General features: G+C 72.2%; 52 protein-coding genes, 2 tRNA genes and 1 riboswitch (2 of these 55 running past the window's edge). Of the genes, 25 read left to right on the top strand and 29 right to left on the bottom strand.

Annotated elements, in window-relative coordinates:
* The 3 genes from LRS74_RS10725 to LRS74_RS10735 form a co-directional block, all read left to right on the top strand.
* A protein-coding gene (locus LRS74_RS10725) for an HAD family acid phosphatase (protein WP_277740796.1) crosses the window boundary here: on the top strand, window positions 1-32 show its end. Its footprint begins 652 nt before the window's first position; the window shows 32 of its 684 coding nt (coding positions 653-684); the start codon falls outside the window, past its left edge; the stop codon is at window positions 30-32.
* A gap of 225 nt (window positions 33-257) precedes the next feature.
* Window positions 258-1,220, top strand: a complete 963-nt coding sequence (locus LRS74_RS10730; RefSeq protein ID WP_277740797.1) for a beta-ketoacyl-ACP synthase III — start codon at window positions 258-260, stop codon at window positions 1,218-1,220.
* A gap of 119 nt (window positions 1,221-1,339) precedes the next feature.
* On the top strand, window positions 1,340-1,735 hold the full coding sequence (locus LRS74_RS10735) for a VOC family protein (protein WP_277740798.1): 396 nt from the start codon (window positions 1,340-1,342) through the stop codon (window positions 1,733-1,735).
* A 124-nt stretch (window positions 1,736-1,859) separates the two neighbouring features.
* Here LRS74_RS10735 and LRS74_RS10740 read toward each other — a convergent pair whose 3' ends face one another.
* From LRS74_RS10740 to LRS74_RS10750, 3 genes are all read right to left on the bottom strand, one after another.
* The gene (locus LRS74_RS10740; protein WP_277740799.1) at window positions 1,860-2,645 is read right to left on the bottom strand and encodes a helix-turn-helix domain-containing protein; all 786 of its coding nucleotides are present in this window, start codon (window positions 2,643-2,645) and stop codon (window positions 1,860-1,862) included.
* Window positions 2,646-2,648: 3 nt separating this feature from the next.
* On the bottom strand, window positions 2,649-2,870 hold the full coding sequence (locus LRS74_RS10745; protein WP_277740800.1) for a hypothetical protein: 222 nt from the start codon (window positions 2,868-2,870) through the stop codon (window positions 2,649-2,651).
* 85 nt (window positions 2,871-2,955) lie between these two features.
* Window positions 2,956-3,867 carry a glutaminase gene (locus tag LRS74_RS10750; RefSeq protein ID WP_277744693.1) on the bottom strand — a complete coding sequence of 304 codons (912 nt, stop codon included), beginning with the start codon at window positions 3,865-3,867 and terminating at the stop codon, window positions 2,956-2,958.
* A gap of 188 nt (window positions 3,868-4,055) precedes the next feature.
* Here LRS74_RS10750 and LRS74_RS10755 point away from each other — a divergent pair, with 188 nt between their 5' ends.
* On the top strand, window positions 4,056-4,646 hold the full coding sequence (locus LRS74_RS10755; RefSeq protein ID WP_277740801.1) for an N-acetylmuramoyl-L-alanine amidase: 591 nt from the start codon (window positions 4,056-4,058) through the stop codon (window positions 4,644-4,646).
* A gap of 233 nt (window positions 4,647-4,879) precedes the next feature.
* On the top strand, window positions 4,880-5,812 hold the full coding sequence (locus LRS74_RS10760; RefSeq protein WP_277744694.1) for a pyridoxal-phosphate dependent enzyme: 933 nt from the start codon (window positions 4,880-4,882) through the stop codon (window positions 5,810-5,812).
* 189 nt (window positions 5,813-6,001) lie between these two features.
* Here LRS74_RS10760 and LRS74_RS10765 read toward each other — a convergent pair whose 3' ends face one another.
* Window positions 6,002-7,603 (bottom strand): Na+/H+ antiporter, encoded by a 1,602-nt coding sequence (locus tag LRS74_RS10765; RefSeq protein ID WP_277740802.1) that lies wholly within the window; start codon window positions 7,601-7,603, stop codon window positions 6,002-6,004.
* A gap of 67 nt (window positions 7,604-7,670) precedes the next feature.
* On the opposite strand from LRS74_RS10765, the gene LRS74_RS10770 reads away from it, so the two are divergent.
* From LRS74_RS10770 to LRS74_RS10780, 3 genes are all read left to right on the top strand, one after another.
* A complete protein-coding gene (locus LRS74_RS10770) occupies window positions 7,671-7,931 on the top strand; it encodes a UBP-type zinc finger domain-containing protein (RefSeq protein WP_277740803.1) in 261 nt (86 codons plus the stop codon).
* Window positions 7,932-8,397: 466 nt separating this feature from the next.
* Complete coding sequence (locus LRS74_RS10775) at window positions 8,398-8,811, top strand: anti-sigma regulatory factor (protein ID WP_144381444.1); 414 nt, start codon at window positions 8,398-8,400, stop codon at window positions 8,809-8,811.
* Between the two features lie 16 nt (window positions 8,812-8,827).
* Window positions 8,828-9,739, top strand: a complete 912-nt coding sequence (locus LRS74_RS10780) for an RNA polymerase sigma factor SigF (protein WP_277740804.1) — start codon at window positions 8,828-8,830, stop codon at window positions 9,737-9,739.
* 85 nt (window positions 9,740-9,824) lie between these two features.
* Here the strand turns inward: LRS74_RS10780 and LRS74_RS10785 are convergent, their stop codons facing one another.
* The gene (locus tag LRS74_RS10785) at window positions 9,825-10,418 is read right to left on the bottom strand and encodes a hypothetical protein (protein ID WP_277740805.1); all 594 of its coding nucleotides are present in this window, start codon (window positions 10,416-10,418) and stop codon (window positions 9,825-9,827) included.
* An 81-nt stretch (window positions 10,419-10,499) separates the two neighbouring features.
* Between LRS74_RS10785 and LRS74_RS10790 the strand changes: the two genes are divergently transcribed.
* Together LRS74_RS10790 and LRS74_RS10795 are read left to right on the top strand one after the other, a co-directional pair.
* Window positions 10,500-11,468: a diacylglycerol kinase family protein gene (locus LRS74_RS10790; protein WP_277740806.1), complete on the top strand. Its 969-nt coding sequence runs from the start codon at window positions 10,500-10,502 to the stop codon at window positions 11,466-11,468.
* 317 nt (window positions 11,469-11,785) lie between these two features.
* The gene (locus LRS74_RS10795) at window positions 11,786-12,043 is read left to right on the top strand and encodes a WhiB family transcriptional regulator (RefSeq protein ID WP_003953983.1); all 258 of its coding nucleotides are present in this window, start codon (window positions 11,786-11,788) and stop codon (window positions 12,041-12,043) included.
* Window positions 12,044-12,471: 428 nt separating this feature from the next.
* On the opposite strand, the gene LRS74_RS10800 is transcribed toward LRS74_RS10795, so the two are convergent.
* Both LRS74_RS10800 and LRS74_RS10805 read right to left on the bottom strand, forming a co-directional pair.
* On the bottom strand, window positions 12,472-13,941 hold the full coding sequence (locus LRS74_RS10800; protein ID WP_277744695.1) for a PAS domain-containing sensor histidine kinase: 1,470 nt from the start codon (window positions 13,939-13,941) through the stop codon (window positions 12,472-12,474).
* Window positions 13,942-14,405: 464 nt separating this feature from the next.
* Window positions 14,406-15,146 (bottom strand): TetR/AcrR family transcriptional regulator, encoded by a 741-nt coding sequence (locus tag LRS74_RS10805; RefSeq protein ID WP_277740809.1) that lies wholly within the window; start codon window positions 15,144-15,146, stop codon window positions 14,406-14,408.
* 82 nt (window positions 15,147-15,228) lie between these two features.
* Here LRS74_RS10805 and LRS74_RS10810 point away from each other — a divergent pair, with 82 nt between their 5' ends.
* Window positions 15,229-15,990, top strand: a complete 762-nt coding sequence (locus LRS74_RS10810; RefSeq protein WP_277740810.1) for an SDR family oxidoreductase — start codon at window positions 15,229-15,231, stop codon at window positions 15,988-15,990.
* Between the two features lie 63 nt (window positions 15,991-16,053).
* On the opposite strand, the gene LRS74_RS10815 is transcribed toward LRS74_RS10810, so the two are convergent.
* From LRS74_RS10815 to LRS74_RS10835, 5 genes are read right to left on the bottom strand one after another with little or no spacing between them, the layout of a single operon-like run.
* Window positions 16,054-17,127, bottom strand: coding sequence for an SIS domain-containing protein (locus tag LRS74_RS10815; RefSeq protein ID WP_277740811.1), 1,074 nt, complete (start codon window positions 17,125-17,127; stop codon window positions 16,054-16,056).
* 58 nt (window positions 17,128-17,185) lie between these two features.
* Complete coding sequence (locus tag LRS74_RS10820; RefSeq protein WP_277740812.1) at window positions 17,186-18,745, bottom strand: glycoside hydrolase family 3 protein; 1,560 nt, start codon at window positions 18,743-18,745, stop codon at window positions 17,186-17,188.
* A 9-nt stretch (window positions 18,746-18,754) separates the two neighbouring features.
* A complete protein-coding gene (locus LRS74_RS10825) occupies window positions 18,755-19,585 on the bottom strand; it encodes a carbohydrate ABC transporter permease (protein ID WP_277740813.1) in 831 nt (276 codons plus the stop codon).
* A complete protein-coding gene (locus tag LRS74_RS10830; RefSeq protein ID WP_277740814.1) occupies window positions 19,582-20,577 on the bottom strand; it encodes a sugar ABC transporter permease in 996 nt (331 codons plus the stop codon). Before LRS74_RS10830 ends, LRS74_RS10825 begins: the two co-directional genes overlap by 4 nt.
* Window positions 20,578-20,581: 4 nt before the next feature.
* The gene (locus tag LRS74_RS10835; RefSeq protein WP_277740815.1) at window positions 20,582-21,856 is read right to left on the bottom strand and encodes an extracellular solute-binding protein; all 1,275 of its coding nucleotides are present in this window, start codon (window positions 21,854-21,856) and stop codon (window positions 20,582-20,584) included.
* A gap of 240 nt (window positions 21,857-22,096) precedes the next feature.
* Between LRS74_RS10835 and LRS74_RS10840 the strand changes: the two genes are divergently transcribed.
* The 6 genes from LRS74_RS10840 (at window position 22,097) to LRS74_RS10865 (ending at window position 29,846) form a co-directional block, all read left to right on the top strand.
* Window positions 22,097-22,867 carry a GntR family transcriptional regulator gene (locus LRS74_RS10840; protein WP_277740816.1) on the top strand — a complete coding sequence of 257 codons (771 nt, stop codon included), beginning with the start codon at window positions 22,097-22,099 and terminating at the stop codon, window positions 22,865-22,867.
* Window positions 22,868-23,060: 193 nt separating this feature from the next.
* The gene (locus LRS74_RS10845; protein ID WP_277740817.1) at window positions 23,061-23,342 is read left to right on the top strand and encodes a DUF3311 domain-containing protein; all 282 of its coding nucleotides are present in this window, start codon (window positions 23,061-23,063) and stop codon (window positions 23,340-23,342) included.
* Complete coding sequence (locus LRS74_RS10850; RefSeq protein WP_277740818.1) at window positions 23,339-24,970, top strand: sodium:solute symporter family protein; 1,632 nt, start codon at window positions 23,339-23,341, stop codon at window positions 24,968-24,970. The genes LRS74_RS10845 and LRS74_RS10850 overlap by 4 nt, the downstream gene beginning before the upstream one ends.
* A 439-nt stretch (window positions 24,971-25,409) precedes the next feature.
* On the top strand, window positions 25,410-25,922 hold the full coding sequence (locus LRS74_RS10855; RefSeq protein ID WP_277740819.1) for a GNAT family N-acetyltransferase: 513 nt from the start codon (window positions 25,410-25,412) through the stop codon (window positions 25,920-25,922).
* 245 nt (window positions 25,923-26,167) lie between these two features.
* A riboswitch (cobalamin riboswitch) is annotated at window positions 26,168-26,308 on the top strand.
* A 125-nt stretch (window positions 26,309-26,433) separates the two neighbouring features.
* Window positions 26,434-28,821: a ribonucleoside-diphosphate reductase subunit alpha gene (locus LRS74_RS10860; RefSeq protein WP_277740820.1), complete on the top strand. Its 2,388-nt coding sequence runs from the start codon at window positions 26,434-26,436 to the stop codon at window positions 28,819-28,821.
* 68 nt (window positions 28,822-28,889) lie between these two features.
* Window positions 28,890-29,846 (top strand): ribonucleotide-diphosphate reductase subunit beta, encoded by a 957-nt coding sequence (locus LRS74_RS10865; RefSeq protein ID WP_277744696.1) that lies wholly within the window; start codon window positions 28,890-28,892, stop codon window positions 29,844-29,846.
* A 120-nt stretch (window positions 29,847-29,966) separates the two neighbouring features.
* Here the strand turns inward: LRS74_RS10865 and def are convergent, their stop codons facing one another.
* The 8 genes from def to LRS74_RS10905 all read right to left on the bottom strand — a co-directional run bounded on the left by def (window position 29,967) and on the right by LRS74_RS10905 (window position 38,452).
* The gene (gene def, locus LRS74_RS10870; protein WP_277740821.1) at window positions 29,967-30,596 is read right to left on the bottom strand and encodes a peptide deformylase; all 630 of its coding nucleotides are present in this window, start codon (window positions 30,594-30,596) and stop codon (window positions 29,967-29,969) included.
* A gap of 79 nt (window positions 30,597-30,675) precedes the next feature.
* Window positions 30,676-31,680, bottom strand: coding sequence for a hypothetical protein (locus LRS74_RS10875; RefSeq protein WP_144381429.1), 1,005 nt, complete (start codon window positions 31,678-31,680; stop codon window positions 30,676-30,678).
* 299 nt (window positions 31,681-31,979) lie between these two features.
* On the bottom strand, window positions 31,980-33,662 hold the full coding sequence (locus tag LRS74_RS10880; RefSeq protein ID WP_277740822.1) for an HD domain-containing phosphohydrolase: 1,683 nt from the start codon (window positions 33,660-33,662) through the stop codon (window positions 31,980-31,982).
* Complete coding sequence (locus LRS74_RS10885; protein WP_277740823.1) at window positions 33,659-35,116, bottom strand: HD-GYP domain-containing protein; 1,458 nt, start codon at window positions 35,114-35,116, stop codon at window positions 33,659-33,661. Before LRS74_RS10885 ends, LRS74_RS10880 begins: the two co-directional genes overlap by 4 nt.
* A 282-nt stretch (window positions 35,117-35,398) precedes the next feature.
* A complete protein-coding gene (gene rsrA / locus LRS74_RS10890) occupies window positions 35,399-35,740 on the bottom strand; it encodes a mycothiol system anti-sigma-R factor (RefSeq protein ID WP_277740824.1) in 342 nt (113 codons plus the stop codon).
* Window positions 35,737-36,456, bottom strand: a complete 720-nt coding sequence (locus LRS74_RS10895; protein WP_277740825.1) for a sigma-70 family RNA polymerase sigma factor — start codon at window positions 36,454-36,456, stop codon at window positions 35,737-35,739. The genes rsrA and LRS74_RS10895 overlap by 4 nt, the downstream gene beginning before the upstream one ends.
* Before the next feature lie 247 nt (window positions 36,457-36,703).
* Window positions 36,704-37,396 carry an alpha/beta family hydrolase gene (locus tag LRS74_RS10900; RefSeq protein ID WP_277740826.1) on the bottom strand — a complete coding sequence of 231 codons (693 nt, stop codon included), beginning with the start codon at window positions 37,394-37,396 and terminating at the stop codon, window positions 36,704-36,706.
* A 225-nt stretch (window positions 37,397-37,621) separates the two neighbouring features.
* Window positions 37,622-38,452, bottom strand: a complete 831-nt coding sequence (locus tag LRS74_RS10905; protein ID WP_277740827.1) for an SOS response-associated peptidase — start codon at window positions 38,450-38,452, stop codon at window positions 37,622-37,624.
* A 77-nt stretch (window positions 38,453-38,529) separates the two neighbouring features.
* Here LRS74_RS10905 and LRS74_RS10910 point away from each other — a divergent pair, with 77 nt between their 5' ends.
* The 4 genes from LRS74_RS10910 (at window position 38,530) to LRS74_RS10925 (ending at window position 42,258) form a co-directional block, all read left to right on the top strand.
* Window positions 38,530-39,243, top strand: coding sequence for a M50 family metallopeptidase (locus LRS74_RS10910; protein WP_277744697.1), 714 nt, complete (start codon window positions 38,530-38,532; stop codon window positions 39,241-39,243).
* A 141-nt stretch (window positions 39,244-39,384) separates the two neighbouring features.
* On the top strand, window positions 39,385-40,752 hold the full coding sequence (gene aroA, locus LRS74_RS10915; protein ID WP_277740828.1) for a 3-phosphoshikimate 1-carboxyvinyltransferase: 1,368 nt from the start codon (window positions 39,385-39,387) through the stop codon (window positions 40,750-40,752).
* A gap of 10 nt (window positions 40,753-40,762) precedes the next feature.
* Window positions 40,763-41,770, top strand: coding sequence for a ribosome small subunit-dependent GTPase A (rsgA, locus tag LRS74_RS10920; protein WP_277740829.1), 1,008 nt, complete (start codon window positions 40,763-40,765; stop codon window positions 41,768-41,770).
* Between the two features lie 164 nt (window positions 41,771-41,934).
* Window positions 41,935-42,258 (top strand): multidrug efflux SMR transporter, encoded by a 324-nt coding sequence (locus tag LRS74_RS10925; protein ID WP_277740830.1) that lies wholly within the window; start codon window positions 41,935-41,937, stop codon window positions 42,256-42,258.
* On the opposite strand, the gene LRS74_RS10930 is transcribed toward LRS74_RS10925, so the two are convergent.
* Window positions 42,224-42,850: a TetR family transcriptional regulator gene (locus LRS74_RS10930; RefSeq protein ID WP_277740831.1), complete on the bottom strand. Its 627-nt coding sequence runs from the start codon at window positions 42,848-42,850 to the stop codon at window positions 42,224-42,226. The two genes, LRS74_RS10925 and LRS74_RS10930, sit on opposite strands and share 35 nt — an antisense overlap.
* A gap of 153 nt (window positions 42,851-43,003) precedes the next feature.
* Here LRS74_RS10930 and hisN point away from each other — a divergent pair, with 153 nt between their 5' ends.
* Both hisN and LRS74_RS10940 read left to right on the top strand, forming a co-directional pair.
* Window positions 43,004-43,795, top strand: coding sequence for a histidinol-phosphatase (gene hisN / locus LRS74_RS10935; protein ID WP_277740832.1), 792 nt, complete (start codon window positions 43,004-43,006; stop codon window positions 43,793-43,795).
* A 200-nt stretch (window positions 43,796-43,995) separates the two neighbouring features.
* Window positions 43,996-44,403, top strand: coding sequence for a CBS domain-containing protein (locus LRS74_RS10940; protein WP_144381882.1), 408 nt, complete (start codon window positions 43,996-43,998; stop codon window positions 44,401-44,403).
* Window positions 44,404-44,466: 63 nt separating this feature from the next.
* On the opposite strand, the gene LRS74_RS10945 is transcribed toward LRS74_RS10940, so the two are convergent.
* The gene (locus tag LRS74_RS10945; RefSeq protein WP_277740833.1) at window positions 44,467-45,996 is read right to left on the bottom strand and encodes a catalase; all 1,530 of its coding nucleotides are present in this window, start codon (window positions 45,994-45,996) and stop codon (window positions 44,467-44,469) included.
* Window positions 45,997-46,089: 93 nt separating this feature from the next.
* On the opposite strand from LRS74_RS10945, the gene LRS74_RS10950 reads away from it, so the two are divergent.
* On the top strand, window positions 46,090-46,500 hold the full coding sequence (locus LRS74_RS10950) for a Fur family transcriptional regulator (protein WP_144381417.1): 411 nt from the start codon (window positions 46,090-46,092) through the stop codon (window positions 46,498-46,500).
* A gap of 212 nt (window positions 46,501-46,712) precedes the next feature.
* Here the strand turns inward: LRS74_RS10950 and LRS74_RS10955 are convergent.
* From LRS74_RS10955 to LRS74_RS10970, 4 genes are all read right to left on the bottom strand, one after another.
* A tRNA-Met gene (locus LRS74_RS10955) sits at window positions 46,713-46,786 on the bottom strand.
* Between the two features lie 543 nt (window positions 46,787-47,329).
* Window positions 47,330-49,348, bottom strand: a complete 2,019-nt coding sequence (locus LRS74_RS10960) for a tetratricopeptide repeat protein (RefSeq protein ID WP_277740834.1) — start codon at window positions 49,346-49,348, stop codon at window positions 47,330-47,332.
* Window positions 49,349-49,521: 173 nt separating this feature from the next.
* Window positions 49,522-49,595, bottom strand: a tRNA-Met gene (locus LRS74_RS10965).
* A 40-nt stretch (window positions 49,596-49,635) separates the two neighbouring features.
* Window positions 49,636-52,566 (bottom strand): UPF0182 family protein, encoded by a 2,931-nt coding sequence (locus tag LRS74_RS10970; RefSeq protein WP_277744698.1) that lies wholly within the window; start codon window positions 52,564-52,566, stop codon window positions 49,636-49,638.
* Window positions 52,567-52,781: 215 nt separating this feature from the next.
* Here LRS74_RS10970 and LRS74_RS10975 point away from each other — a divergent pair, with 215 nt between their 5' ends.
* Window positions 52,782-53,321: a PPA1309 family protein gene (locus LRS74_RS10975; RefSeq protein WP_277744699.1), complete on the top strand. Its 540-nt coding sequence runs from the start codon at window positions 52,782-52,784 to the stop codon at window positions 53,319-53,321.
* A gap of 124 nt (window positions 53,322-53,445) precedes the next feature.
* Here the strand turns inward: LRS74_RS10975 and LRS74_RS10980 are convergent, their stop codons facing one another.
* The 3 genes from LRS74_RS10980 to LRS74_RS10990 all read right to left on the bottom strand — a co-directional run.
* Window positions 53,446-54,540, bottom strand: a complete 1,095-nt coding sequence (locus LRS74_RS10980; RefSeq protein WP_277740835.1) for a PDZ domain-containing protein — start codon at window positions 54,538-54,540, stop codon at window positions 53,446-53,448.
* Window positions 54,541-54,672: 132 nt separating this feature from the next.
* A complete protein-coding gene (locus LRS74_RS10985) occupies window positions 54,673-54,843 on the bottom strand; it encodes a hypothetical protein (protein WP_277740836.1) in 171 nt (56 codons plus the stop codon).
* Between the two features lie 230 nt (window positions 54,844-55,073).
* On the bottom strand, window positions 55,074-55,338 hold the 3' portion of the coding sequence (locus LRS74_RS10990; protein ID WP_277740837.1) for a molybdenum cofactor biosynthesis protein MoaE. Its footprint extends 209 nt past the window's final position; only the last 265 of its 474 coding nucleotides appear in the window; its start codon lies beyond the right edge, outside the window — the gene reads right to left on this strand; the stop codon is at window positions 55,074-55,076.

Consider the following 55,338-nt stretch of genomic DNA (forward strand, 5'->3'; position numbering starts at 1 on the left):
AGCTCCCCGACTACGGCGGCAAGCTGTCGTAACCCCGCGCCGGCGACCGTCCGGCCGGCCGCTCGCTCCCGGGCGCCGGCCGGACCCGCTCACCGGCCGTACACACCTCTTCTGACCTGCGCGAAAGGGCGAAAGCTCCAGATCTTCCGGCGGAACATTGGCGGATATCCGCCCGTCCGGCTTCCGGTCCGCCCCCAAGACTGGACCCACCGCAGGACGGGGTGCGCCGGCACCCGCATCAGAGGGGGACCCACCCGATGACCGGATCACATGTTCTGGCCCTCGGCCACTACCAGCCCGCGAAGGTGCTCACCAACGAGGACCTCGCGGCCATGGTCGACACCAGCGACGAGTGGATCCGCAGCCGGGTCGGCATCCGTACCCGGCACATCGCCCGGCCCGACGAGACGGTGGACGAGATGGCCGCCGCCGCGGCCGCCAAGGCGCTCGCGAACAGCGGCGTCGCCCCCGAGGACATCGACCTGGTGCTCGTCGCCACCTCCACGGCCCTGGACCGCAGCCCCAACATGGCCGCCCGGGTCGCGGCCCGACTCGGCCTCGGCTCCCCCGCCGTGCTCGACCTCAACGTCGTCTGCGCCGGCTTCACCCACGCCCTGGCCACGGCCGACCACACCATACGAGCCGGGGCGGCCACCCGCGCGCTCGTCATCGGGGCGGACAAGTTCACCCAGGCCGCCGACTGGACCGACCGCTCCACCTGCGTGCTGCTCGGCGACGGCGCCGGCGCCGCGGTGGTGGCGGCCACCGACACGGTCCCCTCACTGGCCGGCCGCGGGCCGGGCATCGGCCCGGTGGTGTGGGGTTCGGTCCCGGAGATGGGGAACGCGGTCCGCATCGAGGGCACGCCGCCGCGCTTCGCCCAGGAGGGCCAGGCCGTCTACCGCTGGGCCACCACCCAGCTGCCGCCCATCGCCCGCCGGGTCTGCGAGCGGGCCGGGATCACCCCCGAGGAGCTCGGCGCGGTCGTGCTGCACCAGGCCAACCTGCGCATCGTCGAGCCCTTCGCCCGCAAGCTGGGCGCGGTGAACGCGGTCATCGCCCGCGATGTCACCGACTCCGGCAACACCTCCGCCGCCAGCATTCCGCTCGCCCTCTCCAAGCTGGTCGAGCGAGGCGAGGTCGAGTCCGGCGCCCCGACGCTCCTCTTCGGCTTCGGCGGCAACCTGTCGTACGCGGGCCAGATCATCCGCTGCCCGTAACACCTCCCCGCGCCACCCCGCCCCGCCCGGCCGTGCCGGCGTGCCGTGCGGGGGCGCCGCCGTACGGCGCGTCCGATTCGTTCAAGACCGGGCCACGGCCGGCTTCCTACGCTGCCCGTATGACTCCGCAGATCAATGCCGTCTCCCTGGTCGTGGCCGACATGGCCGCGTCCCTCGCCTTCTACCGCCGGCTCGGCCTGGACATCCCGGCGGACGCCGACGGCGAGCCGCACGTCGAGGCCGTCCTGCCGGGTGGGCTGCGCCTGCTGTGGGACACCGAGGAGACCGTCCGCTCGTTCGATCCGGACCGGGACCCGGGCCCCGCCGGCTCCGGACGGCTCGGCCTGGCCTTCGCCTGCGAGGGGCCGGCCGCGGTCGACGCCGCCTACGCCGAGCTGGTGGGGGCGGGCGCCGAGGGGCACAAGGAGCCCTGGGACGCCTTCTGGGGCCAGCGCTACGCGGTGCTCCGCGACCCGGACGGCAACACCGTCGACCTGTTCGCCCCGCTGGCCTGAGCCCCGCTCCGCACGGCCCCTCGCCCCCGCCCAGCCCTCTCCCCGCCTTCGCTCCGCCCAGCCGTCTCCCGGCCCTCGCCCCGCCCGGCCCGGCCCTCGCCCGCGGCCGCCCCGCGGCCGAGGGCTAACCGGCGGCCGAGGGCGGCCGCGGTCGGCCGATCAGCCGTCCCAGCGGGAGCCCGGTGAAGGCCCGCACCTCGCGCGCCAGGTGCGCCTGGTCGGCGTAGCCGACGGCGGCCGCGACCTCGGCGTACGGGGTGCCGCCGCGGGCCGCCTCCAGCGCGCGGTTCAGGCGCAGCACGCGCGCCAGCGTCTTCGGGCCGTACCCGAAGGCGACGAGCGAGCGGCGGTGCAGCTGGCGCGCGCTCAGCCCCACGGCGTCGGCGACGACGGCCACCGCGCGGCCCCCGCGCAGCCCCGCCACCACGGCGGCCAGCACCGGGTCCGGCGGGTCCGCCGCCCGCAGCCGCTCCGCCGCCACCGCCTCCAGGACCCGGCCCACCCCGGGGCCCTCCAGGTCGCTCCCCCGGCCGCCGTCGCCCCCGTCGCCCCCGTCCTCGTATGCCAGCGCCATCCGCTCCATCAGCCGCCGCACCTCCGCGGCCGACCACAGGGCGTCCAGGGGCACCCTCAGGTCGCGCAGTTCATGGGCCGGCACCCCGAGCACGGCCGGGCCGGTGCCGGGAGCGAAGCGGATGCCGGTGTAGCGGCTGCCGCGCGGGGCGGCGGGCAGGTGGGCACGGGTGTCCGGGCCCGCCACGAAGAGCCGGGCCGTGGGGTCGCCGTCGCTCCAGATCAGATCCGTACAGCCGTCCGGCAGCACCGGCCGGGACGCGTCATCGGCGGCGATCGTGCGCGTCCACAGCACCGCGCCGGCCGGCAGCACGGCCGGCCGCTCCCGGTATGTCACGACTCAGGGAACCTCGCGCAGGTACATCGCGCCGCAGGAGTGGCAGAAGGGCACCTCCACCGTTCCCCAGTCGTCCGCGGGCCGTGTCTCGGAGTCGGCGTCGAGCTCGCGGCCGCACATCGCCGCGGTGCCGACACCGCGCACCATGTGCCAGATCTTGACCGGCGCGCCGGCCACCCGACCCGAGCTCCCCTCCTCGTACTCGGCGCGCATCTCGTGCTCCATGGCGGTACACCTCCTGTACCACCAGATTGCGCCCGCGACCGGCCGTTTCGCCACCTCAGCCGGGCGAGCCCGGACAGGTCGGGGCTCAGAAAACCGACCATCCGGTCAGCGTGGTGAAGTGGTCCAGGGCCGAGACGCCGGCCACCGAGTTGCCGCGCGCGTCCAGTCCGGGGCTCCAGACGCACAGCGCGCAGCGCCCCGGCACCACCGCGACGATGCCGCCGCCGACGCCGCTCTTGCCGGGCAGGCCCACGCGGTAGGCGAAGTCGCCGGCGGCGTCGTAGGTGCCGCAGGTGAGCATCACCGCGTTGATCCGCTTCGCCTCGCTCCGGGTCAGCAGCCGGGAACCGTCGGAGCTCACCCCGTGCCGGGCCAGGAAGCCGGCCGCCAGCGCCAGGTCACGGCAGCTCATCTCGATCGAGCACTGCCAGAAGTAGTGCTCCAGCAGGGTGGGCACCGGGTTGTCCAGGTTGCCGTAGCTGGCCATGAAGTGGGCCAGGGCCGCGTTGCGGTCGCCGTGCTCGGTCTCGGAGGCGGCGACGGCCGCGTCGAAGGCCAGCTCCGGGTTGCCGCTCTCCGCCCGCAGGAAGTCCAGCATGGTGGTGCTGGCGTCCCCGGTCAGGCTCTGCAGCCGGTCGGTGACCACGAGAGCGCCGGCGTTGATGAACGGATTGCGCGGAATGCCGTTCTCGTACTCCAGCTGCACCAGGGAGTTGAAGGGGTTGCCGGACGGCTCCCGGCCGACCCGCCGCCACAGGGTCTCGCCGTCCTGCGCCAGCACCAGGGCCAGGCTGAACGCCTTGGAGATGCTCTGGACGGAGAAGGGGACCTCCCAGTCGCCGACGCCGTAGACGCTGCCGTCGGCGTCCGCGATCGCCATCCCGAACCGGCCCAGCTCCACCGAGGCCAGCGCCGGGATGTACCGGGCCACCTGGCCCCGACCGATCTCCGGTGCCACCCGCGTGGCTACCTCGTCGAGTACTGCCTGGTAGTCCATCGTGCGGTGCTTCTCCTGGGCATGGCGGTGCGTCGTCCGGACGTCGTCGGCCGGATCAGTTCGCACGATATCCGAACGCAACCCGGGCGGAATCCGAACAGTTCACCACTTTCGTCTCATCGGGGATACAGCTGGTCTACCGGCGGCAGCGACGGGCTGTCGCCGACCAACCAGGAACGGAGGCGGCCATGGCCCCACCCATGTCCGCGCGTCGTCTACTCGAGGCCCTGCGCGACGAGGGCCTGCACGTCGTGGAGGTCGGCGACTGGCGTCACCACAACCGCAACCACATCGGCCCCTGGGGGCCGGTGCACGGCGTGATGATCCATCACACCGTCACCAGCGGCGCGGAGAAGACCGTACGGATCTGCCGCGACGGCTACGAGGACCTGCCCGGCCCGCTCTGCCACGGTGTGATCACCAAGGACGGCCGGGTCCACCTGGTCGGCTACGGCCGGGCCAACCACGCCGGAGCGGGCGACGACGACGTGCTGCGCGCCGTCGTCGCCGAGAACCGGCTGCCGGCGGACAACGAGAGCAACACCGACGGCAACCGCCACTTCTACGGCTTCGAGTGCGAGAACCTCGGCGACGGCGTGGATCCCTGGCCCGACGCCCAGCTGACGGCCGTCGAGAAGACCTCGGCCGCGATCTGCCGGGCGCACGGCTGGACCGAGCGCTCCGTCATCGGCCATCTGGAGTGGCGGCCCGGGAAGTCCGACCCGCGCGGCTTCGCCATGGGCTGGATGCGCGAGCGCATCGGCGCGCGGCTGAACTGACCGACACCGGGTCGTGGGCGGTCGCCCCTCCCCCGGCTACCGCCGGGAGGCGCCCCCCCCGGCGGAACGGGCGGGCACGACCCGACCACGGCCCGCGTCGACCGAACGGCTCCCGTGCCCGCGGGCGGGGCCACATGTTCCCGCCGCGGTCGTGCGGCACGTCGTACGGCTCCCGCGGGCGGGGGGCACGGGGCCCGCGTGACAATGGGCGGGTGACCAGCCCCACCGCACCGATCGACCCCGGCGACCCCGGCGACCTCGCCGACCCCGACGCGCTGCGGCCGCGGCTGCCCTCCCCGCTCCAGGAGATCGAGGACGAGCGCTTCACGCGCCGCGGCGTCCGCCTGCTCCTCAAGCGCGACGACCTCATACATCCGGACATTCCCGGTAACAAGTGGCGGAAGCTGGTGCCCAACCTGCGCGCCGCCGCGGCGGCCGGGCACCCCACGCTGCTCACCTTCGGCGGCGCGTACTCCAACCATCTGCGGGCCACCGCCGCGGCCGGGCGGCTGCTCGGCTTCGCCACGATCGGCGTGGTGCGCGGCGAGGAGCTGGCCGACCGGCCACTCAACCCTTCCCTGGCCCGCTGCGCGGCCGACGGCATGCGACTGCACTTCGTCAGCCGCGCGGAGTACCGGCGGCGCACGGACCCGCTGCTGCTGGACGCGCTGCGCGAGCGCTTCGGCGCCTTCGCCCCGCTCCCCGAGGGCGGCAGCAACGCCGCGGCCGTGCACGGCTGCGCCGAGCTCGGGCGCGAGCTGCGCGGGCTGGCCGAGGTGGTGGGCGTGGCCTGCGGCACCGGCGGCACGCTGGCCGGACTCGCCGCCGGGCTGGCACCGGGGCAGCGCGCGATCGGCTTCCCCGTCCTCAGGGGCGGCTTCCTCGACGCGGAGGCGGAGCGGCTCCAGCGCGCGGCCTTCGGCGCCCGCGCCGGCGACTGGCGGCTGGAGGACCGCTTCCACGGGGGCGGCTACGCCCGCCAGACCCCCGAACTCGACGCCTTCGCCTCGGACTTCGCCGCCCGGCACGGGCTCTCCCCGGAGCGCGTCTACGTGGCCAAGATGCTGTACGGGCTGACAGTGCTGGCCGAGGAGGGCGCCTTCGCGCCGGGCACCACCGTCGCCGCGGTGATCACCGGTACCCCGGAGCCGGGCTCGCCCGCCTGACCCCCGCACCGGCGCCGGCACCGTCCCCGTCCCCGTCCCTGTCACCACCGGCATGAGCGGCTCCGGTGCCACCCCGTCCCGCCCCGGGCGGGACCCGGGTGCTCCCGCACCGGCCCTGAACGGCTCTCGGCCCCCGCCGCCATGCCGACCGGCGGGGTCGGTCGACATGTCGACCGACCCGGTGGTCGACTACTCGGCCACCTCCTCGCGGTGTGCCGCCGCCTCCTCCAGGTCGAGCCGGCGCAGCAGGGTCCGCAGCATCTCGTCGTCGATCCGCCGTTCGTTGCGCAACTCCACGAAGACCTCACGCTCCGCCTCGATCGCCTCCCGCGCGAGCCGCCGGTAGGTGGCGTCCACCGACTCGCCGGTCTTCTCGTTGACGGCGCCCAACCGCTCCCACACCGAGTTGCGGCGCCGCTCCAGCACCGCGCGGAGCCGCTGGGCGAGCGGCGCCGGCAGAGCGTTGCGCTCGTCGGCGAGCAACTCGTTCAGGCGTCGCTCGGCGGCGCGTGACGCCTCGCTCTGGGCCTGGGCCTCGGCGAGGGTCTCGGCCCGGCTGTCGCGGACGGGCAGCGGCAGCACGCGGATCAGCGGCGGCAGGGTGAGCCCCTGGACGACCAGGGTGCCGATCACGGTGGTGAAGGTCAGGAACAGGACGAGGTTGCGGGCCGGGAACTCCCCGCCGCCGTGCACCACCCGCGGAATGGAGAAGGCGATGGCGAGCGAGACCACCCCGCGCATCCCGGCCCAGCCGACGATCACCGGGGCGGTCCAGTCCACCCCGGGCTCGCGCTCGCGGATGCGGGCGGAGAGGGCGCGGGGGACGAAGGTCGCGGGGAAGACCCAGACGAACCGCACGACGACGACGGCGAGGAAGAGGACCACCGCGTACCAGACCGCCGTCCCCGTCCCGTAGGCGTCCAGGCCGCCGAGGACCACGGGCAGCTGGAGACCGATGAGCGCGAACACCGCCGACTCCAACAGGAAGGCGACCATCCGCCACACCGCCGCCTCCTGGAGACGGGTGGCGAAGTCGACCTGCCAGGCGCGGTGGCCCAGATAGAGCGCGACGACCACCACCGCCAGCACTCCGGAGGCCCCGACCTCCTCGGCGACCGTGTAGGCCACGAAGGGGATGAGGAGGGAGAGGGTGTTCTGGAGCAGCGGATCGGTCAGCCGGGTGCGCAGCCCGTGCAGCGGCACCATCAGGACCAGGCCGACCCCGACCCCGCCGACCGCGGCCAGCGCGAACTCCCGGAGCCCGTCGGCCCAGGTGGCCCCCTCCCCCACCGCCGCCGCCAGGGCGACCTTGTAGGCGGTGATCGCGGTGGCGTCGTTCACCAGGGACTCGCCCTGGAGGATGGTGGTGATCCGGTGCGGCAGCCCCGCGCGGCGGGCGATGGCGGTGGCCGCGACGGCGTCCGGCGGGGCGATCACCGCGCCCAGCACCAGCGCGGCGGTCAGTGGCAGGCCCGGCACCACCAGATAGACGATCCAGCCGACGACGAGCGTGGCGAAGAGCACGTAGCCGACCGAGAGCAGCGCGACCGGCCGCAGGTTGGCGCGCAGCGCGAGGTACGAGCTGTCCAGCGCGGCGGTGTGCAGCAGGGGTGGCAGCACCAGCGGCAGTACGACGTGCGGGTCCAGGGTGTACTCCGGGACGCCGGGCAGGTAGGAGGCGGCCAGCCCGGCCGCGACCAGCAGCAGCGGCGCGGAGACGGGGGTGCGGCGGGCCGCGCCCGCGACGGCGGCGCTGCCCGCGACCAGCAGGAGGAGTGGAGTGGCGTCCATCGCTCGGTCCGTCCCCCTGATCGTCTTCGCGGTCGTCCACCGCGTCCCGGTGTCTAACCTGGCCATCATGAGCGAGTGCCCGCACATGGCCGAACTGCCGCGCCCCGAACCGGAGCCGCTGACGGAGAGCTGCCCGGAGTGTCTGGCCGTCGGCAGCCACCCGGTGCAGCTGCGGCTGTGCCTGACCTGCGGGCACGTCGGATGCTGCGACTCCTCGCCGTACCGGCACGCCACCCGGCACTTCAAGGAGACCGGCCACCCGGTGATGCGCAGCTTCGAGCCGGGCGAGAGCTGGCGCTGGTGCTACTCGGAGCAGCGGCTGATCTGAGCCGCGCCGACACCTGCCGCGGGGTGGGGGGCGCCCGGTAGCCTTCCTTACATGATCCGCTCGGTATCAGGGGACGTGGCGGACGGTCCGGCGCGGGGAGGTGCGCGGCGAGCGACCGGCGGCGGGGAGGCGGCGGGGACCACGACGGGAACCGCGACGCGGCCGACGCCGATGCCGATGCCGACGAACAAACGATCAACGAAACGACATCGCTTTCGAATTGAGACCCACAACCCCTAGCCACGTTCCGTACTCAGGGTCTTACCATGAGTGACATCGCGGGCTGTCGGGCCGACCTCGCTCGTGGCGGGAGCCCTGCTCCGTCCGGGCGACAGCGGGCCGCAGATCGCGATAGCGTCGCAGCCGAACCATGTGCCGCGCTCGACCGTTAATCCCTTGACCATGGGGGCGCAGTCGGCGCTCGTGTCAGCTCGGCTCAACCAGCTTTGCCACCTTGGAGGTGAGGGTGTCCCAGATCGCAGGCGAGCCCGGGACCCAGGACTTCGTGGAAGTCCGGCTGCCCGCTGCGGGTGCCTATCTGTCGGTGCTGCGGACGGCGACTGCCGGCCTCGCGGCCCGCTTGGACTTCACCCTCGACGAGATCGAGGATCTGCGCATCGCCGTCGACGAGGCCTGCGCGATCCTGCTGCAGCAGGCCGTGCCCGGCTCGGTGCTGAGCTGCGTCTTCCGCCTGATCGACGACGCCTTGCAGGTGACCGTCTCGGCTCCGACCACGGACGGTCGCGCTCCCGAGCGCGACACCTTCGCCTGGACGGTGCTCTCCGCACTGGCCGGCAAGGTCGACTCCAGCGTCGCCGAGGACCGCACGGTCAGCATCAGCCTGTACAAGGAGCGCGGCGTCGGCCCCGGACAGCCGTGACGGAAAGGGGGGCTCCGTGAGCACCGCATCATCGCGGGGAGTGCGTACCCCGGCCATCCCGCAGCAGCCCGCCCGGCCGCAACCCGCGGACCAGGAGGAGGCCGCAGGCGACCGACCAGAGCGGGCGGACCACATGGACCAGCACCAGCACGAGACGTGGCAGCAGCAGGACCCGCACGACCGTAGCGGCGCGCGGGCCCTCTTCGTCGAGCTGCGCAAACTCCCGGAGGGCTCCGCGGAGCGCGCCGAGCTGCGCAACCACCTGGTGCGGATGCACCTGCCGCTGGTGGAGCACCTGGCCCGCCGCTTCCGCAACCGCGGGGAGCCGCTGGACGACCTCACCCAGGTCGCCACGATCGGTCTGATCAAGTCGGTGGACCGGTTCGACCCGGACCGCGGCGTGGAGTTCTCCACATACGCGACCCCCACCGTGGTCGGCGAGATCAAGCGCCACTTCCGCGACAAGGGCTGGGCCGTGCGGGTGCCGCGCCGGCTCCAGGAGCTGCGGCTGTCGCTCACCACCGCCACCGCCGAGCTGTCCCAGCGGCACGGCCGCGCTCCCACCGTGCACGAGCTCGCCGAGCACCTGAGCATCTCCGAGGAGGAGGTGCTGGAGGGCCTGGAGTCGGCCAACGCGTACAGCACGCTGTCGCTGGACGTCCCGGACACCGACGACGAGTCGCCGGCGGTCGCGGACACCCTGGGCGCGGAGGACGAGGCGCTGGAGGGCGTCGAGTACCGGGAGTCCCTCAAGCCGCTGCTGGAGGACCTGCCACCGCGCGAGAAGAAGATCCTGCTGCTGCGCTTCTTCGGGAACATGACCCAGTCGCAGATCGCCCAGGAGGTCGGCATCTCCCAGATGCACGTCTCCCGGCTGCTGGCCCGCACCCTGGCCCAGCTGCGGGAGAAGCTCCTCGTGGAGGAGTGACGAGGAGAACGAGGTGTGACGGGCCCCGGGCCGTGCGGCCCCGGGGCGTGGAGCGACCGGGCCCCTCAGCCCGCGGTCGGCCCCCTCAGCCCCGGGGGCCGATGCCCAGGGCCTCCGTGGCCGTCGGGTTGATCAGCAGCGCCAGCACGGCGAGGGCGACCGCGGCGGTCACCACGCCGATGGCGAAGAGCAGGCCGCCGTTCTGGACCAGCGTCCAGGCCACCGGGAGCGCCATGATCTGAGTGATCATGGCGGGCCCGCGGCTCCAGCTGCGGCGCCGCCACAGCCCGCGGGCGGCGGCCAGCGGGATCAGCGCGAGGGCGAGCACGGTCAGCGCGAGCATCTCCGCCTGCTGCGGACTCTCCGGATCGCCGATGATCCCCATGACCAGCAGATAGACGCCGAACCCGATGAGCACCGCGCCCTCGACCGCGGTGAGCACGGCGGCCGCGGTCACCCGCCGCGGCCGCGGGCCGCTGGGGACGGAGGCGACGTCCGCGCCGGCCGCACCGGCCGCTTCCTGCCGCGGAACCCGGCCGGCCGCCGAAACTCCGGAGGCGGTCCCCCCGGCAGCGACCTTCGCGGCGGTGGTCTTCGCGGGGGCCTTCGTGGCGGTGGACGACGCCGCGCCGGGCTTGCCGGGGGCGGACTTCGCGGGGGCGGACTTCTTCCTGCTCACCTCAGCAGGGTAGCCCGCACCGCCGGGGACGGGGCCCGCCCCGGGGGATTGCCGGTACCGGCAGGTAGGTAGGCTTTTCGCATGCGCGCACTCCTCGTGGTCAATCCGGCAGCAACCACCACCAGTGCACGCACCCGCGACGTGTTGATCCACGCGCTCGCCAGCGATCTGAAGCTGGACGTCGCCACCACCGAGTACCGCGGCCACGCCCGCGACCTCGCCCGCCAGGCGGCCGAGAGCGGCACCTACGAGCTCGTGGTGGCCCTCGGCGGCGACGGCACGGTCAACGAGGTGGTCAACGGCCTGCTGCATGACGGCCCGGCCCCCGACGCGCTGCCGCGCCTCGCCGTGGTCCCCGGCGGCTCCACCAACGTCTTCGCGCGCGCCCTCGGGCTGCCCAACGACGTCGTCGAGGCGACCGGCGCCCTGCTGGACGCGCTGCGCGACGGCAGCGAGCGCACGGTGGGCCTGGGCCTCGCCGGCGGCACGCCGGGCACCCGGGACGAGGCGGTGCCGGCCCGCTGGTTCACCTTCTGCGCCGGTTTCGGGTTCGACGCGGGCGTGGTGGGCCGGGTCGAACAGCACCGCGAGCGCGGCAAGCGGTCGACGCACGCGCTGTATGTGAGACAGGTCGTGCGGCAGTACCTCAGCGAGCCCCACCGCCGAAATGGCGTGATCACGCTCAACCGACCGGGCCAGGACCCGGTCCAGGACCTGGTGCTGTCCATAGTCTGTAACACCTCGCCGTACACCTACCTGGGCAACCGCCCGCTGTACGCGTCGCCGGAGGCGTCCTTCGACACCGCCCTTGACGTGCTCGGACTCACCAAGCTGTCGACGTCCGCGGTGGCCCGCTACGGCACCCAGCTGGTGACCTCCACCCCCGAGCGCGGCCCCCGCGGCAAGCACGTGGTCTCGGGACACGATCTGACGGACTTCACCTTGCAATCGCAGGTTCCACTGCCCTTCCAGATGGACGGTGACCACCTGGGGCTGCGTACGAGCGTGACGTTCACAGGCGTACGCCGTGCACTGCGTGTGATTGTGTGAGTGGTAAGCCCTAAAGTCCTTTTAGTCGAACGTTTAGCCTGCTCTCCACCCCCTGGAAGTACGGCTGTGATGCAACCGACACCAAGGAATCAAAAAAAACTTGCTGGAAGGGGTTGTATCCGCCGCCGAGGTTTGCGAATCTCTTCATGGCGATCGGGACGGCCGCAAGAAGCCCCCTTGAGAGCCCGAACCCCCTCCTCACCCCACGGGACCGCACCAGCCCCAAACTGGTTGTTGGCCCTTCCCTTGCGGAGGGATTCGTGAAAGCGTTCACATTCACAAGCAACGTTCATGCAACACGAGGAGATGGAGCAGCCATGGACTGGCGTCACAACGCCGTTTGCCGCGAGGAAGACCCCGAGCTCTTCTTCCCCATCGGCAACACCGGTCCTGCGCTGCTGCAGATCGAGGAAGCCAAGGCCGTCTGCCGCCGCTGCCCCGTGATGGAGCAGTGCCTGCAGTGGGCGCTGGAGTCCGGCCAGGACTCCGGTGTCTGGGGTGGCCTCAGCGAGGACGAGCGCCGTGCGATGAAGCGCCGCGCCGCCCGCAACCGGGCGCGTAACGCCAGCGCCTGACGCAGCCCCTCGGCCCCCGAGCCGCAGCGCGCAGTACCCCGATGCGCAGAACACTCTGAGCTTTGAGCCCCGGAGACGTACGGAGACCGTACGGACCGGGGCTCAGCGCTTTTCCCGACGCGGGGCGGCGGCCTCCCGGACGCCGGGCGGCGACATCACGTTCGGGACGCGGTTCGGTGACGTTCGGGCCGCGGGGCGCGGCCCGGACGACACGGCCGGCGGTGCGCCCCGCCCGGTGACGACACGGCCGGCGGCATGCCCCGCCCGGTGGGGCGGCCCTTCGCGACACGGCGGGCCGGCGCGCCGGTTGGGCGGACCGGCGCCGCGAAGGCCCCGTTCCGCCCGCCGGAGAGGCGCGCCCACGGGTCGACATGTCGATGCGTCAAGGACACGACCCCCGCGTCAGCACTCGTACGTGCGTACGGCGGTCAGCGCTTCTGCACCCGTACCGGAATGTCGAGCACCACACGGGTGCCGCGCTCCGGGGCCGGGAGCATGTCGAAGGTCCCGCCGAGCTCGCCCTCCACCAGCGTCCGGACGATCTGCAACCCGAGGTTGCCCGCGCGGCGCGGGTCGAACCCCTCGGGCAGACCGCGGCCGTCGTCCTGGACCGTGACCAGCAGTCGGGTGTCGGTGCGGGTGCCGCCGCGCACCGCCGACACCTCGACGGTGCCCTGCTCCCCCGGCCCGAAGCCGTGCTCCAGGGCGTTCTGCAGCACCTCGGTGAGGACCATGGACAGCGGGGTGGCCACCTCGGCGTCGAGGATGCCGAAGCGCCCGTTGCGGCGACCCGCCACCCGACCGGGGGAGATCTCTGCCACCATGGCCAACACCCGGTCGGCGATCTCGTCGAACTCGACCCGCTCATCCAGGTTCTGGGACAGGGTCTCGTGCACGATGGCGATCGAGCCGACCCTGCGCACCGCCTCGTTGAGCGCCTCGCGGCCCTGCTCGGAGTCCATCCGGCGGGCCTGGAGCCGCAGCAGGGCGGCCACCGTCTGGAGGTTGTTCTTCACCCGGTGGTGGATCTCCCGGATGGTGGCGTCCTTGGTGATCAACTCCCGCTCGCGGCGGCGCAACTCGGTGACGTCGCGCAGCAGGACCAGGGAGCCGATGTGGGTGCCCTTCGGCTTGAGCGGGATGGCGCGGAGTTGGATGACCCCGTCGTTGGCCTCGACCTCGAAGGCGCGCGGCGCCCAGCCGCTGGCGAGCTTGACCAGCGCCTCGTCCACCGGGCCGCGGGCGGGGGCGAGTTCGGCGGTGGTCTCGCCGAGGTGGTGGCCGACCAGGTCGGCGGCGAGGCCCAGCCGGTGGTAGGCGGAGAGGGCGTTGGGGCTGGCGTACTGCACGATCCCGTCCGCGTCGAGCCGGATCAGTCCGTCGCCGACGCGCGGCGAGGCGTCCATGTCGACCTGCTGGCCGGGGAAGGGAAACGATCCGGCAGCGATCATCTGGGCGAGGTCGGAGGCGCTCTGCAGATAGGTCAGCTCCAGCCGGCTGGGGGTGCGCACGGTCAGCAGATTGGTGTTCCGTGCGATCACTCCGAGCACCCGGCCCTCGCGGCGGACCGGGATGGACTCGACCCGGACCGGGACCTCCTCCCGCCACTCCGGATCCCCCTCGCGGACGATCCGGCCCTCGTCGAGGGCGGCGTCGAGCATCGGCCGGCGCCCGCGCGGGACGAGGTGGCCGACCATGTCGTCCTGGTAGGAGGTGGGGCCGGTGTTGGGACGCATCTGCGCGACCGAGACGTAGCGGGTCCCGTCCCGGGTGGGGACCCACAGCACGAGGTCGGCGAAGGACAGGTCGGAGAGCAGCTGCCACTCCGAGACCAGCAGGTGCAGCCATTCGAGGTCGGAGTCGCCGAGTGCGGTGTGCTGGCGTACGAGGTCGTTCATGGAGGGCACACCGCGAGCCTACCGGCGGCGGGGGTTTACTCTTTCTATGGACAATCGTTGGTAGCCCATGGACAGACCGGAGTGGTCTAGTCCAGAATGTTCAACGGCGCAATAGACCGGGCCCCGGATCCGAGGGGTTGACCGAGGGGTCGACCGAGGAGTGGGGACGCCCGGCGCACGCTGAGTTTCGCAGGACTTCCGCCCTCCCCGCACAGGAGGGTGGATCGAGGCACCGGCGCTCTCTGCCCTGACGGCGCCGCGGGCCTCCGATCGGCCGGCCGACTGGACCGGCCGATGCAACTCCGGGCTGCGGTGCCGGGCGGGTTGAGGGTCCCGTTCTGGCGCCGCGGCCCGCGGGTCGTTTCGGACTTCTCCCCCTGCGCTCCGCCTCCCCCGGATGTCCCCGATCGGTCCCGGCCAGCCCCGGTCGACAACGCCCCGCTCAACGCCCTGGTCGACCCCGCTCAACCCCGGTCGACCGTCGACCGGCGCGCGGTGATCGACCGGCGTTCGCTGCTCGATCGGCCCGCACCCGCGGGCTCCGCGCGCGCCGCGTGGTCCGCGCCGTCCGCCGCGGGCGGGTGCGGCCAGGCGCGCATCGAGAGCTCGGCCACCGCCTCCAACGTCTCCCGGTCCGCGCCGTCCCGGGCCTGCTGGGACATGCCCTGGAGCACGGCCGCGCAGTAGACCGCGAGCAGACGCGCGTCCGTGTCGGCGGGCAGCTCGCCGACCGCGACGTCGGCCCGGATCCGGCGCTCGATCAGCTCGATGCTGTGGTTCCGCCGCCCCTTCAAGCCCTGAAGGACCTCGGCGGACTGCGGCGTGCAGTTGGTGGCGGCCGTGATGATCATGCAGCCGCGGGGGTGACCGGGCAGGGTGTGCGAGGTCGCCGCCTCGCGGAGCAGCCGGGCCACACCGCGGCGGGCGGTCGGCTCCTCCGTCAGGGCCGGAGCGAGGTAGCCGCCGAACTCCTGGACGTACGACTCCACCGCCTCCTCGAAAAGGGTCTTCTTGTCGCCGAACGCGGCGTAGAGGCTGGGCGCCTTGATGTGCATCACGCGGGTGAGGTCCGCGATGGACACCGCCTCGTAGCCACGCTCCCAGAACTCGATGGTCGCGGCCCGGAGCGCGGCGTCACGGTCGAAGGAGCGGGGGCGACCCCGCCGACCCGTTCGCTCATCCGTTCGCTCGTTCGTGGCATCCATGAGGGCAATTCTATAGCGGTCGCTAGAAAACGTGCTACGGTCTTTCTGTATCGACCACTACACAAAGGGAGGGCGGGCGACCATGGGTGCGCTCACGGGAAAGACGGCACTGGTCACGGGCGGCAGCCGGGGCATCGGGCGGGCGATCGCCGAGCGCCTGGGCCGGGACGGCGCACGCGTGGCGGTGCACTACGGGCGGAATGAGGCGTCGGCCAAGGAGACCGTCGCCGCCATCGAGGCGGCCGGCGGCGAGGCGTTCGCGATCAAGGCGGAGCTGGGCGTCCCGGGCGACGCGGAGGCCCTGTGGGCCGCGTTCGACGCCCACGCCGAGGGGCTGGACATCCTGGTGAACAACGCCGGGATCGACGGCGCGCGGGAGCCCATCACCGGACTCTCGGAGGCGGACTTCGACCGGGTCTTCGCGGTCAACACCAAGTCGCCGTTCTTCGTGACCCAGCAGGGGCTGGGCCGGCTGCGGGACGGCGGGCGCATCGTCAATGTGTCGACCGGCCTGACCCATGGCGCCGCGATGCCCGAGCTCATCTCGTACTCGATGACCAAGGGCGCGCTCGACGTCTTCACCGCGCACCTCGCCAAGGAGGTCGCCCAGCGCGGCATCACGGTCAACGCGGTGGCGCCCGGCGTCGTCGACACCGACATGAACGCGGGCTGGCTGCGCGGCGAGGAGAACGCCGGGTCGCGACAGGCCGCCTCGTCGATATCCCCCTTCAACCGGGTGGGCGAGCCCCGTGACATCGCCGATGTGGTGGCCTTCCTGGCCTCGGAGGACAGCCGCTGGGTCACCGGCCAGTGGATCGACACCACCGGTGGCGCGCTGCTGTGACCACGGCCGCGGGTCCGCCCCCGCGTGCGGGGGGCCGCGGGGGCGGACCTCGGCGGGTCTCCCTCAGCGGGTCTCGGTGACCTTCGCCAGGGCGCGGGGGGCGTCGGGATCCTGGCCGCGCGCGATGGTGACCTCATAGGCCAGCATCTGGAGCGGCAGGATCTCCAGGATCGGCTGGACCTCCTCGGCGACGCCGGCGGTGGGCAGGGCGAAGCCCGCCGACGCCCTGTCGACCTCGGCCAGGGTCCCGATCACCACCAGGTCGGCACCGCGGCCGCGCAGCCGCTCCAGCACCGGCTGCAGGGCCTGGCCGCCCCTGCCCTCGGTGACGATCGCGATCACCGGGGAGATGTTGTCGACCATGGCCAGCGGGCCGTGCAGCAGGTCGGCCCCCGAGTAGGACAGCGCCGGGATGTAGCTGGTCTCCATCAGCTTCAGCGCGGCTTCCTTGGCGCTGGGGTAGCCGTAGCCACGGGAGGTCAGCACCATGCGCTCGGCGAAGCGGTAGCGGGCGGCGAGCTGTCTGACCTCGGCCTGGCGGTCGAGGATCTGCCGGGCGAGGCCCGGCAGGCCCTGGGCGGCCGCGCCGTCGCCACCGCGCAGCCCCTCCACGAAGAGGTACAGCGCCAGGAGTTCGGCGGTGTAGGTCTTGGTCGCGGGCAGCGCCTTCTCCGGGCCGGCTAGGACGTCGATGTGGAACTCGGAGACGGCAGCCAGCGGCGAGTCGGCGTTGTTGGTCACCGCCAGGGTGATCGCGCCGGCCTCCCGGGCGGCCCGGGTGGAGGCCACCAGGTCCGGGGAGCCGCCGGACTGGCTGACCGTGATCACCAGCACATCGGTGAGGTCCTGACGGGCCTCGTAGGCGGTGGTGGTCGACATGGAGGTGAGGCCGCACGGCTTGCCCAGCCGCACCTCCAGCAGGTACTTCGCGTACAGCGCCGCGTTGTCGGACGTCCCGCGGGCGGTGAGCAGCACGAACCGCGGGGCGCGGGCCGCGATCCGCTCGGCGACCTCACGGATCCTCGGCGCGCCCTCGTCGAGGATGCGCTGGAGCACGGCGGGCTGCTCGGCCATCTCGGCGGCCATGTGTCGGCCCGGCTGCTCGCCGCGGCGCTGGTCCGGAGTCATGGCGGACATGCTGTGGCCTCCAGGTGGCTGGGCGGGCCGAGCGCAGGTGCCGGGTCCCGCGTTCCGGTCAACCGCCGGCTCCGGTGATGACCTCCGCCGCTGCCCGCCCGCAGACGCGGGCGGCGCCGTGCGTCGCGAGGTGCAGGGCCCCGACCGGCGGCGCCTGGGGCACGCCCATCTCGACCACGACCGTCTCCGGCCGGGCGGCGAGCAGACCGTGCAGGGCGTCCGCCATCCAGGGGTGCCGGTGGACGTCGCGTACCACTGCGACGATCCTACGGTCCGCCGCCGCGCCCAGCACATGTGCGACCACGGGGGACGGTCCCCCGGGTTCCGCCGCCGTCCCGCCGGGCTCTCCGTAGGTGGCGGTGGTGGTGCCCGGCAGCAGCCGGGTGAGCTCGGCGGCCACCCCCCAGGGGGTCTCGTCGCCGACCGCGATGTTCGCCACCGGGGTGAAGGCGGCGACATAAGCGGGGCCGGTCAGCGGCTCGTACGGGGCGGCCCCCGAGGTCACCCGCAGCGCACGGCGGGCGGCCGCGAGCCCCACCTCGGGGTCGGCGACGGCGAGCGCGGTCCCCTCCGCCGCGCCCGGGCCGCCGGCCTGCCGCGCCCACCGGCCCAGGGCGCGCACCCGGGCCGCGGCCTCGGCCAGCCGCTGCTCGGAGAGCTCGCCCGCGCGCACCGCGGCCACCAGCGCGTCGCGCAGCCGGAGCACGGTGGCCTCGTCGGCCAGCCCGCCGCCCACGCAGATCGCGTCGGCTCCGGCGGCGATGGCCAGCACACTGCCGCGCTCCAGGCCGTAGACGGCGGAGATGGCCCGCATCTCCATGCCGTCGGTGACGATCAGTCCGTCGAAGCCGAGGCCGCCCTCGGCGACGGGGCCGCGCAGCAGGCCGTGCAGCGCGGCGGGGCTGAGGGTGGCGGGCAGCTCGGGGTCGAGCGCGGGCAGCAGGATGTGCGCGCTCATCACCGCCTTGGTGCCGGCGGCCACCGCGGCCCGGAAGGGCACCAGTTCGCGCTCGGCCAGGGTCTCCAGATCCGCGTCGATGCGCGGCAGGGAGTGGTGGGAGTCGACGGCGGTGTCGCCGTGGCCGGGGAAGTGCTTGGCGCAGGCGGCCACGCCCGCGCCCTGGAGGCCCTCGACATAGGCGGCGGTGTGTCGGGCCACCAGGTGCGGGTCGGCGCCGAAGGAGCGGACCCCGATGACCGGGTTGTCGGGGTTGGAGTTGACGTCCGCGGAGGGGGCCCAGTTGAGGTTGACGCCGCACGCGGCGAGCCGTCGTCCCAGCTCGGCGGCGACGGCGCGGGTCAGCTCGGTGTCGTCGACCGCGCCGAGGGCGAGGTTGCCCGGGAAGGAGGAGCCGGTGCGCACCTCCAGTCGGGTGACGTCGCCGCCCTCCTCGTCGATGGCGACCAGCAGCTCGTCGCGTTCGACGCGCAGTCGGGCGGTGAGCGCGGCCAGTTGCTCGGGCGAGTCGATGTTGCGGCCGAACAGCCCGACCGAGACCAGCCCCTCACCGAGGCGGCGTAGCAGCCAGTCGGGGGCGGTGGTGCCGGTGAAGCCGGGCTGCAGGACGGCGAGCGCGTCCCGGGTGAGCGTGTCGGTGGAGTGTGCGAGCGTCGTCATGGAGTGGCGTCATCCCTTCACCGCGCCGGAGGTGAGACCGCCGACCGCCTTGCGTTGCAGGAACAGGAAGAGGAGAAGGATCGGGATCGCGAAGAGCGAGGCCGCGGCCATGGTGGCGCCCCAGTCGTCGCCGAAGGCGGTCTGGAACCTGGACAGCCACAGCGGAAGGGTCTGTGCCTCGGCCTGCTTGTTGAGGATGAGGACCAGGGGGAACTCGTTCCAGGCGGTGATGAAGCCGAAGAGCGAGGTCGCCATCAGCCCGGGGGCCAGCAGCGGGAAGATCACCTTGAGGAAGGCCTGGGGGCGGGTGCAGCCGTCGACCATCGCCGACTCCTCCAGCTCCTTGGGTACCGCCGCGACATAGGCGCGCAGCGTCAGCACCGTGAAGGGCAGCACCATGACCATGTAGAAGAGGGTCAGCGGCAGCAGGCTGTTCAGCATGTCGCCATCCCGGACGATCATGTAGATCGCGATCACCATGACCTCCCAGGGGGCCATCTGCGCGATCATGAAGGTGAGGATGAAGCCGCGGCGCCCCTTGAAGCGCATCCGGGCGATGGCGAAGGACGCCAGCAGGGCGATGGCCAGCGAGAGCAGCACGGCCGCGAGGGTGACGGCGAGGGAGTTCTGGACCAGGGTCCAGAAGTTCGGCGCGTCCACGGCCGTCCTGAAGTGTTCGAGGGTCGGGTGGGTCGGGAACCAGACCGGGTCCTCGGTGACGATGTCCGACGTCGGCTTGAGGGCCGTGTTGAACATCCAGTAGACGGGGAACGCGAAGACGACGAAGAGGACGACGGCCGTCGCGCCGGGCCAGATCCGCCCGAGCAGGGAGCGCTTCACGACTCGTCCTCCTCTTGCTTGAGCACGATGCGCAGGTAGTAGGCGGTCAGCACCAGCAGGATCAGGATGGTGAGCACGGAGATCGCCGCGCCCATGCCGTAGTGCTGGTTGCCGACGCCCTCGACGAAGGCGTAGACGGGGAGGGTCTCGGTGAGCCGGTCCGGACCGCCCTCGTTGATCGCGAAGACCTGGGCGAAGGACTTGAACACCCAGATGACCTCGAGGAAGGTCGTCGCGAAGAGGAACGGCTTGAGGAAGGGGAAGGTCACCGAGGTGAAGCTCTTCCAGCTGCCGGCGCCGTCCAGCGCGGCGGCCTCGTAGAGCTCCTTGGGGATCGTGGTGGTCGCGGCGTAGAGGTTGATCGCCACGAAGGGGATCGACTGCCACACGATCAGCAGGGTCACCACGAAGAAGGTGGAGAACTGACTGCCGGTCCAGTTGTAGTCCGCCATCGCGTGCCAGCCGAGCCTGTCCAGCACCCAGTTGACCACGCCGAACCGCTGGGCGAAGAGCCACTGGTAGACCGTGGTCGCCGCGACGACCGGCATCGCCCAGGCCAGGACGAGGCCGACCGACAGCAGCAGCCGCATCCGGGTGCCCAGCCGGGCGAGCAGCAGCCCGATCAGGGTGCCCAGCACCATGATCAGGACCACGTTCACGGCGGTGAAGACGACCGAGCGGCCCGTCACCCGCCAGAAGTCCTCGCTGGTGAGCGCCTCGCGGTAGTTGTCGCCCCCGTTCCACTCGGTGAGGTGCTGGATCAGCTGCCGCATGTTGAGGTTCTGGAACGACAGCATGCCGTTCTTCACCAGCGGCCAGCCGAGCAGCACCACGGTGGCGGCCACGGCGGGGAGGAGCAGCAGATAGGGCGCGGTGCCGCTCGGTCGCCGCCGTCCGCCGCGCGCGGGACCGGGCCGCGGCCCCGCGCTCTCGCGGACGTCGGCGGGGGGACCGGCGACCACCCGTTCGGTCTGCGCCGACGTGCTCGTCATCGCTTTACTGCTCCTGGCTGAGGCGCTTGTTCAGCTCGTCCTCGACCGACTCGGCGGCTTCCGCGTGCGACTTGCCGTTCAGCACCGCGGTCATATAGGTCTTGATCGGGTTCGGCGGGTTCTCCACCGCGGCCCACTCCGGGATCAGCGGGGTGGTGCCACCGCTCTTGGCGGCCGGCGCGGCGGCCTCGGCCGGGGCGTTGCCCTTGAGGACGGTCTGCAGCGACTCCTTGTTCGGAATCACCCCGCCCTCCTTGGCCAGCTGGCCCTCGAAGGCGTCGGAGAGCGCGATCTTCAGGAACTCCTCGGCCAGCTCCTGCTTCTCGCTGCCGGCGGCGACGGCGAGGTTGGAGCCGCCGAGGAAGACGCCCTCGGGCTTGTCGGCGGTCTCACCCGGAATGGTGAAGTAGCCGATCTCCTTCTCGATGGCCGGGTTGGCCTTGATGGCGGTGGCCGCCTCCCAGCCCATGCCGATGAAGGCGCCGGTCTTGCCCTTGGCGAAGATCTCGGCCTGCTGCGGGGTGGCCTCGTCCTTGTCCTTGGGCGCCTTGCTGAAGGACTGGTACTGCTTGTAGATGTCCATCGCCTTGCCGACCTTGGGGTCGGCGAGGTTGGAGACCCAGGTGTCGCCGTCCTTCTTGACCAGCTCGGCGCCGGCGCCGATGGTGAGACCGTCGAAGAAGTACCAGTTCTGGCCCGGCATGTAGATCGGCTCGGCGTCCGTCTTCTTCTCGATCGCCTCCAGCGCCTTGAAGAAGTCGGCGCGCGTCCTGGGCGTCTCCTTGATCCCGGCGTCCGCCCAGACCTTCTTGTTGTAGATGACCACCCGGCTGGCCGCGAACCACGGGGCGGCGTACTGCTTGCCGTCGTAGACCGCGGACTTGTTGAGCGACGCGGACCAGTCCGCCCCGATCGTCTTCTTGAGGTCGCCCAGTTCGGCGAGGCCACCGGTCTGCGCGTAGGCGGGGGTGTGGGTGTTGCCGATCTCGATGACGTCCGGCGGGCTCGACTCCGACAGCGCGGTGGTCACCTTCTGCTGGATGCCGTTCCACTGCTGGATCTCGATCTTCAGCTTGGCGCCGGTCTTCTTCTCGAACTCGGCCTGCACGGCCTTGGTCCAGCCCTCGGGGGCGGACCCGTCCATGGCCCAGAGCGTGAGCGTCTCGCCCTTGAAGCCGTCCGCCCCCGACTTCTCGTCCTTGTCGTCGCTGGACCCACAGGCCGCGACGCTCACCAGCATGGCCACGACACCCGTCGCCGCTATGAGCCCACGCTTCACAGCACTCTCCTCAAAGGACTGGAAGTGGTCTTTAATGGTTTAGACCAGTGCCCGCAGCTTGGCCTAGACCTTTAGGGGTGTCAAGGGTGTATAAGAGTCGCTGTCGGCTCCGTTACCGGACCGACATCTGACGACATCGGAGCTGAGAGGCCGCCTGGGCCCGGGACCGTGCCACCATGTGAGCCGCTGAGGACGGAGGAGCCGGTGACGGCAGCAGGACAGGAGTCGGGAAGGCGCGCGATGGACACCGAAGAGCCCACGACCGAGGGCGGAGCGGGCGCCAACGGGACGGCGCGCACCGCCCGCGTGCCCAAGTACTACCGCCTCAAGCGGCACTTGCTGGAGATGACGGAGACGCTCCCGCCGGGCACTCCGGTCCCACCCGAGCGCACGCTGGCCGCCGAGTTCGACACCTCCCGCACCACGGTGCGCCAGGCCCTGCAGGAGCTGGTGGTGGAGGGGCGCCTGGAGCGCATCCAGGGCAAGGGGACGTTTGTCGCCAAACCAAAGGTCTCCCAGGCGCTCCAGCTGACCTCCTACACGGAGGACATGAAGGCCCAGGGCCTGGAGCCCACCTCGCAGCTGCTGGACATCGGCTATGTCACCGCCAACGACCGGCTCGCCGGGCTGCTGGACATCGCCCCGGGCGGCCGGGTGCTGCGCATCGAGCGGCTGCGGCTGGCCAGCGGCGAGCCGATGGCGATCGAGACCACCCATCTGTCCGCCAAGCGCTTCCCGGCGCTGCGGCGCAGCCTGGTGAAGTACTCCTCCCTGTACACGGCGCTCGCCGAGGTGTACGACGTGCGCCTGGCGGAGGCGGAGGAGACCATCGAGACCTCGCTGGCCACGCCCCGCGAGGCCGGGCTGCTGGGCACCGACGTGGGGCTGCCCATGCTGATGCTCTCCCGCCACTCGCTGGACACCAACGGCCAACCGGTGGAGTGGGTGCGCTCGGTCTACCGGGGCGACCGCTACAAGTTCGTGGCCCGGCTGCAACGCCCCGGCGAGTGACCCCGGCGCGCCCTCACCGACGCGAGCCGCGACAAGCCGCCGCTATTCGCCCCTGGTACGAGCACTGTTGACGCCCCGTCGGCGGCACTGTTTGCCATACCGATATGCGGACAGGTAGTGACGGCCACGGTACGGCTGGCCTAGATTTCCTGCGCATTAAGCAGGTGATCAGTCGACGGGACGGAGCGCCGCCATGCCAGCCACCACCCGACCATCCGGGTCACGGGACACAAGACCGGTCATCACGCCCTCGCGCGTGGTGGCCGGCGTCTGTCTGTTCGTTCCGTTCGTCGCGATGCTGTGGGTCGACTCGTACGCCAGGACGGACCCGTCCTTCATCGGCATCCCGTTCTTCTACTGGTACCAGATGCTGTGGGTGCTGATATCGGCCGTGCTCACGACCGTCGCCTATGTCCTGGTCCGCCGGGAGCAGCGGGCGGCGCGGGCCGCGCGTGAGGCGGGGGCGGAGCGATGAGCGACGACGTCAACGGCGTCGCGCTCGCCGTCTTCATCTTCTTCTTCCTCGGCGTCACCGTCATGGGCTTCATGGCCGCGCGCTGGCGGGCCGCCGAGAACTCCGAGAACCTGGACGAATGGGGCCTGGGCGGACGCAGCTTCGGCACCTGGATCACCTGGTTCCTGCTCGGTGGCGACCTCTACACCGCCTACACCTTCGTGGCCGTCCCGGCGGCGGTCTACACGGCGGGCGCGGCCGGCTTCTTCGCCGTGCCGTACACCATCCTCGTCTATCCGCTGATCTTCACCTTCCTGCCCCGGCTGTGGTCGGTGTCGCACAAGCACGGGTACGTCACCACCGCCGACTTCGTGCGCGGGCGCTACGGTTCCAAGGGGCTGTCGCTGGCCGTGGCGGTCACCGGCCTGCTGGCCACCATGCCGTACATCGCGCTCCAGCTCGTCGGCATCCAGGCGGTGCTGGACGTGATGGGGGTCGGCGGCGGGGAGAACACCAACTGGTTCATCAAGGACCTGCCGCTGCTCATCGCCTTCGGCGTGCTCGCCGCGTACACCTACTCCTCCGGGCTGCGCGCCCCCGCGCTCATCGCCTTCGTCAAGGACGCCCTGATCTACCTCGTCATCGCGGTGGCGATCATCTACATCCCGATCAAGCTCGGTGGCTTCGACGACATCTTCGCCAAGGCCGGTGACGCCCTCTCCCAGACCAACGACGCCGGGAAGCCACGCGGCGCGCTGGCCCCAGGGGAGGCCTCGCAGTGGGCCTACGCCACCCTGGCGCTCGGCTCGGCGCTGGCGCTGTTCATGTATCCGCACTCGATCACCGCGACGCTCTCCAGCCGCAGCCGCGAGGTGATCCGCCGGAACACCACCATCCTGCCGCTGTACTCGCTGATGCTGGGGCTGTTGGCGCTGCTCGGGTTCATGGCGATCGCGGCGGGCGTGAAGGTGGACAACGCGCAGCTGTCCATCCCGCAGCTGTTCGAGGACATGTTCCCGGACTGGTTCGCGGGGGTGGCCTTCGCCGCGATCGGCATCGGCGCGCTGGTCCCGGCGGCGATCATGTCGATCGCCGCGGCCAACCTCTTCACCCGCAACATCTACAAGGACTTCCTGCGGCCGGACGCCACGCCCGCGCAGGAGACCAAGGTCTCCAAGCTGGTGTCGCTGCTGGTGAAGGTGGGCGCGCTGGCCTTCGTCCTCACCATGGACAAGACCGTCGCGATCAACTTCCAGCTGCTGGGCGGCATCTGGATCCTGCAGACCTTCCCGGCGCTGGTGGGCGGCCTGTTCACCCGCTGGTTCCACCGCTGGGCGCTGCTGGCCGGCTGGGCGGTCGGCATGGTCTACGGCACCGTCGCGGCGTACGGCGTGGCCAGCCCCACCCAGAAGCACTTCGGCGGCAGCCAGAAGGAGATTCCGGGCATCGGCGAGATCGGCTACATCGGTCTGACCGCCTTCGTCCTCAACGTCGTCGTCACCGTCGCCCTGACCCTGGTGCTGCGGGCGCTGAAGGCGCCCCAGGGCGTGGACGAGACCTCGCCCGAGGACTACACGGCGGACGCGGGCGACCCGGGCGTCGCCGCCGAGCTGCCGCCGGCGACGGCGGGCGCCCCCGGCGGGCACTGACCCCGTCACACGCCGTCCGTGTGGGCCGGGCCGACCCCTCCCCGTTGTCGGCCCGGCCCACACGGCGCCACCGGGTGCGGCGCGCTCGAGCCGCACCCGCGTCGCGGCGCCCGCGCGTGTCGTCGCCTCAGATGCCGGGCGAAGACGCCCCCGGTCGGCACCGCCACCATGATCACCCCCGTCGCCGTCGTCCCGCCGTCAAGCCCAACCGTCCGCGTCCGCGCATCATTCCCCCGAGCTCGTGAAGGGTCGCGACCGGCCACCCCGCCCCCGACCCCTCGCCACCGCGGCCGAGCACACCGAGCACACCGAGGCCCGACAACCGGTCCCGGTCCCGGGGCGCGATCGATGCCCGGGGCGCCGGCCGGCGACTCCATACGCCCGCCGCATCAGGGGTCACCGGGGCGCGCACCCTCTCCACCACGCCACACTGCGGTCTATGGACATCATCGTCAGGAACGCGCGGGACGAGGAGCTGGACGAGGTCGGGGAGCTCACCGTGGAGGTCTACCTCGGAGACGGACTGCTGCATCGCGGGGCCGACAGCCCCTATCTGGCCGAGCTGCGCGACGCCCGGCACCGGGCCCGCCACTGCGACGTGCTGGTGGCCGCCGACGCGGCCGGCGGCCCGCTCCTCGGCGCGGTCGCCTTCGTGGGTGAGGGAGGGGCGTACGCGAACCTGGCGCGCCCCGGCGAGGCGGAGTTCCGCATGCTGGCCGTGCGGTCCGCCGCGCGCCGCCGGGGCGCCGCGGAGGCGCTGGTGCGCGCCTGTCTGCGGCGCGCCCGCGAGCTGCGGCGGGAGCGTGTCGTGATGTCCAGTCAGACCGACATGACGGCCGCCCACCGGCTCTACGAGCGACTCGGCTTCGTTCGCACACCCGAGCGGGACTGGTCCGTAGTGCCCGGTCTCACACTGATCACCTTCGCTCTGGAGCTCTCGCCGGAGGGATGAGGGCACGGCGGCGCGGTAGCGTGGAGGGGCAGGGGCGCGGCAGGCTCGCCGCGCCCCCTCTGCATGCCGTGTGCCGACCCCGCGGATGCCCCGTGCCACCGGCGGAACAGCGCGCCCCGGGCCTTGTGCGCCGCGCGCCGGACCCGCCCCCGGCGCGTACGCCAGCGCGCTGCCACACCCACCGGGAGTAGCACGACAGTGCGAAACGCGTAACCACGGGACACAACATGTGGGGGCGCATGCGAAGGTCAACACAAGATGTATGCTCATCCTCGCTGTCGTCGCAGGGGAATCCGGTGCGAATCCGGAACTGTCCCGCAACGGTGTACGTGTGCCTTTTTGCGTACATGTGAGTCCGACGACCTGCCGACAGCCTCGAAGACGTCCGGGCCTCGTGGGTTGGGCAGGTGGACGCTGCGCGGTGTGCCTTCCGTTCGGTTCGGCATGCCCGCACGCGGCCATCGCGCACCACCCCTCCGCAGGCCCCCAGCCGAGCGAGGGAGAGCATCCCGTGACCATCGCGCCCGCCGATCCGGTCTCAGAGGCAGCGGACCCGAAGGCCGTAGCCGACGCACCGGGCACCGCCCTGCTGCGCACTCTGACGGACCTCACCGCGGACCTGCCCGCCACCGACCCCGGCAAGGTCGCGGCCGCCGCCCTGCGCGGCCGCCACGCCGGTTCCGACGAAGCGGAGCTGCGCACCCTCGCCATCGAGGCGGCCGCCGGCCTGATCGCCGAGGAGCCCGAGTACTCCAGGCTCGCCGCGCGCCTGCTGACCATCGCCATCGCGGAGGAGGCGGCCGGGCAGGGTGCGGTCTCCTTCTCCGCCTCCGTCGAGGTCGGGCACCGCGAGGGCCTGATCGCCGACACCACCGTCGCGTTCGTCCGCGCCCACGCCGCGCGGCTGGACGCGCTGGTGGAGAAGACCGTCGCCGACGGCGCCGACGACCGCTTCGGCTACTTCGGCCTGCGCACCCTGCACAGCCGCTACCTTTTGCGCCACCCGATCACCCGTCAGGTGGTCGAGACCCCGCAGCACTTCCTGCTGCGTGTGGCCTGCGGTCTGGCCGAGGACCTCTCCGAGCGGGCGCTGGAGGACGTCTGCGAGCTGTACGGCCTCACCAGCTCGCTCTCCTACCTGCCCAGCTCCCCCACGCTCTTCAACTCCGGCACCCGCCACCCGCAGATGTCCTCCTGCTATCTGCTGGACTCCCCGCTGGACGAGCTGGACTCGATCTACGACCGCTACCACCAGGTGGCGCGGCTGTCGAAGCACGCCGGCGGCATCGGCCTGTCCTACTCCCGGATCCGGGCCCGCGGTTCGCTGATCCGCGGCACCAACGGCCACTCCAACGGCATCGTGCCGTTCCTGCGCACCCTCGACGCCTCCGTCGCCGCCGTCAACCAGGGCGGCCGGCGCAAGGGCGCGGCCTGCGTCTACCTGGAGTCCTGGCACGCGGACATCGAGGAGTTCCTGGAGCTGCGGGACAACACCGGTGAGGAGGCCCGCCGCACCCACAACCTCAACATCGCGCACTGGATCCCGGACGAGTTCATGCGCCGCGTCGAGACCGACGCCGAGTGGTCGCTGTTCTCCCCGGCCGACGTGCCGGAGCTGGTGGACCTGTGGGGCGAGGAGTTCGACGCCGCCTACCGCAAGGCCGAGGCCGAGGGCAAGGCCGTCAAGACCATCGCCGCGCGCGTGCTGTACGCCCGGATGATGCGCACCCTGGCGCAGACCGGCAACGGCTGGATGACGTTCAAGGACGCCGCCAACCGCACCGCCAACCAGACCGCCGAGCCCGGCAAGGTCATCCACTCCTCCAACCTCTGCACGGAGATCCTGGAGGTCACCAACGACGGCGAGACCGCCGTCTGCAACCTCGGCTCGGTCAACCTCTCCGCGCACCTCGGCGCCGACGGGCAGATGGACTGGGAGCGACTGGACGCCACCGTCCGCACCGCCGTCACCTTCCTCGACCGCGTCGTGGACATCAACTTCTACCCGACCGAGCAGGCCGGGGCGTCCAACAGCCGCTGGCGGCCGGTGGGTCTGGGCCTGATGGGCCTTCAGGACGTGTTCTTCAAGCTGCGGCTGCCGTTCGACTCGGCCGAGGCCAAGGAGCTCTCCACCAGGATCTCCGAGCGCATCATGCTGGCCGCCTACGAGGCCTCCTGCGACCTCGCCGAGCGGCACGGCCCGCACCCGGCCTGGGAGGAGACCCGCACCGCCCGCGGCGTGCTGCACCCGGACCACTACGCCGCCGCGCGGCGGACCTGGCCGGAGCGCTGGGAGGCGCTGCGCACCCGGATGGCACAGACCGGTATGCGCAACTCGCTGCTGCTGGCGATCGCCCCGACCGCCACCATCGCCTCCATCGCGGGCGTGTACGAGTGCATCGAGCCGCAGGTCTCCAACCTGTTCAAGCGCGAGACGCTCAGCGGCGAGTTCCTCCAGGTGAACTCCTACCTGATCGACGACCTGAAGAAGCTCGGCGTCTGGGACGCGCAGACCCGTGAGGCGCTGCGCGAGTCCAACGGCTCGGTCCAGGACTTCAACTGGGTGCCGCAGGACATCCGGGACCTGTACCGCACCGCGTGGGAGATCCCGCAGCGCGCGCTGATCGACATGGCCGCGGCCCGCACGCCGTTCCTCGACCAGAGCCAGTCGCTCAACCTCTTCATGGCCTCGCCCACCATCGGCAAGCTCAGCTCGATGTACGCGTACGCCTGGAAGCAGGGCATCAAGACCACGTACTACCTGCGCTCGCGTCCGGCCACCCGGATCGCCCAGTCGGCGCGCGCGTCCTCCCCCATCCCCGTCCAGCAGGCGGCCCCCGACGCCGAGGCGATCGCCTGCTCCCTGGAAAACCCCGAGTCCTGCGAGGCCTGCCAGTGAACGCCCAGCCGTCCGACGACCGTCCCAAGAACCTGCTGGACCCGGGGTTCGAGCTGACGCTGCGGCCGATGCGGTACCCGGCGTTCTACGAGCACTACCGCAACGCGATCAAGAACACCTGGACGGTGGAGGAGGTCGACCTCCACTCCGACGTGGCCGACCTCGCCAAGCTCTCCCCGGGTGAGCAGCACCTGATCGGCCGTCTGGTGGCGTTCTTCGCCACCGGCGACTCGATCGTGGCCAACAACCTGGTGCTGACGCTCTACAAGCACATCAACTCCCCCGAGGGCCGGCTGTACCTGTCGCGGCAGCTCTTCGAGGAGGCCGTGCACGTCCAGTTCTATCTGACGCTGCTGGACACCTACCTGCCCGACCCGGACGACCGCGTGGCGGCGTTCGCCGCGGTCGAGAACATCCCCTCGATCCGCGAGAAGGCGCAGTTCTGCTTCAAGTGGATCAACGAGGTCGAGAAGCTGGACCGGCTGGAGACCAAGGAGGACCGGCGCCGGTTCCTCCTCAACCTGATCTGCTTCGCGGCGTGCATCGAGGGCCTGTTCTTCTACGGCGCCTTCGCGTACGTCTACTGGTTCCGCTCGCGCGGCCTGCTGCACGGCCTGGCGACCGGCACCAACTGGGTGTTCCGGGACGAGTCCATGCACATGGACTTCGCCTTCCAGGTCGTGGACACGGTCCGCGAGGAGGAGCCGGACCTCTTCGACGACGACATGGGCAAGCAGGTCACCGCGATGCTGGAGGAGGCCGTCGAGGCCGAGCTGCAGTTCGCCCGTGACCTGTGCGGCGACGGCCTGCCGGGCATGAACACCGACTCGATGCGCGAGTACCTCCAGTGCGTCGCCGACCAGCGGCTGGCCCGCCTCGGACTGCCGGTGCGCTACGGCTCGGAGAACCCGTTCGCCTTCATGGAGCTGCAGAACGTCCAGGAGCTGACCAACTTCTTCGAGCGGCGCGCCTCGGCGTACCAGGTCGCGGTCGAGGGCTCGGTCTCCTTCGACGACGACTTCTAGGAAGTCCCCGGCGGGCGTCCACCACGCGGGACGCCCGCCGGAACCCGCCTCCACGAGACGACGGAAGGGGGGCCGCCCACCGGCGGCCCCCCTTCCGTATGCCTGCTGTCGTCGACGCGCTCAGTCGTTGGGCACGGTCTCGTAGCGCGGCGTGCCCTCGGCCATCTGCCGCAGCACGTCCTTGCGGTCGCGCTTGGAGAGCCGGTCGATGTACAGCCGCCCGTAGAGGTGGTCGGTCTCGTGCTGGAGGCAGCGCGCGAAGTAGCCGGTGCCCTGGACCGCGATCGGCTTGCCCTGGGCGTCCTGGCCGCGGACGACCGCGTAGTCGGGGCGGGCCAGCGGCGCGTAGGCGGTCGGCACCGAGAGGCAGCCCTCGTTGGAGTCGTCCAGCAGCCGGCGCTCTGCCGGCACCTCCTCCAGCACCGGGTTGCAGACCACGCCGACGTGCCGGACGCCCTCGTCGTCCATGCAGTCGTAGACGAACACCTTCAGGTCGACACCGATCTGGTTGGCGGCCAGACCCACGCCCTCGGCGGCCCGCTGACTGGCGAACATGTCGTCGACCAGCGCGGCGAGCGCGTCGTCGAACTCGGTGACGTCCTTGCACTCCCGGTGGAGCACCGGGTTGCCGACGACGGTGATCGGGCGGGCGGTGCCACGCTCGCGGTGCGCCCGCTCACGCTCCTCCGTGTCCACCGTGTCGTCGATGAACTCGTCGCCGACCTGCTGATCCGTGTCCTGCTGTGCCATGGTCCGCCGCGCGCCTTCCTGAAACCGTCAAACGTCCGCCATACAGGGTACGTGTCGCGGAGCGCGGCGGGGGCTGGCCTCAGCAGACCTCTTCCAGGTCCCGCCATTCGCGCGTGTCGGGGCTGTCCGCCACCCACCCGTCCAGCAGACCGCGCACCAGCCCCGCGGGGGCGGCGATGCCGCACTCCCGCTCCGGCGCCCACAGCGAGCCCGAGCCGGCGGTGCGGTGTCCCAGCGGCCCGGGGTGGCCCGGTTCGCTGTGGTCGTGCGGGTCCAGGTGCTCGCCGTCGCCCTCGTCGCTGGGCATCCGGCTCTCGGAGCAGGAACGACACAGCAGACGGACGGAGGACGACCAGTCCTCGGCGGCGAAGCCGGCGTCCGCGGCCAGCCGCTCCAGCGCGTCCCGGTCGGCCTCGGTGGCCGCCTCCAGCAGCACCACCCAGGTCGGCACCGGCGAGGGCGCCCACAGCTCGATCTCGTCGAAGACCGGATAGGCCCGGGTGGAGCCGTCGGCGCCGGTGATGGTGCGCTCGCCGTGCGGCACGCCGTCGTGCAGCACCACCTCGCCCCAGCGGCGCCCGGAGGACGGCAGCGGGATGGACAGCACCTCGATCCGGGCCGGGTCCAGCCGACGGCCCCAGACCACCTCGGCCTCGCCCTCCGGCGACAGCCGCACCGCGGCGCTCCCCAACTCCATGCCGAGCGGCTCGCCGGCCGCCAGGCCCGCGGCCTCACCCGGCACCTTCAGCCCGTACGCCTGCCAGGCGCGGCGGGCCAGCGGCCAGTCCTGCAGCGCGGTGGCGGCGATGCCCACGTTCCACCAGTCCGGTGCGCCGGTGGCGCGATCCAGCAGGGCGACGGCGCGCAGCCCCGCGGCGCGGGCCTGCTCCCAGTCGTGCCGGAACTTGTGCAGCAGCGCGAGGTTGAACCACGACTCCGACAGCCACGGCTCCATGTCGGCGGCGCGGGTCAGCAACGCACCCGCGTCCTCATACCGGCCGTCGCCGATGAGGGTGAACGCGCGGTCCGTGGCCTGGCGCCACGACGCGGAGGGCCGGTGCCGTACCTTGCCGAAGATCTTCACGATTCCCGCCTGCCGGTTTCTCCGTAGTCCCGCATCAGATGCCTTAGCGGACGGCTTCGCCCTCCCCTGACGACAACCTGCCACACATTCGCGGACATCTCAGCCCGGCCCCCTAAGATTCGGTGGTCGGGGCCCGGCCCCTACCACGCCTACCTCCTTGCCGCAGGTGAGCGGCCGACACCCCTCATTCGCATCCAACCATGCCCTTTCGGGGACCCGCTCATTACCCACGGGTTCGACTCGGCGCGCGGGTCGTGCGCGGTCACCCGTCCGGGCAACTTCCCGCTCCCCCCGCATAGTCACTTGCCCGGCCCGCCCCGCGCCAGAACCCTGGCCAGAGCCGCCACCACCGCCGGGTCGAAATCACGCGCGGTGCCCAGCCGAAGCCGTTCCAGGGCGCGCAGCGCGGCCCCCGGCTCGCCGCCCGGGCGGCCGGCGGGCGCGGCGTCACAGGTCAGCTCGGCATAGGCGTTGGCCACCCGAACGATGCGGGCGGTGAGCGGCTGTTCGCGGTACGGCTCGGCCTGTCGCTCGACGATCATCGCCACCTGCGCGGGCACACCCGTCTGTCGTACGACGGCGCCGCCCAGCAGGGCGATGCGCTGCTGCTCGGCGGCGGGAAGCTGCTCGGTGGCCCCGGCCGGCACCGGGTCCACCAGCGACAACTGTCCGATGTCGTGCATCAGGGCCGCGTACTCCACCATCGTCAGCTCCTCGCCCGGAAGGCCCAGCTCCCGGCCGACGGCTCGGCTGAGCCCGGCCACCCGGCGGGCGTGGCCCGCGGGGGTGTAGCCGGCGATCTCGGTGGCGCGGGCGAGGGAGGCGATGGTCTGGCGGTAGGTGGCCCGCACGTCGGCGTAGCGCCGGAAGGAGTACTGGGTGAGCAGCAGCGGCAGGGAGAAGACCGGCAGCGCCCACAGCCCGGCCACGCGCACCGCCAGCACCATCACCACCGCCGTGGCGCAGATCGCCGACCCCGCCCTGGGGAGTGCTCGCAGCTCGTCGCGGAGCAGCGGCCCGTACCGCCAGCCCGCGCGGGCGCGCGCCAGCGCGGCGGCCAGGACCGCGTCGCACAGCGCGGCGAGCGCCAGCAGCAGGAGCAGGCAGAGGAGGTGCAGCAGGTGGTGGAGCGGAGGGAGATGGGGGAGGTGGGGGGAGTCGCCCCGGGGGGTCGGCCCGGCGGCCAATCGGAGGGCGAGGTCGAGCGGTTGGCAGCAGGTGGCGGCGAAGGCGACGGTCAGTACCCGGCGGGCCAGGTGGTCCAGCCCCGCCGAGTGGCCCCGGGCGAGTCTCGGCACGAGGGCCACCAGCCCGGCCGCGACCACCACGGCCACCGCCTGGAGCACTCCGTGCGGCTGCGGCAGCGGGGCTGGCGGGCGATCCGGCACCGGCGGCGCGAGGGGCGCGCTCAGCAGCGCGTAGGCGAGCGCCGCGGCGGCCGCCACGGGGGCGGGCTCGCGGACGACGGTCCACGGATCGCGCGGCATCGTTTCTCCGCCGGTCCGGCCCCGGCCCCCGCCCCCGCCGCTCCCGGCGGCGTCAGCCCACCGGAACGCCTCCCCTGCCGCGATCATCGCCGCGAAGGCCAGCGCCATCCCCGGCTGGGCCACGCCCTCCCACCGCACCCAGCCCAGGCCGGCCGCCGCGAGCACCCCGGCGGCCCCGTAGACGAGGGCGACCGTCAGCCTGCCGGGGGCCCGCCGCGCCCGAGCGGCCCACCGGGGGACGCGGTCCGGGCGGGCGTCGCCTCCGGCGTCGACGGTGCCGGCCCCGACGTCGGCGCCTTCCGCCCGGCGAGCGTCCTCCGCGCCGGCGGCGCGGTCCGCGCGGGACGCGCCCTTCCTCAGCGCCCACCGCGCGGGGCGGCACACCGAGCCGAAGGCCGGCGGGGTGCGTCCGGGCATGGCGGTGGTCCCGCCGGCCGGCGTCGGAAGGCCCTGGGGGCGGCCGGCGGGGGGCGTGGGTTCGGGGGGTTCGCTCATCCGCGGCCTCCCGAGGGCGGGGCGCCGAGCCGGCGGTCGGGGACGTCCGCGGGGAGGGGTGGTCGATGTGGCGGGACGTTTCCGCGGGGCGGGGAGCCCCCTGCGGTACGCGCCGTCCCGGGCGCGCACGCGGCCCGTTGCTCGGGCCCGCGGTCACCGGCGTACGACGGCGCCTCGGGGCCGTACGCCGGCGCCTCGCCCCCGCGAGGGGCGTCGGCGGTGACGGCGACGTGCCAGCCGTGCCGGTCCAGTGCCCTGGCCAGGGCGCGGACCATCCGGGGGTCGAACTGGGTGCCGGCGCAGCGGTGGAGCTCCTCGACGGCCTTCGACACGGGCCGGGCCCGGCTGTACGAGCGGTTGGAGGTCATCGCGTCGAAGGCGTCCGCGACGGCCACCACCCGGGCGCACTCGGGGATGTCCCCCCCGGCGAGACCGTAGGGGTAGCCGCTGCCGTCCAGCCGCTCATGGTGGTGGAGGATGGCCGCGCGGGCCTCCTCCAGGAAGCCGATGCCGCGCACCATCTCGTGGCCGTACTCGGGGTGCAGCTCGATGACACGGCGCTCGTCGGGGGTGAGCGGGCCCTCCTTCCGGAGCAGCCGGGTGGGGACGCCGAGCTTGCCGACGTCGTGCAGGATGCCGGCGATCCGCAGCACCTCCAGCCGGTCGCCGGTCATGCCGAGCTCGCGGGCGATCATCACGGACGCCCGGCCCACGCGTTCGCTGTGCCCGCGCGTGTAGCCGTCCTTGATGTCGACGGCCTGGACGAGCGCCCTGATGGTCGCCTGGTGGGCGGTGCGCTCGCGGTGGTAGAGCACGAAGACGGAGGCGGAGACGCCCATCGGGAGCAGCACCAGCAGCGCGGCGGCCGGCCCGTACGCGCTGCGCCACAGCACCGCCATGGTCAGCCCGGCCAGTCCGTGGACCAGGTGCGGGCCCAGGGAGCGCGGCAGGGCGCCGCACCAGGCCGCGCGTGGCGCGTGGCGCTCGGCGGCGACCAGCACCCCGCCCTCCAGGCCGACACGGACCAGGCAGAAGACCACGGCGGCCGCGGTGGCGGGCGCCAGCGCGTACGGGAGGTCGGTCCGGGCCAGGGCCGCCGGCCCTCCGGTGAGCCCGAAGGCGTACGCGGCGGCGGCGGAGGCGAGGGCCAGATGGGCGGCGCGCCAGATCCGCCGCACCGCCGCGGGCCGGCGCTCCACCCGGCCCAGCAGCCCGCCTCCGACGGCTACCAGCGCGGCGGCCGGCGGCGGCAGCAGCATGGCCGCGGCGAGCAGCACCGGGCCGCCCCACTCCGCCTGCGGGCCGACGCGGGTCGCGGCGTAGAGCAGGGCGAGCAGGACGAGGGTGACCCAGGGGGTGCCCGCACCGGGTCGGGTGGCGAGGGCCGCGCACCCCACCAGGGTGAGTGCGGCACCGAGGATGTACGCGCGTGCCCCCAACGGAAGTGTCCGCATGGTGCCGCTCTCCTCCCCATCGGCTCAGGATCGGGAGAATATGTGCGCTCCGAGGGGGAGGGCAGGAGCATCGGGGGATTAGGCCGCACGCGCCGAGCTAATGCACCCATGAGGGTGAAATCGGGGGGCGTCCGGAGTGTCCGGGTGGCGTCCGGAGTGTCCCGTAGGGCGGGAATCATCCGGCATACGCCGACGGGCTCGTTCCTCGCGGACGGGCACGGGATCGTCCATCCCGGCGCCGGGATCGGCGGCTCCGGCCGCCGGGGGCGTCGCCCCGACGGCTCAGTCCTGCGCCGCCGTCGGGCGCTCCGCCTCGGCGGGCGCCACGTCCGGCACCGCGCCCGAGATGTCCATCTCGGGCGCCAACTGTCCGGACCTGATCAGCTCGATGCGCCCCATGACCTTCGACCGCAGGTCGGTGGGGACGTCGTCCTGCCCGCAGCAGCGCTTGACCAGCTTCTTCACGGCCTGCTCCAGGCCGTACTTCTCCAGGCAGGGCGAGCACTCGTGGAAATGCACCTCGAACTTGGCGCAGTCGCCGTCGGGCATCTCGTGGTCCAGGAACTCGTAGAGGTGGTCGAGAACCTCGGAGCACTCCATCTCGTGCGGCTCTTCGCAGCTCATGAGTCCGAGCCTTTCCGATTGTGCGCGTCGTCAGCCGCGGCGCCGGCGCCCGCCGGAACCAGCCCGCGCCCACGGGCATAGTCCTCCAGCAGACCGCGCAGTTGGCGGCGCCCACGGTGCAGACGAGACATCACCGTACCGATGGGTGTACCCATGATGTCCGCGATCTCCTTGTACGCAAACCCCTCCACGTCCGCGAGGTAGACCGCGATGCGGAACTCCTCCGGGATCGCCTGCAGGGCTTCCTTCACATCGGAGTCGGGAAGGTGGTCCAGCGCCTGCGACTCGGCCGAGCGCAGACCGGTGGACATATGGGACTCGGCGCGCGCAAGCTGCCAGTCCTCGATCTCCTCGGCGGCGCTGCGCTGCGGCTCGCGCTGCTTCTTGCGGTACGAGTTGATGAAGGTGTTGGTCAGGATGCGGTACAGCCACGCCTTGAGGTTCGTGCCGTCACGGAACTGGTGGAAGGACGCGTACGCCTTGGCGTACGTCTCCTGGACGAGGTCCTCGGCGTCGGCCGGATTGCGCGTCATGCGCAGCGCGGCGGAGTACATCTGGTCGAGGAACGTGAGGGCGTCCCGCTCGAAGCGCGCGTTGCGCTCCGCGGCCGTCTCGGCGCCGGTGGCGCCGAACGCCCCGGTGCCCTCGGGGCGCGCACCGTCGAACCCCGCGCCCGTGCCGTCGGTCCCTGCGTCGGTCCCAGTGACCTGACCCACCTCCTCCAACACCCCGGCGGGGCCGGATGTGGACCCGCTTGAATCGGAGAATAGACGACGATCCGGTCCGCTCGCCGCTTCAATCTTGGCGGCGTGAACCGCCTGCAGCTGCGACCAGTCGAGGTCAGCGGCCTGCGGGCGGGCCGGGCAAGCAAGCGAACCCATGCGGGGAACTCCCTCTCCTCGACGTTCCGATGTCGAGAAGAACACTCGTCACCCTCATCTCATTCCCGACCCCGGCCTGTCATCACCCCAGGGTCTCTTCGAGCCACTCGGCGACCGCCTCCGTGATCACCGCGAGCGCCTCCTCCTGGGAGATCCCGGCCGTCTTCGGCACCGCGAAGCCGTGGTCGCCGTGGTCCACCGGCACCAGGCGCAGCGGCGGGTCCGCCGACTCCCCGGACGGCGGGAACTCCTCCGGGCGACCGAACGGGTCCCGCGAGCCCTGCACCACCAGCGTCGGCACCCCGGCCGCCAGCAGCTCCTCCACCCGCGACCGCTCCGGCTTGCCCGGCGGGTGCAGCGGGAAGGCCAGCGCCAGCACCGCGGCCGCCCCCAGCTCCCGCCCGGTGCGACAGGCAACCCGGGCCCCCGCGCTGCGCCCGCCCGCGACGACCGGCAGCCCCGGTGCGGTCAGCGCCGGCCAGAGGGCGGTCCACGCCACGTCGAGCGTCTTGGGTGCCGGCGCGACCTTCTTTCCGGCCACCCGCCACGGCTGCTCCACCAGGGCGACGGTGACGCCCCTGCCCGGCAGGGCGGCGGCCAGCGCGCGCAGGTCGCGCGCCTCGATCCCCCCGCCGGCGCCGTGGCCGAGGGCGAGCACGGCGCGCGCCCGTGGCGCGCGATGCCAGGTGACGCGTGCCTCGCCGGCGGGCGTCGGCACGGTCTCGGTGACGGTCCCCACGGTGCTGGTGCTGGTGCTGGTCTTCGCTGCGGTCACGCTCTCATCCTGCCGCGAGGCCGGCCGGAGCCGAAGCAGGCGGCGGCGGGCACCCGGGGGTGCGCCGTCCGCCCGCGGGAGTCGGGGTCCGCCGCGCGGTGCGCCGCACGAGTCGGTCCGCCGCACGGGAGGCGCGGGGTGCACCGCGCGGGAGGCCGGACCCGCCGCACGGGAGGCGCGGGGGCCGCCGCGCCTCCCGAGGCGCGGGGTGCGCCGCCCTGGGCCTCAGAAGAGGGTGCCCTCTTCCGGCGCCTCCAGTTCCTTCAGCAGCTCCGGGCCGTTGTTGCGCACATCGCTGACGCCGGTGGAGACCGGATAGGCCCGCAGCAGCCCGGCCGGCGGCGCGACCAGCAGCTCCCGGAGGCCGTCGGGGTCGGTATGGGTCGGGTCGAGCCAGGCGCCCCAACGGTCCGACGGAAGGATCAGCGGCATCCGCGGGTGGATCTCGGCCAGCGAGCGCGGGCCCGGCTCGGACTCCGGCCGGTCGGCGGCGCCCGCGAAGGGCTCCTTGTCCGCCTCGGTGGTTATCACCGTGCACGTCACCCACCAGGCGCGCGGGTGGTCGTCGGGGAGCGTGCGGTCCCGCCAGAACTCGTAGAGCCCGGCCAGCGCCATCACCGAGCCGTCGGAGGGGGTGACGAAGTAGGGCTGCTTGCGGGGGCGCTTGCGCCTGCCCTGCTCCTCCAGCTGCCGCTCGGCGGCCGCGGTAACCCACTCGTAGTAGCCGTCGGCGGGCAGCAGGCAGCGCCGGGAGAGAAAGGGACGGCGGAAGGACGCCTTCTCGTGCACCGTCTCCGCCCTGGCGTTGATCATCTTCACGCCGACGTCCGGCGACTTCGCCCAGGAGGGCACGAGGCCCCAGGTCAGCGAGCGCAGCTGGCGAACCGGACGCCGGTCCTCGGCGTCTTTAAGGGGGCGTTCGAGCACCGCGTACACGTTCTTCGTCGGAGCGACGTTCCAGTCCGGATCCAGCGTCTCCGTCGGCTCCCACTTCTCCACCCCGAAGAGCCCGACGAGATCCTCCGGGCTCCGGCTCGCTGCGTATCGACCGCACATAGGTGCCACACTGCCACGACGCCCGCACCGCGTGGCACCGAACCCGTCACCCGAGGAGCCGCCGACCCATGACCCCGATGGCCACCACCAGCGCAGCCGACCTGTGGGACCGCGTCGTCGGCACCCAGCCCGCCCCCTCGACGCTGCTGGTCCTGGCCACCGGCTCGATAGCCCTGGCCGTCGTCGTCTTCCGCACCACCTGGTTGATCGCCCGTAACGCCGTGACCATCGCGCACGAGGGCGGCCACGGGTTGGTGGCGCTGCTGACCGGCCGCACGCTCCAGGGCATACGGCTGCACTCGGACACCTCGGGGCTGACCGTGTCGCGCGGGAAGCCGACCGGACTGGGCATGATCCTCACGGCCGCGGCCGGCTATGTCGCCCCCTCCCTGCTCGGCCTCGCCGGCGCCTGGCTGCTCGCCTCGGGCCACATCACCGCACTGCTGTGGGGCGCCACGGCGCTGCTCGCCGCCATGCTGGTGATGATCCGCAACGCCTACGGCATGCTGACCGTGGTGCTGGCCGGGGCCGCCTTCTTCCTGGTGTCCTGGCTGACCGGGCCCGAGGTGCAGGCCGCCTTCGCCTACGCCGTGGTGTGGTTCCTGCTGCTGGGCGGCGTCCGCCCGCCCTTCGAGCTCCAGCGCAAGCGCCGGTACGGGGAGGCGGCGGACTCCGATCCGGACCAGCTGGCCCGGTTGACCCACGTGCCCGCCGTCGTGTGGCTGCTGTTCTTCCACATCGTCACGCTCAGCTCGCTGATCGGCGGCGGCAGCTGGCTGCTGGGACGGTGACCGGGGCGCCCGAAGAGGGGCCTGGGGCCCGCCATCCCGCCGAGCGCTCCCCCTACCTCCCCTATCAGCGCTGTGTTTCGACAGGGTTTCGCCGCTTTTGATCAGGATTCCCACCCGCGACGAACCACTAAAGTGAAGGCCATGACCGGCACTGAGACTTCCCCGGGCGTCCATCCCGCCCTCTGGCCCGCACCGCTGGCACACGGAGCGGTCGACGCGACCGTGACCGTGCCCGGCTCCAAGTCGGTCACCAACCGCGCCCTGGTGTTGGCCGCGCTGGCCGCCGAGCCCGGCTGGCTGCGCCGCCCCCTCCGCTCCCGCGACACCCTGCTGATGGCCGAGGCGCTGCGCGCCATGGGCGTCGGCATCGAGGAGGGCGTGGGCCCCGACGGCACCGGCGAGGCGTGGCGGGTCATCCCCGCCGGGCTGCACGGCCCGGCCACCGTCAACGTCGGCAACGCCGGCACCGTGATGCGCTTCCTGCCGCCCGTCGCCGCGCTGGCCGACGGCCCGATCCACTTCGACGGCGACCCGCGCTCCCACGAGCGCCCGCTGCACGGCGTGATCGACGCGCTGCGCGCCCTGGGCACCCGGATCGACGACGACGGGCGCGGCTCGCTGCCGATGACCGTGCACGGCGCCGGCGCCCTGGACGGCGGCCCGGTCAGCATCGACGCCTCCTCCTCGTCCCAGTTCGTCAGCGCGCTGCTGCTGTCGGCGCCCCGCTTCAACCAGGGCGTCGAGGTCCGCCATGTGGGTGCGGCCCTCCCGTCGCTGCCGCACATCCGGATGACCGTGGACATGCTGCGCCTGGCGGGCGCCCGCGTGGACACCCCGGAGTCGGGCGGCGAGCCCGACGTCTGGCGGGTCGCGCCCAGCGCGCTGCTGGGCCGGGACCTGACCGTGGAGCCCGACCTGTCCAACGCCGCGCCGTTCCTGGCCGCCGCGCTGGTCACCGGCGGCCGGGTGACCATCCCGGACTGGCCGGAGCACACCACCCAGCCGGGCGACGCACTGCGCCAGATCTTCACCGACATGGGCGGCTCCTGTGAGCTGACCGAGGCGGGGCTGACCTTCACCGGCACCGGCCGGATCGCCGGCATCGACGCCGATCTGCACGAGGTGGGCGAGCTGACCCCGGTGATCGCCGCGGTCGCGGCGTTGGCCGACTCCGAGTCCGTGCTGCGCGGCATCGCTCATCTGCGGCTGCACGAGACCGACCGGCTCGCGGCCCTGGCCAAGGAGATCAACGAGCTGGGCGGCGACGTCACCGAGACGGAGGACGGGCTGCACATCCGCCCGCGCCCGCTGCACGGCGGCACCTTCCACACCTACGAGGACCACCGGCTGGCCACCGCCGCCGCGGTCATCGGTCTGACCGTCGACGGCGTCCTGGTCGAGGACGTCGCCACCACCGCCAAGACGCTGCCGGACTTCCCCGGGCTGTGGACCGGGATGCTGGGAGCCGCCGGCGAGCCCGGGGCCACCGCGGCCGCCCCGAGAGCCTGAGGGCAGCCCGATGCGCCGGTACGGCAAGCACACCGACGAGGACGACGTCCGGGTCCGCCCCAACCGCAAGGGCAACCGACCCCGGACGAACATCCGTCCCAAGCACGAGGACGCGGCCGACGGCTTCGTGCTGACGATCGACCGCGGCCGGCTCACCGTGCTCGTCGAGGACCGCACGATCACCGCCATGAAGGCCCGTGAGCTGGGGCGCAAGGCGGTGGTGGTCGGGGACCAGGTCTCGGTCGTCGGCGACCTCTCCGGCGCCAAGGACACCCTCGCCCGGATCGTGCGGGTGCAGGACCGCAGCTCCGTGCTGCGCCGCACGGCCGACGACGACGACCCGTACGAGCGGGTGGTGGTCGCCAACGCCGACCAGCTGGCGATCGTCACCGCGCTGGCCGACCCCGAGCCGCGGCCGCGGCTGATCGACCGGTGTCTGGTCGCCGCCTACGACGGGGGTCTGGAACCGCTGCTGGTGCTCACCAAGGCCGACCTGGCGTCGGCCGAGCCGCTGCTGGAGACCTACGAGCCGCTGGGCGTGCCGTACGTGGTCACCAGCCGCGAGGAGCTGGCCGACGGAGAGGCCGCCGAGCGGGTCCGGGAGCGGCTGAAGGGCCGGGTCACCGCCTTCGTCGGCCACTCCGGAGTCGGGAAGACGACGCTGGTCAACGCGTTGGTGCCGGAGCGCAAGCGGGCCACCGGGCGGGTGAACGCGGTGACCGGTCGCGGCCGCCACACCACCACGTCGGCGCTGGCGCTGCCGCTGCCCGGCGGCTCGGGCTGGGTGATCGACACCCCGGGCGTGCGCTCCTTCGGGCTGAACCACATCGACCCGTCCCGCGTCATCCACGCCTTCCCGGACCTGGAGCCGGGCACCGAGGACTGCCCGCGCGCCTGCAGCCACGACGAGAAGGACTGCGCGCTGGACCAGTGGGTGACCGACGGGCACGCCGACCCGGCCCGGCTCTACTCGCTGCGCCGGCTGCTCGCCACCCGGGAGCGCCGCGAGGGCGACTGATCAGCCGCCGCCCGCGCGGAGCGCCGTTCGACCACGGGGTCGACGCCGGACCGCGCGGGAGGCCGATCGGGCACGTTTGCGAGGGGCCCACCGAGGTAAATGCATAAGCGCACCAGGCGGGGCAGATCAGGGCGCCTCACCGAGGCGGCGCGGGAGGCGAACCGATGGCGTGGTTGCTGGTCGTGGTCGCCGGTCTGCTGGAGACGGGCTTCGCCGTCTGTCTCAAGCTCTCGCACGGCTTCACCCGAATCTGGCCGACGGTCGCCTTCTGCGTCTTCGCGCTCGGCAGCTTCGGACTGCTGACGCTGGCCCTGAAGAAGCTCGACGTCGGCCCCGCGTACGCGGTGTGGACGGGCATCGGCGCCGCCGGCACCGCGATCTACGGCATGGCCTTCCTCGGCGACCTGGTCTCCACCCTCAAGATCGTCTCGATCACGCTGGTGATCGTCGGCGTCATCGGGCTCCAGCTCGCGGGCTCGGCCCACTGACCGGCGGCAGCACCCCGCGCACCAGGTCCGCCACCGTCTCCGCCCCGGTGGGGGCGACGACGCAGCTCAGCGCCAGCCGGGTGGCGGCCTCGCAGGCCCGCCCCAGCTCGTCCGCGCTCTCCTCGGGCCAGTCGCCCTCCAGCAGCGTCACCGCGCGGTCGCGCACCTGACCGAGCAGCTCCACCGGCGACGGCAGCGCCTCGGCCATGCCGTGGCGCTGCGCCGGAAGCGGGCCCGGCCGGGCCGGGGACGGCAGCCGGTCGCTCCAGCAGCCGGTGAGTGCGGCCCGCACCAGCGGGTTCTCGTGGGCCGCGCGGACCGTCCACAGGGCCGCCGCGGCCAACCGCTCCCCCGGGTCCGCACCGCCCGCGCCGGCGCCGGACAGCGCCCGCTCGACGCCGGACAGATAGGCGTCGGCCTCGCGCCGCACCAGGGCGCGGGCGAGCCCCTCCTTGCTGCCGAACTCGTTGTAGAGGGTCTGCCGGGAGACCCCGGCGGCCGCGGCGACATCGACCATCCGCACCACCCCCCATGGGCGTCCGGCGAGCGCGGTGAAGGCCGCGTCGAGTAAGGATTCACGCGCTGTAGGCATCGTCGCCTCCCAGGCCATCCGCCCCCTTCGGCGTTCGTGCGCACAGAATTGACGCACCACCAGACGGTGTCAATAGCTCCCGCGCGCGACGAGCCGATCGCACCGGGGCGGGACCAGGTGGCCGCCGAGGGCCCCGGTCGATACTGTTCGGCCATGCCCGACTACCACGATGACCTGCGCCTTGCGCATGTGCTGGCCGACTCCGCCGACGCCGTGACCATGGAGCGGTTCAAGGCGCTCGACCTCAAGGTAGAGACCAAGCCGGATATGACTCCTGTGAGTGAAGCCGATCGGGCGGCCGAGGAGCTGATCCGCACCCAGCTGCAGCGGGCCCGGCCGCGCGACGCGGTGCTCGGCGAGGAGTTCGGCAGCGAGGGGTCCGGGCCGCGCCGGTGGGTGATCGACCCGATCGACGGCACCAAGAACTACGTGCGCGGCGTCCCGGTGTGGGCCACGCTGATCGCCCTGATGGAGCGCGGCGAGGACGGCGACCGGCCGGTCGTCGGCGTGGTGTCGGCACCGGCTCTGGGGCGCCGCTGGTGGGCGGCGAAGGGGCTCGGCGCGTACACCGGGCGCAGCCTGTCCGCCGCGACCCGGCTGCGGGTGTCCCAGGTGGGCACCCTGGCCGACGCCTCGTTCGCCTACTCCTCACTCAGCGGCTGGGAGGAGCGGGGGAAGCTCGACGGCTTCCTGGACCTGACCCGGGCGTGCTGGCGAACGCGCGGCTACGGCGACTTCTGGTCGTACATGATGGTCGCCGAGGGCTCGGTGGACATCTGCGCCGAGCCGGAGCTGTCGCTGTGGGACATGGCGGCCAACGTGATCGTCGTGGAGGAGGCCGGCGGCCGCTTCACCGGACTCGACGGGGTGCCGGGGCCACACGGCGGGGACGCGGCGGCCTCCAACGGACTGCTGCACGAGGAGCTGCTGAGCCACCTCGGCTGACGCCCGGGGCCGCGCCCCGAAAGACGCACCGCGCGGGCGCCGTTCACCGAAAGCGCGCCCCCGCACGCCCCCTTGTCGCGCCCACCCGCCCATGTGAACATGAGACTCCATCGCTTGTGAACTTGTGAATCCCTTCACGGGCAACCTGTTGCCGGGTGTGCGCCGAAGGGTTCGCCAAGGAGGTGGCTCCATCCATGCCCATGCTCGTCCGTGACGCCATGAGCTCGGTGGTCCTCACCATCGGCCCCGCCCACACACTCCGCCAGGCCGCGCGGCTGATGTCCGCGCGCCGGGTCGGCGCGGCCGTCGTCCTCGATCCCGACACCAGCGGGCTCGGCATACTCACCGAGCGCGACATACTCAACTCCCTGGGCGCCGGCCAGGACCCCGACCGGGAGACCGCCCACGCCCACACCACGACCGACGTCGTCTTCGCCGCCCCCGAGTGGACCCTCGACGAGGCGGCCGGCGCGATGACCCACGGCGGCTTCCGCCATCTGATCGTGCTCGACGAGCGCGAGCCGGTCGGGGTCGTCTCGGTCCGCGACATCATCCACTGCTGGACCCCGGACCGAGGGCCCGCCGCCGCGCTGGCGGGGCGGGCGTAGCACGTCCGGAGAGGCCGGAGCCCACAGGCGTCCGGCCTCTCCGGCTCATACGGTAAGCCGCCGTCAGCCGCGCAGGGCCTGGACCGCGGTCTCCAGCCGCTTACCGTAGTCCGCGTCCGCCTGGCGGAAGTTCTCGATCGCCCGCTGGACGATGTCGTCGCGCGAGACCTGCGCAATGAACCCGGCGAGGTTGGCGATCAGGCGCTCCTTCTCGTCTTCCGACATCAGGCGGTAGAGGTTGCCCGCCTGGACGAAGTCGTCGTCCTCGGCGTGCGAGGGGGCCACGTGGTCCCCGGTGTGACCGGTCACCGCGATCGGCTGCCACAGCGGCCGGTCGATCTGGGTCGGGCCGCCGAAGCTGTTCGGCTCGTAGTTCTTCCGGCCGCCGTGCCGACCGTCGTACAGGAAGCCGTCCCGGCTGTGGGTGCGCGCCTCCGTGGCGTGCGGGCGGTTCACCGGCAGGTGGTCGGCGTTGATGCCGACGCGGTAGCGGTGGGCGTCGCCGTAGGCGAAGAGACGGCCCTGGAGCATCTTGTCCGGGGACGGGCCGATGCCCGGCACGAAGTGCGCCGGCGAGAAGATCGACTGCTCGACCTCGGCGAAGATGTTCTGCGGGTTGCGGTTGAGCTCCAGCTTGCCGATCTCGATCGGCGGGTAGTCCTCGTGCGGCCACACCTTGGTGAGGTCGAACGGGTTGAAGCGGTAGGTCGCCGCCTCGTCCGCCGGCATGATCTGCACCTGCACGGTCCAGGTCGGGAACTCGCCGCGCTCGATGGCCGTGCGCAGGTCGCGCTGGTGACTGTCCGGGTCCTGACCCGCCAGCACGGCCGCGTCCTCAGCCGTCAGGTTCCTGATGCCCTGGTCGGTCTTGAAGTGGTACTTGACCCAGAAGACCTCGCCGTCGGCGTTGTTCCACTGGTAGGTATGCGAGCTGTAGCCGTTCATGTGGCGGTACGAGGCGGGGATGCCCCGGTCGCCGAAGAGCCAGGTCACCTGGTGGGTCGACTCGGGCGACAGGCTCCAGAAGTCCCAGACGTTGTCCGCCTCCTGCGAGCCCGTGTACGGGTCGCGCTTCTGGGTGTGGATGAAGTCGGGGAACTTGATGGCGTCCTTCACGAAGAACACCGGGGTGTTGTTGCCGACGAGGTCGTAGTTGCCCTCCTCGGTGTAGAACTTCAGCGCGAAGCCGCGCGGGTCGCGCACCGCGTCCGCCGAACCGAGGTTGCCCGCCACCGTCGAGAAGCGCAGGAAGGTCTCGGTCTGCTTGCCGACCTCGGACAGGAACGCGGCGCGGGTGTACCGCGTCACGTCGGCGGTCACGGTGAAGGTGCCGTACGCGCCGGCGCCCCGCGCGTGCACGACCCGCTCGGGGATGCGCTCGCGGTTGAAGTGCGCCAGCTTCTCCAGCAGGTGCTGGTCCTGGAGCAGCACCGGGCCGCCGACGCCCGCGGACTCGCTGTTCTGGTTGTCGGCGACCGGAGCCCCGGCCTCCGTGGTGAGCGGTCCGGTGATCTCGCCCTGAGCGGTCACGTGAGCCTCCTGCGTCTCGTCCTGTCCCTTGGCCTGCGCCGAGGTCGATCCTACATTGGACATTGTCTAAGTCAAGAAGATCTGGAAAGTCATACGGGATCCGGCCATGGACGAGCCACTGGTACCCTGGCCTTATCTGACTGATGGGTGAATGGCATGAGTGACCTGCTGGAACGACTCCGAGGACGCGGCTGGAGGCTGACCGCACAGCGACGGGTCGTCGCCGAGGTCCTCGACGGGGACCACGTGCACTACACCGCCGACGAAGTCCACGCCCGCGCGGCCGAGCGGCTGCCCGAGATCTCGCGCGCGACCGTCTACAACACGCTGGGCGAGCTGGTGTCGCTCGGCGAGGTTCTCGAGGTCAGCACGGACGGCCGCGCCAAGCGGTACGACCCGAACGCCCACCACGCCCACCAGCACCTGATCTGCTCGCGCTGCGGCACGATCCGCGACGTCCACCCGGCCGGCGACCCACTCGCCGACCTGCCCACGGAGGAACGATTCGGCTTCGCGGTCTCCGCGGTCGAGGTCACCTACCGCGGCCTCTGCCCCGACTGCTCCTGAGCCCGTCCTCCGGCCACGCGCGGCCGGAGGTCGACGGCCCGCGCGGGGGCCGTCCGCCCTGCGCGGGGTGACACCACGGAACGCGACCGCTTCTCCGCGGGGCGCAGGCGTCTCCGCGGGCGGGACGTGTCCTCCGCGAGCGACACGCGTCTCCGCGGGGCGCGAAACGGCGAAGGGCCCGGATCCTGAGGATCCGGGCCCTTCGCCTTCAGTAGCGGGGACAGGATTTGAACCTGCGACCTCTGGGTTATGAGCCCAGCGAGCTACCGAGCTGCTCCACCCCGCGTCGGTGAACCAACCTTAACCCGCTTCACGAGAGCAGAGCAAATCGCTTCCACCACCCCATGGGGCGCACGGGGATCGGAACGCCGGGGATAGGGCGGCCGACGCCGGCGTGCGCCACCGCGCTCGGGGCGCGGAGGGCGCACGGACCAGTCGGCTCGGGCGCCCTCCGGCAGCCGCCGCACCGCCGGGTGAGCGCGGTGCGGCGCGGCGGCGGGTGGCCGCGCGGCGCCCCAGGGGGCCGGGTACGCACGCCATCAGTGATGGCCATCGCGCGGCCGGAAGGCGTTCCTCAGTGGGCGGGCCGGAACGGGGCGCTGCCAAGGCGGCCGTACCCGCATGACAGCGGTGCGGCCGCCCCCTCCGGCCCCGGACTCGTATCGGCGCCGCGCGGACGGCGGACACCGCCGCGCCCGGCCGCGCGGGGCGGAGTACCGCCACAGCCGCCGTCAACCGCTGGACGGCGGGCGGCGAGTGGGGATCAGCGATCAGCGAGAGGACGCGGAAATCGGTTGTCAGGTCGTCGGGCAGTCAGCCCGTCAGCCCGTCAGGCCGTGAGCTCCTGCTGGAGGGCGTCCCGGAGGCGAGCGGCCCGCTCGGCGACCTCCGCCGGGCCCAGCTCCACGGCGCGGGCACACCACTGCTGCCCCTCGACGAGGTGGCCGCGGCGGGCCGAGAGAAGGGCCAGACGGAGGGCTGCCCGACCGTGGCCTGCCTCGGCGGCGCGCACCCACCACACGGCGGCCTCGGGCTCGCTGCCCTCCCGCGCGAGGAGCAGGCCGAGGTTGAAGGCGCCGTTGCTGCTGCCCGCCTCGGCCGCGGTGCGGTACCAGCGGGCCGCCTCGACGACCTCGCCCCGCGCGGCGGCGAGCATGCCGACGCGCACCTGGGCGCGCCGGTGGCCCTGGCGAGCGGCACGCTCGTACCACTCCTCGTACTCGGGGCGGGGGTCCTCGGCGTCGCCGCCGGTCCTGGCCCCCTTGGCGGCCTTGGCCCCCTTGGCGCCCTTCCCGCCCTTCTCGGTCCGGTCGCCCTTGTCGCCCTTGTCGCCCTTGTCCGTCCGGTCGGACCGGCCCGCCCTACCGGTGGGCCCATCGGACGCGTCCGGCTGACCAGCCGCCTTGGCAGCGTTGTCAGAACGGTCGCCCCCGGTCCCCTTGGCCGTGCCGGCGGCTCTGGCCGCCTTCTCCCGGGCCTCCTCGTCGGCCGCCGCGCGGTCCAGCAGCGCACCCAGTCGGAAGGCGGCCTCCGCGCTGCCGCCGTCCGCCGCGCAGCGCAGGTGCCGCTCGGCCGCGGCGTCGTCGCCGTCCCTCAGGAGGGCGATGGCGACCTGGAGGGCCGCCTCGGTGTGCCCGGCGGTGGCGGCCCGCTCGTACCACTGGTGCGCCAGCGCGTCCTCGCCGCGACCGGCGTGCAGGATGCCGAGGTTGAAGGCGGCGTCGACGCTGCCCGCCTCGGCCGCCTTGGAGAACCACGGCTCGGCGCCGGCCGCGTCACCGCGCTGGAGGAGCAGCACCGCCAGCGCGTTGGCGGCCTCGCGGTGCCCGGCGTAGGCGGCACGGCGGTACCACTGCTCGGCCTGGGCGGCGCGGCCCTGCTCGGCGCAGAGCAGCCCGAGGTTGTAGGCGCCGTTGGTGTCACCGGCGTCGAGCGCCGCGCGGTACCAGCGCTCGGCGGTCTGGGTCTCGCCACGGTCGGCGTGCAGCGCACCCAGCGCGTTGGCCGCGTTGCCGTCGCCGTCCTGGGCCGCGCGGTGCCACCAGACGGCCGCGCTGTCGGCGTCACCGGCGTCCCGCAGCAGGAAGCCGAGCGCGCAGGCGGCGCGGGCCTCGCCGTCCTTGGCGGACATCAGATACCAGCGGCCGGCCTCGCGGGTGTCGCCGCGCTCCTCCAGGAGCGTGCCGAGGTGCAGGGCGGCGCGCCGGTGGCCGCGGGCGGCGGCCTGCCGGTACCACTGCTCGGCCTCCGGCTCGCGGGCCCGGGCCAGCGTGTCGTGCGGGGCGCTGGACGGGCCGCGCTCGGGGTCGGGCTCGCGCTGGTCGAGGATGCGGGCGAGGCGGTACGCGGCCTCGCGGTGGCCGTGCTCCGCGGCGGCCCGGAACCAGCGCTCCGCGCCGATGTCGCTGCGGTGCTCCAGCAGGTCGGCGAGGGCGTACGCGCCCAGGGCGTGGCCGGACTCGGCGGACTGGCGGAGCCAGTACTCGGCGGCGGGCTCGTCGCCCTGCTCGCGGTGGTGGCGTCCGAGCGCGTGCGCGGCCGCGGCCGAACCGGCGACGGCGGCGATGCGCCACCAGTTGGCGGCTTCCTCGGTGGAGCCGCGCTGGTGCAGAAGGACCCCGAGGTTGTTGGCGGCGGCGCGGTCGCCCGCGGTGGTGGCGGCGCGCAGGAACGGCTCGGCTCCGTCCAGGTCGCCCCGGCGCAGCAGCAGCGCGCCGAGCACGCTCATGGAGGCGGTGTCACCCGCCTCGGCTCCCGTGCGGTACCGCGTCTCGTCTTCGGCGTCCTCACGCGCGTGCAGATACCGCCCTGTCTCCAACAGACTTGCCCTGTCCCCCATAAATTCCATCGTCGCACCACCCGCAACCCGCGTACACCTGGTATACCGCAGCCAGTGAGGTCACTTCAGCGTTTTGTCGACATGCCCACAGAGAGATAAGTCAAACGCGAGAACCCCCGTTACCTGGTGCACGACACACGACAAGGCCCGGATCCTTTGAGGATCCGGGCCTCGTCCTTTAGTAGCGGGGACAGGATTTGAACCTGCGACCTCTGGGTTATGAGCCCAGCGAGCTACCGAGCTGCTCCACCCCGCGCCGTTGTGTGTTTACCGTACCACGGCGCGGGATGGGGCCTTCAGCTCTCCTCTGACCTGCCCTTCTCCTCGGGCTTCTGGTCCTGTTGACCGTCCGAGCCGCCCTCCGGCTTCTGGTCCTGCTGCGCGTCCGCCGCCTTCTGGGCCTTGTCGGCGCGGTCCAGCGCCGCCTTCAGGTCCTTCTGGGCCTGCTCGTACGCGGACCAGTCCGGGCCGCCCTCCGCCTGGAGCGCCTTCTGGCCCTCCTCGTACGCCTTCTGCGCGTCGTCCAGGGCCTGCTGCACCGACGGGTTGGTGGAGCCCGGCCGCGAGCTGTCGCCGCCCGGTGGCTCCTCACTCGGTGCGTCGGGTGCCTTGGTCTGGTCGAAGACGGCGTCCAGGGCTTCGCCCAGGGTGTTCTCGAACTTCGTCTTGCCGTTGTACGAGACACCCACCCGCTTCAACAGCGGGTAGGCGTTGCGGCCTTGGGCGTAGACGGGCTCGATGTACAACATCCCGCCTTCGAGTGGCACGGTCAGCATGTTGCCGTAGGCGATGCTGGAGTCGGCGCCCTTGAGGTCGCGGACGAAAGTGGCCACCTTGTTCAGGCTGTTGAGCTTGTTCTGCACCTGCTCCGGGCCGTCCACGTCCTTGGTCACCCGCAACAGCCTTATCTTGCCGTAGTCCTTGCTGGCGGCATCGGCGTCGACCGCCATGAACGCCCCCAGGTTGGGGCGCCCGCTGGGGGTGAAGGTCGTCGTCAGCGAGAACTTCTGCTCGGTCTGCCCGGGCATCTTCATGCTCAGGTAGTACGGCGGGACGGCGCTGTCGCCACGGGTGGTGGTCGGGTCGTTCGGCACCTGCCAGGCGTCACTGCCGCTGTAGAACTGCGTCGGGTTGGTGACGTGGTAGCGGGTGAGCAGCTCACGCTGGACCTTGAACAGGTCCTGCGGGTAGCGCAGGTGCTCCATCAGGCTGTCGCTGATCTCGTCCTTGGACTTGACCGTGCCCGGGAACGCCTTCTTCCAGGTCTTGAGGACCGGGTCCTCGGTGTCCCACTCATAGAGGTCGACCGTGCCGTCGTAGGCGTCGACGGTCGCCTTCACCGAGTTGCGGATGTAGTTGACCTTGTTCTGCTGCGCGACCACCTCACGCTGCCCGTCGGTCAGCGAGTCGGCCGTGGTGTCCCCCAGCGTCGTGCGGGACGCGTACGGGTAGCCGTTGGTGGTGGTGTAGGCGTCGACGATCCACTGGATCCGGCCGTCGATCACCGCCGGGTAGGCGTCGCCGTCGATGGTCAGCCACGGGGCGACCGCCTCGACGCGCTCCTTGGGCGTGCGGTTGTAGAGGATCTTCGAACCCTTGCCGATGGCGCCCGAGTAGAGGATCTGCGGCTCGCCGAAGGTCAGCGCGTACGCCGCGCGGTTGACCGGGTTGGAGAGGTCGACCCCGCCCTTGCCCTTGAAGCTGGTGGTCTTCTCGCCGTTGGCCTCGTAGTCCAGCTCCTTCTGCGGACCGCCGACGATCGAGTACTGCTCGGTCTTCTCGCCGTAGTAGATCCGCTGCTGGTACGTCTTCTGGTCACCCCTGGTCGGCAGCCCGGACTCGGTGAAGTTCGGGGAGCCGTTGGCGTCCGTGGAGGTGCCCTTGGCCGTGATCACGCCATAGCCGTGGGTGTAGGTGAAGTGGTCGTTGATCCAGTTGTGCTTCGGGATGCCCTTGATGTTGAGCTCGCGCAGACCGACGACCGTGTCCTGGCCGTCGTAGCGGTCGACGTCCAGGGTCGCCGGGAACTGGTAGTACTTCCGCTTCTGCTCCAACTGCTGGAACGTCGGCGAGATGATGTTCGGGTCGAGCAGCCGGTAGCTGGCCGCGGACTCGGCGGCCGCGCGGAGCTTCGTCTTGTCGCCGCCCGTGCCCTGGCCGGCGTAGTCCTTCACCTCGGCGTCGTCGATGCCGTACGCCTTACGGGTGGCCTCGATGTTCTTCTGGATGTACGGCGCTTCCTTGGCCTGCTCGTTCGGCTGGACCTGGAACTTCTGCACGATCGCCGGGTACAGCCCGCCGATCAGCACCGCCGAGAGCACCATCAGCCCGAAGCCGATCACCGGCAGCTGCCAGGTGCGCCGCCACAGGGTCGCGAAGAACAGCCCCGCGCAGATCACCGCGATGCAGAACAGGATCGTCTTGGCCGGCAGATAGGCGTTGGCGTCCACATAGCGGAGCCCGGTCCAGCTGTCGGTGGCCTTGAAGTCGCTCTCCTTGACCGCCAGGCCGTACCGGTCGAGCCAGTACGCGACGGCCTTGAGGGCGACGAAGATGCCCAGCAGCACCGAGAGGTGGCCGGTGGCGGCCCCCGTCGCGCGGGAGCCGGGGCTGGTGATGCGCAGCCCGCCGTAGAGGTAGTGCACCAGGGCGGCGGCGATCAGCGACAGCACCGCGGCGGCGAAGCCGAAGCTCAGCAGGAAGCGGTACCAGGGCAGGTCGAACGCGAAGAAGGACACGTCCTTGTGGAACTGGGGGTCCTTCTCGCCGAACTTGACGCCGTTGGCGTACAGCAGCCAGGTGCGCCACTGACCGGACGCGGACGCGCCGGCGATCAGGCCGACGATCGCGCTGACCGCCACCAGCACCCAGGTCTTGTAGGGCGCGATGCCCATGCGGTAGCGGTCCAGGTTCTGCTGCTCCAGCGACATCGCGCTCAGCGGCGGACGCAGCCGGTGGGCCAACCAGATGTTGAAGCCCACGGCCAGCGCCATCAGCAGGCCGAAGACCGCGAACAAGCCGATCTTGGTCCACAGGGTGGTGGTGAAGACCGACGAGTAGTGGACCGAGCGATACCACAGCCAGTCCGTCCAGAACCCGGCGAACATGACGAAGAGCATCGCCAGCACGGCCAGCACACCCAGGGTCAGGAGCAAGGTCCGGACGCGCCGGGACGGTCGGCCGACTCTGATCCGTGGCCCCGTGGGGCCTCCGCCGCGGTCCGGCATCTGGAAAGCCAAGGTGCGCACCTCGAAGATTCGATGTCGATAGAGCTCAGTCGAGCGAGACCCGAGATAGTAGGGCCCACTGGTGCAACTTACTCAGGCTTTACCCAGTTCCCGTTTTCGGGTCCGATCAAGGCACGATATTGAGCATGTCCAACCTTCCCGACCCCGCGGCATCCTCCGATGCCTCCCCCGAGTCCGCCGCCGGCTCGACGCCGATGGCCGCGAGCCCGCTGACCCGTGCCGTGCTGGAGATCGACGACTACGCCTCCGGCCTGGGCTGGGACCAGCCCGCCCGGCTCTTCGCGCTCGTCGACACCGCCCGGCTGCGCGCGCAGGAACCCGCGCTCGCCGCCCAGCTCGGCCTGGACGAGGAGGCGGCCGGCCAGAGCCCCGCCGGCTCGCTCACCCCGATCGAACAGGACGAGTTGCCCGCCGGCGCCCAGCTGGACGAGTTCCTCGCCACCATCGCCTGGCCCGACGCGGTCGTCGGCTGCGCCCTGACCGTGGAGCGGCTGATGCTGCCGCCGGCCGCCGAGGGCTCGATGCCCGAGGGCCTGAACCAGAAGCAGCTGGCCCGCTGGGTCGCCAAGCACCCGGAGCGCAAGGAGGTCCGCATGACGGTCGCGGTGCTGCGCGACGGGACCCGCGAGTCGGCCGTGCGGCTGCGGGAGAAGGACTCGCCGACCGAGGTGCTCACCGGACCGGACCTGGTGCCGGGGCTGGCCGAGGCGCTGTCGGCGACGTTCGAGGAGTAGCCGGCCGGCGTGCGACGGGCTGACGCGGCGGGTTGACGGCCGGCCGCGTCAGCCCGCGGGGCTGTTTCCCCCGGCCGCCGCGGTGGGGCTGTCTCCCACGGGCCGCCGCGGGGGGCTCAGGGGCTCAGTCCGTGGTGCAGCTGGGGAGCTTCTCGGTGTCGCCCTCGCTGATGTTCCGCAGGGCCTCCACCGCGTCGTCGATGGTGTCCACCTTCACCAGGGTGAGGCCGTCGGGGGTGTCCCTGGCCGCCGCCGCGCAGTTGTCCTCGGGGGTCAGGAAGTACTCGGCGCCCTTGCTCCGCGCGCCCACGGTCTTCATCTCGACGCCGCCGATCGGGCCGACCTTGCCGTCCGGGTCGATGGTGCCGGTGCCCGCGATGAACTTGCCACCGGTCAGGTCCTCCGGCGTGAGCTTGTCGACGATGCCGAGCGCGAACATCAGACCGGCGCTGGGGCCGCCGACGTCCGCCAGCTTGATGTCGATGCGGAACGGCAGCGTGTAGTCGACCCCGGGGGCGATGCCGACTATCGCGCGGTCGTCACGGTCGTCCTTGGCGGTGGTGAGAGTGACCGAAACCGCGTCCTTGGCGTTCGGCTCCTTGCCGTTCTTCCGCGCCTCGGCGGCCGCCTTGGCCGGGATCACGGAGACGACCACCTTCTCGCCGGGCTTGTGCTCCGCGATCAGCTTGGCGACCTCGTCGCGCTGCCGCACCGGCTTCCCGTCGACCGCCTTGATCAGGTCACCGGCGTGCAGCTTGCCCTCGGCGGGGGTGCCCTTGAACACGGACTGCACCACCACGTGCTCGGCGACCTTGATCTTCAGCTGCCGCAGCGCCGCGACCTTGGCGCTGTCCTGGGACTGGGTGAACTCCTCGGCGTTCTCCTGGTCCACCTGCTCCGCGGTCTTGTTCTTCGGGTAGATGGTGTCGCGCGGGACCACCAGGTCCTCGTCCGATGTCCATCCGTAGAGCGCCTCGAAGAGGTTCATCTTGTAGTCGGCGCCGGTCACCCGGACCGTCGTCATGTTGAGGTTGCCCCGCGACTCGTACGTCTTGCGCCCGTTGATCTGGAGCACCCGCTCGCCGTCGTGCTCACCCAGGGTGTCGTACGTGGGCCCGGGCGACATCTCCGCGTACGGCACGGGGATCAGCAGCCCCGCGCAGAGCAGCGCGATCAGCATCAGAAGGGAAGCGAGCATCGTCGCGGTGCGGCGTGGCATGGAACGACAGTACGGGACGGGCATGACGGTCCACCTTCGGGGCCGGTCCGTCCGGGGCCCCCGGGGCAGGGGCGGCGGCGGGTGCCGGCCGCGCGGGGCGTGGCCCGTGGAGCCGCCGGCTGAGACGGCGCTTCAGAGGGCGTCGGAACCCGAGTGCGTCCGCTGCATCGCCTCGCGGAACCGCTCATAGCCGGCCAGCTCGGCACCGTCCCCGGTCTTCCGGTTGCGCGTGGCCCAGCTCGCGTACACCACGGCGATCCCCGCGGCCGCGACCGGAATGAGCAACCAGAGAAGCGCAGCCACAGCGGCCTCCCGACCCCTTACCCAAGAGCTCCTGACAGATGAGCAGATTAATCCTCCGCCAGCTCAACGCTCACGCCAGGGTACGTGTTACGCAACCGCACGCCGCGCCCCCGCTCCCCCACCGGTGACACCCCTCGGAAACGCCCCACGCAGGGGCACGGAACCGCCCCTCAAGAAGGCACTACCACAACGAGGCGCTACGCGCGACCCGCACCCCTCCTCACGAGGCGCTACGCGTCGACGCCCACCCATTCCTCTGTGCCGTCCGAGAACTGCTGGTGCTTCCAGATCGGGACCTCGCGCTTGAGGTCGTCGATCAGGCGGCGGCAGGCCGCGAACGCCTCCGCGCGGTGCGGGCAGGAGACCGCCACCACGACCGCCAGATCGCCGATGGTGAGATCGCCGACCCGGTGGACGGCGGCCAGCGCGCGCACCGGGAAGTCGGCCGCCACCTTCTCGGCGACGCGGCGCAGCTCGGCCTCGGCCGTGGGATGG

It is taken from the genome of Streptomyces sp. LX-29, assembly GCF_029541745.1.
Lineage (GTDB): Bacteria > Actinomycetota > Actinomycetes > Streptomycetales > Streptomycetaceae > Streptomyces.

What these genes read in the sequence shown, in the direction of transcription:
- LRS74_RS10735 (WP_277740798.1), top strand. Translation starts at nt 1,340, where the DNA reads ATGACTCCGCAGATCAATGCCGTCTCCCTGGTCGTGGCCGACATGGCC.
- LRS74_RS10790 (WP_277740806.1), top strand. Translation starts at nt 10,500, where the DNA reads ATGCGCGCACTCCTCGTGGTCAATCCGGCAGCAACCACCACCAGTGCA.
- LRS74_RS10805 (WP_277740809.1), bottom strand. Translation starts at nt 15,146, where the DNA reads ATGGATGCCACGAACGAGCGAACGGATGAGCGAACGGGTCGGCGGGGT.
- LRS74_RS10975 (WP_277744699.1), top strand. Translation starts at nt 52,782, where the DNA reads ATGGCCGCGAGCCCGCTGACCCGTGCCGTGCTGGAGATCGACGACTAC.
- LRS74_RS10925 (WP_277740830.1), top strand. Translation starts at nt 41,935, where the DNA reads ATGGCGTGGTTGCTGGTCGTGGTCGCCGGTCTGCTGGAGACGGGCTTC.
- LRS74_RS10880 (WP_277740822.1), bottom strand. Translation starts at nt 33,662, where the DNA reads ATGAGCGAACCCCCCGAACCCACGCCCCCCGCCGGCCGCCCCCAGGGC.
- LRS74_RS10950 (WP_144381417.1), top strand. Translation starts at nt 46,090, where the DNA reads ATGAGTGACCTGCTGGAACGACTCCGAGGACGCGGCTGGAGGCTGACC.
- LRS74_RS10845 (WP_277740817.1), top strand. Translation starts at nt 23,061, where the DNA reads ATGCCAGCCACCACCCGACCATCCGGGTCACGGGACACAAGACCGGTC.
- LRS74_RS10855 (WP_277740819.1), top strand. Translation starts at nt 25,410, where the DNA reads ATGGACATCATCGTCAGGAACGCGCGGGACGAGGAGCTGGACGAGGTC.
- LRS74_RS10960 (WP_277740834.1), bottom strand. Translation starts at nt 49,348, where the DNA reads ATGGAATTTATGGGGGACAGGGCAAGTCTGTTGGAGACAGGGCGGTAT.
- def (WP_277740821.1), bottom strand. Translation starts at nt 30,596, where the DNA reads ATGGCACAGCAGGACACGGATCAGCAGGTCGGCGACGAGTTCATCGAC.
- LRS74_RS10745 (WP_277740800.1), bottom strand. Translation starts at nt 2,870, where the DNA reads ATGGAGCACGAGATGCGCGCCGAGTACGAGGAGGGGAGCTCGGGTCGG.
- LRS74_RS10930 (WP_277740831.1), bottom strand. Translation starts at nt 42,850, where the DNA reads ATGCCTACAGCGCGTGAATCCTTACTCGACGCGGCCTTCACCGCGCTC.
- LRS74_RS10910 (WP_277744697.1), top strand. Translation starts at nt 38,530, where the DNA reads ATGGCCACCACCAGCGCAGCCGACCTGTGGGACCGCGTCGTCGGCACC.
- hisN (WP_277740832.1), top strand. Translation starts at nt 43,004, where the DNA reads ATGCCCGACTACCACGATGACCTGCGCCTTGCGCATGTGCTGGCCGAC.
- LRS74_RS10800 (WP_277744695.1), bottom strand. Translation starts at nt 13,941, where the DNA reads ATGAACGACCTCGTACGCCAGCACACCGCACTCGGCGACTCCGACCTC.
- LRS74_RS10865 (WP_277744696.1), top strand. Translation starts at nt 28,890, where the DNA reads ATGCGGTACCCGGCGTTCTACGAGCACTACCGCAACGCGATCAAGAAC.
- LRS74_RS10730 (WP_277740797.1), top strand. Translation starts at nt 258, where the DNA reads ATGACCGGATCACATGTTCTGGCCCTCGGCCACTACCAGCCCGCGAAG.
- LRS74_RS10970 (WP_277744698.1), bottom strand. Translation starts at nt 52,566, where the DNA reads ATGCCGGACCGCGGCGGAGGCCCCACGGGGCCACGGATCAGAGTCGGC.
- rsgA (WP_277740829.1), top strand. Translation starts at nt 40,763, where the DNA reads ATGCGCCGGTACGGCAAGCACACCGACGAGGACGACGTCCGGGTCCGC.
- LRS74_RS10795 (WP_003953983.1), top strand. Translation starts at nt 11,786, where the DNA reads ATGGACTGGCGTCACAACGCCGTTTGCCGCGAGGAAGACCCCGAGCTC.
- LRS74_RS10885 (WP_277740823.1), bottom strand. Translation starts at nt 35,116, where the DNA reads ATGCGGACACTTCCGTTGGGGGCACGCGCGTACATCCTCGGTGCCGCA.
- LRS74_RS10945 (WP_277740833.1), bottom strand. Translation starts at nt 45,996, where the DNA reads ATGTCCAATGTAGGATCGACCTCGGCGCAGGCCAAGGGACAGGACGAG.
- LRS74_RS10765 (WP_277740802.1), bottom strand. Translation starts at nt 7,603, where the DNA reads ATGGACGCCACTCCACTCCTCCTGCTGGTCGCGGGCAGCGCCGCCGTC.
- LRS74_RS10830 (WP_277740814.1), bottom strand. Translation starts at nt 20,577, where the DNA reads ATGACGAGCACGTCGGCGCAGACCGAACGGGTGGTCGCCGGTCCCCCC.
- LRS74_RS10905 (WP_277740827.1), bottom strand. Translation starts at nt 38,452, where the DNA reads ATGTGCGGTCGATACGCAGCGAGCCGGAGCCCGGAGGATCTCGTCGGG.
- rsrA (WP_277740824.1), bottom strand. Translation starts at nt 35,740, where the DNA reads ATGAGCTGCGAAGAGCCGCACGAGATGGAGTGCTCCGAGGTTCTCGAC.
- LRS74_RS10750 (WP_277744693.1), bottom strand. Translation starts at nt 3,867, where the DNA reads ATGGACTACCAGGCAGTACTCGACGAGGTAGCCACGCGGGTGGCACCG.
- LRS74_RS10810 (WP_277740810.1), top strand. Translation starts at nt 15,229, where the DNA reads ATGGGTGCGCTCACGGGAAAGACGGCACTGGTCACGGGCGGCAGCCGG.
- LRS74_RS10770 (WP_277740803.1), top strand. Translation starts at nt 7,671, where the DNA reads ATGAGCGAGTGCCCGCACATGGCCGAACTGCCGCGCCCCGAACCGGAG.
- aroA (WP_277740828.1), top strand. Translation starts at nt 39,385, where the DNA reads ATGACCGGCACTGAGACTTCCCCGGGCGTCCATCCCGCCCTCTGGCCC.
- LRS74_RS10850 (WP_277740818.1), top strand. Translation starts at nt 23,339, where the DNA reads ATGAGCGACGACGTCAACGGCGTCGCGCTCGCCGTCTTCATCTTCTTC.
- LRS74_RS10820 (WP_277740812.1), bottom strand. Translation starts at nt 18,745, where the DNA reads ATGACGACGCTCGCACACTCCACCGACACGCTCACCCGGGACGCGCTC.
- LRS74_RS10840 (WP_277740816.1), top strand. Translation starts at nt 22,097, where the DNA reads ATGGACACCGAAGAGCCCACGACCGAGGGCGGAGCGGGCGCCAACGGG.
- LRS74_RS10940 (WP_144381882.1), top strand. Translation starts at nt 43,996, where the DNA reads ATGCTCGTCCGTGACGCCATGAGCTCGGTGGTCCTCACCATCGGCCCC.
- LRS74_RS10755 (WP_277740801.1), top strand. Translation starts at nt 4,056, where the DNA reads ATGGCCCCACCCATGTCCGCGCGTCGTCTACTCGAGGCCCTGCGCGAC.
- LRS74_RS10980 (WP_277740835.1), bottom strand. Translation starts at nt 54,540, where the DNA reads ATGCCACGCCGCACCGCGACGATGCTCGCTTCCCTTCTGATGCTGATC.
- LRS74_RS10815 (WP_277740811.1), bottom strand. Translation starts at nt 17,127, where the DNA reads ATGTCCGCCATGACTCCGGACCAGCGCCGCGGCGAGCAGCCGGGCCGA.